The 57,671-nt window shown below is 62.3% G+C and carries 49 protein-coding genes (1 of these 49 running past the window's edge); 15 read left to right on the top strand and 34 right to left on the bottom strand.

The features are described from left to right. The 9 genes from tssG (AD666_RS06295) to tssA (AD666_RS06255) form a co-directional block, all read right to left on the bottom strand. Nucleotides 1–178: the 5' portion of a type VI secretion system baseplate subunit TssG gene (gene tssG / locus AD666_RS06295; protein WP_053148835.1), read on the bottom strand. The gene continues 875 nt to the left of window position 1, outside the view; only the first 178 of its 1,053 coding nucleotides appear in the window; the start codon lies at nt 176–178; the stop codon falls past the left edge of the window. After that, the gene (tssF, locus tag AD666_RS06290; protein WP_053148832.1) at nt 142–2,001 is read right to left on the bottom strand and encodes a type VI secretion system baseplate subunit TssF; all 1,860 of its coding nucleotides are present in this window, start codon (nt 1,999–2,001) and stop codon (nt 142–144) included. Before tssF (AD666_RS06290) ends, tssG (AD666_RS06295) begins: the two co-directional genes overlap by 37 nt. Continuing rightward, nucleotides 1,998–2,510: a type VI secretion system baseplate subunit TssE gene (gene tssE, locus AD666_RS06285; protein ID WP_053148829.1), complete on the bottom strand. Its 513-nt coding sequence runs from the start codon at nt 2,508–2,510 to the stop codon at nt 1,998–2,000. Before tssE (AD666_RS06285) ends, tssF (AD666_RS06290) begins: the two co-directional genes overlap by 4 nt. Then, nucleotides 2,504–2,929, bottom strand: a complete 426-nt coding sequence (locus AD666_RS06280; protein ID WP_256222494.1) for a hypothetical protein — start codon at nt 2,927–2,929, stop codon at nt 2,504–2,506. Before AD666_RS06280 ends, tssE (AD666_RS06285) begins: the two co-directional genes overlap by 7 nt. 11 nt (nt 2,930–2,940) lie before the next feature. Then, nucleotides 2,941–3,390, bottom strand: a complete 450-nt coding sequence (locus AD666_RS06275) for a type VI secretion system amidase effector protein Tae4 (RefSeq protein WP_053148820.1) — start codon at nt 3,388–3,390, stop codon at nt 2,941–2,943. A gap of 81 nt (nt 3,391–3,471) precedes the next feature. Further along, the gene (locus AD666_RS06270; protein WP_053148816.1) at nt 3,472–3,960 is read right to left on the bottom strand and encodes a type VI secretion system tube protein Hcp; all 489 of its coding nucleotides are present in this window, start codon (nt 3,958–3,960) and stop codon (nt 3,472–3,474) included. A 210-nt stretch (nt 3,961–4,170) separates the two neighbouring features. Beyond that, nucleotides 4,171–5,667, bottom strand: coding sequence for a type VI secretion system contractile sheath large subunit (gene tssC / locus AD666_RS06265; protein ID WP_053148814.1), 1,497 nt, complete (start codon nt 5,665–5,667; stop codon nt 4,171–4,173). 1 nt (nt 5,668) lies between these two features. Then, nucleotides 5,669–6,175 (bottom strand): type VI secretion system contractile sheath small subunit, encoded by a 507-nt coding sequence (gene tssB, locus AD666_RS06260; protein WP_003177230.1) that lies wholly within the window; start codon nt 6,173–6,175, stop codon nt 5,669–5,671. A gap of 81 nt (nt 6,176–6,256) precedes the next feature. Further along, the gene (gene tssA, locus AD666_RS06255) at nt 6,257–7,285 is read right to left on the bottom strand and encodes a type VI secretion system protein TssA (protein ID WP_053148811.1); all 1,029 of its coding nucleotides are present in this window, start codon (nt 7,283–7,285) and stop codon (nt 6,257–6,259) included. 430 nt (nt 7,286–7,715) lie between these two features. On the opposite strand from tssA (AD666_RS06255), the gene tagH (AD666_RS06250) reads away from it, so the two are divergent. The 12 genes from tagH (AD666_RS06250) to tagQ all read left to right on the top strand — a co-directional run bounded on the left by tagH (AD666_RS06250) (nt 7,716) and on the right by tagQ (nt 25,081). Beyond that, a complete protein-coding gene (gene tagH, locus AD666_RS06250; RefSeq protein WP_053148806.1) occupies nt 7,716–9,212 on the top strand; it encodes a type VI secretion system-associated FHA domain protein TagH in 1,497 nt (498 codons plus the stop codon). 63 nt (nt 9,213–9,275) lie between these two features. Beyond that, nucleotides 9,276–9,782, top strand: coding sequence for a type VI secretion system lipoprotein TssJ (gene tssJ / locus AD666_RS06245; RefSeq protein WP_053148803.1), 507 nt, complete (start codon nt 9,276–9,278; stop codon nt 9,780–9,782). A 15-nt stretch (nt 9,783–9,797) separates the two neighbouring features. Continuing rightward, a complete protein-coding gene (gene tssK, locus AD666_RS06240; RefSeq protein WP_053148801.1) occupies nt 9,798–11,132 on the top strand; it encodes a type VI secretion system baseplate subunit TssK in 1,335 nt (444 codons plus the stop codon). Nucleotides 11,133–11,138: 6 nt separating this feature from the next. Beyond that, complete coding sequence (locus AD666_RS06235; protein ID WP_053148797.1) at nt 11,139–12,449, top strand: DotU family type VI secretion system protein; 1,311 nt, start codon at nt 11,139–11,141, stop codon at nt 12,447–12,449. Further along, nucleotides 12,446–15,946 carry a type VI secretion system membrane subunit TssM gene (tssM, locus tag AD666_RS06230; protein WP_053148794.1) on the top strand — a complete coding sequence of 1,167 codons (3,501 nt, stop codon included), beginning with the start codon at nt 12,446–12,448 and terminating at the stop codon, nt 15,944–15,946. The genes AD666_RS06235 and tssM (AD666_RS06230) overlap by 4 nt, the downstream gene beginning before the upstream one ends. Beyond that, nucleotides 15,943–16,596: a type VI secretion system-associated protein TagF gene (tagF, locus tag AD666_RS06225; RefSeq protein WP_053148792.1), complete on the top strand. Its 654-nt coding sequence runs from the start codon at nt 15,943–15,945 to the stop codon at nt 16,594–16,596. The genes tssM (AD666_RS06230) and tagF overlap by 4 nt, the downstream gene beginning before the upstream one ends. Beyond that, the gene (locus AD666_RS06220) at nt 16,597–17,328 is read left to right on the top strand and encodes a PP2C family serine/threonine-protein phosphatase (RefSeq protein ID WP_053148789.1); all 732 of its coding nucleotides are present in this window, start codon (nt 16,597–16,599) and stop codon (nt 17,326–17,328) included. Beyond that, complete coding sequence (locus tag AD666_RS06215) at nt 17,325–20,423, top strand: serine/threonine-protein kinase (protein ID WP_053148786.1); 3,099 nt, start codon at nt 17,325–17,327, stop codon at nt 20,421–20,423. The genes AD666_RS06220 and AD666_RS06215 overlap by 4 nt, the downstream gene beginning before the upstream one ends. Then, nucleotides 20,423–21,139, top strand: a complete 717-nt coding sequence (locus tag AD666_RS06210) for an ABC transporter ATP-binding protein (RefSeq protein WP_053149696.1) — start codon at nt 20,423–20,425, stop codon at nt 21,137–21,139. The genes AD666_RS06215 and AD666_RS06210 overlap by 1 nt, the downstream gene beginning before the upstream one ends. Further along, nucleotides 21,139–22,335, top strand: a complete 1,197-nt coding sequence (locus tag AD666_RS06205; RefSeq protein WP_053148779.1) for an ABC transporter permease — start codon at nt 21,139–21,141, stop codon at nt 22,333–22,335. The genes AD666_RS06210 and AD666_RS06205 overlap by 1 nt, the downstream gene beginning before the upstream one ends. Beyond that, nucleotides 22,328–24,055 carry an SUMF1/EgtB/PvdO family nonheme iron enzyme gene (locus AD666_RS06200; RefSeq protein WP_053148775.1) on the top strand — a complete coding sequence of 576 codons (1,728 nt, stop codon included), beginning with the start codon at nt 22,328–22,330 and terminating at the stop codon, nt 24,053–24,055. Before AD666_RS06205 ends, AD666_RS06200 begins: the two co-directional genes overlap by 8 nt. 84 nt (nt 24,056–24,139) lie before the next feature. Further along, the gene (gene tagQ / locus AD666_RS06195; protein ID WP_053148770.1) at nt 24,140–25,081 is read left to right on the top strand and encodes a type VI secretion system-associated lipoprotein TagQ; all 942 of its coding nucleotides are present in this window, start codon (nt 24,140–24,142) and stop codon (nt 25,079–25,081) included. Nucleotides 25,082–25,594: 513 nt separating this feature from the next. On the opposite strand, the gene AD666_RS06190 is transcribed toward tagQ, so the two are convergent. Further along, nucleotides 25,595–25,978 (bottom strand): DUF6124 family protein, encoded by a 384-nt coding sequence (locus tag AD666_RS06190; protein ID WP_053148768.1) that lies wholly within the window; start codon nt 25,976–25,978, stop codon nt 25,595–25,597. 471 nt (nt 25,979–26,449) lie between these two features. Here AD666_RS06190 and AD666_RS06185 point away from each other — a divergent pair, with 471 nt between their 5' ends. Next, nucleotides 26,450–26,827, top strand: coding sequence for a hypothetical protein (locus AD666_RS06185; RefSeq protein ID WP_053148765.1), 378 nt, complete (start codon nt 26,450–26,452; stop codon nt 26,825–26,827). A 75-nt stretch (nt 26,828–26,902) separates the two neighbouring features. Here the strand turns inward: AD666_RS06185 and AD666_RS06180 are convergent, their stop codons facing one another. The 6 genes from AD666_RS06180 to exbB all read right to left on the bottom strand — a co-directional run bounded on the left by AD666_RS06180 (nt 26,903) and on the right by exbB (nt 33,738). After that, entirely contained in the window at nt 26,903–28,300 is a 1,398-nt protein-coding gene (locus AD666_RS06180; RefSeq protein ID WP_053148762.1) for an aminoacyl-tRNA deacylase and HDOD domain-containing protein, read from the bottom strand. A 78-nt stretch (nt 28,301–28,378) separates the two neighbouring features. After that, nucleotides 28,379–30,454 carry an ATP-dependent DNA helicase RecG gene (gene recG, locus AD666_RS06175; RefSeq protein ID WP_053148759.1) on the bottom strand — a complete coding sequence of 692 codons (2,076 nt, stop codon included), beginning with the start codon at nt 30,452–30,454 and terminating at the stop codon, nt 28,379–28,381. A gap of 9 nt (nt 30,455–30,463) precedes the next feature. Beyond that, nucleotides 30,464–31,384: a hydrogen peroxide-inducible genes activator gene (locus tag AD666_RS06170; RefSeq protein WP_053148756.1), complete on the bottom strand. Its 921-nt coding sequence runs from the start codon at nt 31,382–31,384 to the stop codon at nt 30,464–30,466. A gap of 183 nt (nt 31,385–31,567) precedes the next feature. After that, on the bottom strand, nt 31,568–32,326 hold the full coding sequence (locus AD666_RS06165; RefSeq protein ID WP_053148753.1) for an energy transducer TonB: 759 nt from the start codon (nt 32,324–32,326) through the stop codon (nt 31,568–31,570). Beyond that, entirely contained in the window at nt 32,323–32,751 is a 429-nt protein-coding gene (gene exbD / locus AD666_RS06160; protein WP_053148751.1) for a TonB system transport protein ExbD, read from the bottom strand. Before exbD ends, AD666_RS06165 begins: the two co-directional genes overlap by 4 nt. 6 nt (nt 32,752–32,757) lie before the next feature. Next, nucleotides 32,758–33,738, bottom strand: a complete 981-nt coding sequence (gene exbB / locus AD666_RS06155; RefSeq protein ID WP_053148748.1) for a tonB-system energizer ExbB — start codon at nt 33,736–33,738, stop codon at nt 32,758–32,760. A 187-nt stretch (nt 33,739–33,925) separates the two neighbouring features. On the opposite strand from exbB, the gene AD666_RS06150 reads away from it, so the two are divergent. Continuing rightward, the gene (locus AD666_RS06150; RefSeq protein WP_053148746.1) at nt 33,926–34,783 is read left to right on the top strand and encodes an SDR family oxidoreductase; all 858 of its coding nucleotides are present in this window, start codon (nt 33,926–33,928) and stop codon (nt 34,781–34,783) included. A gap of 30 nt (nt 34,784–34,813) precedes the next feature. On the opposite strand, the gene AD666_RS06145 is transcribed toward AD666_RS06150, so the two are convergent. Continuing rightward, on the bottom strand, nt 34,814–36,562 hold the full coding sequence (locus tag AD666_RS06145) for a diguanylate cyclase (RefSeq protein WP_053148743.1): 1,749 nt from the start codon (nt 36,560–36,562) through the stop codon (nt 34,814–34,816). A 145-nt stretch (nt 36,563–36,707) separates the two neighbouring features. Further along, nucleotides 36,708–37,073, bottom strand: coding sequence for a hypothetical protein (locus AD666_RS06140; RefSeq protein ID WP_053148740.1), 366 nt, complete (start codon nt 37,071–37,073; stop codon nt 36,708–36,710). 450 nt (nt 37,074–37,523) lie between these two features. On the opposite strand from AD666_RS06140, the gene AD666_RS26405 reads away from it, so the two are divergent. Next, nucleotides 37,524–37,670, top strand: coding sequence for a hypothetical protein (locus AD666_RS26405; protein ID WP_156315915.1), 147 nt, complete (start codon nt 37,524–37,526; stop codon nt 37,668–37,670). Between the two features lie 207 nt (nt 37,671–37,877). Here AD666_RS26405 and AD666_RS06135 read toward each other — a convergent pair whose 3' ends face one another. From AD666_RS06135 to tssA (AD666_RS06060), 16 genes are read right to left on the bottom strand one after another with little or no spacing between them, the layout of a single operon-like run. After that, nucleotides 37,878–38,801, bottom strand: coding sequence for a serine/threonine-protein kinase (locus AD666_RS06135; RefSeq protein WP_053148737.1), 924 nt, complete (start codon nt 38,799–38,801; stop codon nt 37,878–37,880). Next, complete coding sequence (locus tag AD666_RS06130) at nt 38,798–39,517, bottom strand: PP2C family serine/threonine-protein phosphatase (RefSeq protein ID WP_053148734.1); 720 nt, start codon at nt 39,515–39,517, stop codon at nt 38,798–38,800. The genes AD666_RS06135 and AD666_RS06130 overlap by 4 nt, the downstream gene beginning before the upstream one ends. A 2-nt stretch (nt 39,518–39,519) precedes the next feature. Then, nucleotides 39,520–42,966, bottom strand: coding sequence for a type VI secretion system membrane subunit TssM (gene tssM / locus AD666_RS06125; RefSeq protein ID WP_053148731.1), 3,447 nt, complete (start codon nt 42,964–42,966; stop codon nt 39,520–39,522). 13 nt (nt 42,967–42,979) lie between these two features. Next, nucleotides 42,980–43,843, bottom strand: a complete 864-nt coding sequence (gene icmH, locus AD666_RS06120) for a type IVB secretion system protein IcmH/DotU (protein WP_053148728.1) — start codon at nt 43,841–43,843, stop codon at nt 42,980–42,982. A 4-nt stretch (nt 43,844–43,847) separates the two neighbouring features. Next, nucleotides 43,848–45,176, bottom strand: coding sequence for a type VI secretion system baseplate subunit TssK (tssK, locus tag AD666_RS06115; RefSeq protein ID WP_053148725.1), 1,329 nt, complete (start codon nt 45,174–45,176; stop codon nt 43,848–43,850). Further along, nucleotides 45,173–45,676, bottom strand: coding sequence for a type VI secretion system lipoprotein TssJ (gene tssJ / locus AD666_RS06110; protein WP_053148722.1), 504 nt, complete (start codon nt 45,674–45,676; stop codon nt 45,173–45,175). The genes tssK (AD666_RS06115) and tssJ (AD666_RS06110) overlap by 4 nt, the downstream gene beginning before the upstream one ends. Before the next feature lie 5 nt (nt 45,677–45,681). Continuing rightward, entirely contained in the window at nt 45,682–46,485 is an 804-nt protein-coding gene (gene tagH, locus AD666_RS06105) for a type VI secretion system-associated FHA domain protein TagH (protein WP_053148720.1), read from the bottom strand. Nucleotides 46,486–46,500: 15 nt separating this feature from the next. After that, complete coding sequence (locus AD666_RS06100; protein WP_053148717.1) at nt 46,501–46,641, bottom strand: hypothetical protein; 141 nt, start codon at nt 46,639–46,641, stop codon at nt 46,501–46,503. Nucleotides 46,642–46,690: 49 nt separating this feature from the next. After that, nucleotides 46,691–48,208, bottom strand: a complete 1,518-nt coding sequence (locus AD666_RS06095) for a sigma-54-dependent Fis family transcriptional regulator (RefSeq protein ID WP_053149685.1) — start codon at nt 48,206–48,208, stop codon at nt 46,691–46,693. Between the two features lie 11 nt (nt 48,209–48,219). Beyond that, nucleotides 48,220–50,805, bottom strand: coding sequence for a type VI secretion system ATPase TssH (gene tssH, locus AD666_RS06090; RefSeq protein WP_053148714.1), 2,586 nt, complete (start codon nt 50,803–50,805; stop codon nt 48,220–48,222). A gap of 11 nt (nt 50,806–50,816) precedes the next feature. Continuing rightward, nucleotides 50,817–51,824, bottom strand: a complete 1,008-nt coding sequence (gene tssG, locus AD666_RS06085; RefSeq protein ID WP_053148711.1) for a type VI secretion system baseplate subunit TssG — start codon at nt 51,822–51,824, stop codon at nt 50,817–50,819. Further along, on the bottom strand, nt 51,788–53,575 hold the full coding sequence (gene tssF, locus AD666_RS06080) for a type VI secretion system baseplate subunit TssF (protein WP_053148706.1): 1,788 nt from the start codon (nt 53,573–53,575) through the stop codon (nt 51,788–51,790). The genes tssG (AD666_RS06085) and tssF (AD666_RS06080) overlap by 37 nt, the downstream gene beginning before the upstream one ends. 7 nt (nt 53,576–53,582) lie before the next feature. After that, a complete protein-coding gene (gene tssE / locus AD666_RS06075; RefSeq protein WP_053148701.1) occupies nt 53,583–53,993 on the bottom strand; it encodes a type VI secretion system baseplate subunit TssE in 411 nt (136 codons plus the stop codon). Nucleotides 53,994–54,002: 9 nt separating this feature from the next. Further along, nucleotides 54,003–55,478, bottom strand: coding sequence for a type VI secretion system contractile sheath large subunit (gene tssC, locus AD666_RS06070; protein ID WP_053148697.1), 1,476 nt, complete (start codon nt 55,476–55,478; stop codon nt 54,003–54,005). Nucleotides 55,479–55,503: 25 nt separating this feature from the next. After that, complete coding sequence (tssB, locus tag AD666_RS06065) at nt 55,504–56,007, bottom strand: type VI secretion system contractile sheath small subunit (protein WP_053148694.1); 504 nt, start codon at nt 56,005–56,007, stop codon at nt 55,504–55,506. A gap of 31 nt (nt 56,008–56,038) precedes the next feature. Then, nucleotides 56,039–57,595, bottom strand: a complete 1,557-nt coding sequence (tssA, locus tag AD666_RS06060) for a type VI secretion system protein TssA (protein WP_053148691.1) — start codon at nt 57,593–57,595, stop codon at nt 56,039–56,041. Between the last annotated feature and the right edge of the window lie 76 nt (nt 57,596–57,671).

The raw sequence follows: 57,671 nt of genomic DNA, 5'->3' as shown, positions 1-57,671 counted from the left end.
GCTGCCCCAGGCGCAGCGGGTCATCGGCCAGGCGCACGGAATGGCCCAGGCGCGGCAGCTCGGGAGATTCGCATTCGATACGCCGCAAGGCCTGGAAGAAGTCATATTCCCAGGGCTCCTGGCGCATGGCGTCCAGGGTACTCACAGGGTCGGACGACGTCCGGGCTTGGCTTTCCATCGCATGATCTCGCCGCGTTCGGTGGTACGGATCACCGTCTCGGTAAAACTGTTGATCGACACGTAGCGTGCCAGGAAGCGTTCGAACACGGCGCCGAGCAGGAACACGCCGGTGCCGCGAAACGCGTTTTCATCGAATTCCAGGGTGATCTCCAAGCCGCGACCGAACACGATCGGGCCGGGCATTGGCAGGCGTCGGGTGCAGGCCTTGCTGCTGACTTCCCGCAGACCTTCGATCTGCAATTGCAGCGCCGCGTCGTTGTTGTCGCCATACAGGCGCAGCAGTTCGCGCAGCGCCGCGGCGCCCTGGCCTTGCTCGCTCAGGGACAGGTAGTTCAAGGACAACTGGCTGATCAGCCGCCAGGCCTTGGCATCGTGAGCGTGACTGGCCCGTGGGCGGCTTGGGCCGGCCACGCAGCGCACGGCCCCGACCGGCGCGCTGTCGGCCAGGGTGAAGTCGGTCTTGCCGTTGCCCACGCTCATGAACAGCGGCAGGTCGCGGTTGGTGCACAGCGCCGTCACGCCCAGTTGGCGCAGGTCGTGGCGATAGGGAGCCTGGTGGCTGTCCACCAGGCTGACAAAGGTTTCGCTGCCGACGTAGGTCGAACGCGGACCGTTGCGTCGCTGATCGCTGGACAATACCCGCGGCTCTCGGCGCACGCTGTAGTACGCCAGGTCGCGGCCATAACGGGACGGGTCGCGTACCGCGTAGAACGGCAGGAACGGTTGCTCCGGCCCGGTACCGTGGCCGGTGAGGGTACTCAGTGAGTGCACTTCGAAATCCATCGGCCGGGTGCGGTCGGCGATCACGTGGTGTTCGTTGACCCGTTCCGACAGGTGGATGCGATCCAGGCGCTTGGGAAACAGGTTGATGGCCGGGGTGCAGAACGGCAGGAACTGCGAAACGCCGACGCTGCCTTCCAGGCTCGGATCGTGGCGGTCGAACAGCACGATCAATTCCAACTCCTGACCGTCGCAGCGCTTGACCGCTCGGCTGAGCTGGGTGAAGTCGACAAACAGGAAGCGCTGGGGCAGGGCAAAGTATTCCTGCAGCAGGCGATAGCCCTGGAAGGCCCGTGGCACCACCGGTAGTGCCGCATCCGCATCGTCGAAGCCACGGGACCGCAGCGCGTCCTGTGGCAGGCGTTCTACCCAGTTGCCGCCGGGCTGGCGGGCGAACACCGCGCAGGCGTTGCCCAGCAATTGTTCATACAGGCGGAAAGGCTGTTCGTCGGCGCCGCTGAGGTACAGCGGCAGGTTGTCCAGGGCCAGGCTGTTGAACGGCAGTTCGGCACCGGTGCGCAGGGTCAGGCGCAGACCGGCCTTGGCCTTCGGCTCGCTGGCGGCCAGGCGCCCGAGCACGGTGGACGGGTTGCCGAAATACTCGGCCTGGCTGACTTGCAACGGCCACAACGTCACCGCATGGGCGGTGCGGTACTCGCAGCAGGTCTGGGTTTCCCGTCCCAGTGCCGCCCGCAGCACGCTGTCGCGAGGCAGCTCGAAGCCGCTGCTCAGCGAACCTTCATCCGGATCGGCCTGCATCTGCACCACGGTCATCGACGGCGTGGGCGCCAGGTAATGCGGGTAGGCGATTTCCAGCAGGTTGTGGGTGAAAGTCGGGTATTCGGCATCGAGCTTGAGCTGCACTCGGGCCGTCAGGTAGGCGAAGCCTTCGAGCAGGCGCTCGATGTACGGGTCGGCGCAGTCCATTCCGGACAACGTCAGCCGACTGGCGATCTTGGGGTATTCCTTGGCGAACTCCGCCGCGCTTTCGCGCACGTGGTGCAATTCCTGGTTGTACAACTCCAGCAGGCGCGGATTCATGAGCGCCTCCGCTGGTCGGCGTTGACCACCCGCACATGGCCGGTTTCCAGGTCCAGGTCGGTTTGCAGCATCAGGCGCAGGGGCACCGGCTGGGCCCACAGGTCGCCTTCGATTTCGAAGCTCAGGGCGTTGTGGTTCATTTCCGCCGTCGCCCTGGCCCGCACCCGCAGGGTGTGGCGCAGGATCCGCGGTTCGTACGTGGCGATGGCCTGGTGGATCAGTGCTTCGAGGGCCGGGACGTCAACGTTCGACGCGCTGTTGCCGGCCAGTGCCGGCAGTCCGAAATTCACCACCGACGTCCCCGCCGGGGTATGCAACGTGGCGTCGTGGCCGAGCAAGCAGGTGGTGTTGAGCAGCCACGCCAGGTCACGCAGCACCGAGGCTTTCAGTTGGGTGAGCGACAGCACGCGCTTATCGGCGCTTTCCTTGGGGTTGGTCGGGTCGTCGTCGGTCAACCGGTCCAGCAGGGACGGTTGCAGGCGATCGCGGGTGGCGATTTCGGTTACCACGTAAAGGGCGCCACGTACATTTTCTGGTCCCAGTGACCCGGCCCGCAGGAGGCGAACTGGCTCACTTGCGAGACTTCCATCGTTCCCTTGATCTGGCGCACCGCCTGGAGTTTGGTCAGACAATCGCGGCTGGGGGCTGGCATATGCTCGCTGCGTTCAACGGTGAAGATCGGAACTTGATTGAACATCTCCACGCGCAACTGCTTATCGGAACCCAGGCTGAACTGGCAAGGCCATTCCATATCGAGTGTCAGGCGGCTCTGGTCAGATTTGACAAGTGTGCAGCGACCTTGATCATTGACCAGACTTATCGGCTGTCCGACGAAAACTGCCTGGGTCGGCGCGGCAACAGCGGCAGTGTCCTGCCCGGCGCATGCACTCAGGCTGACGAAGCTTGCCGTCAGCGCCGAAAGGAACATTGGGCTGCGCATCAGGTAAGCTCCCAGAACCAGACGGCCTTGGACCTCGCGAACAAGTCTCCACTCTTGGTCAGGCCACGGTTCCACAGGTCAATGTGGTCGCCGGTAGGTCGACCGGCCGTATCGCTGCTTTGCTGGTAGCAATCCTTGAAGAAAATGATGCCGGTCTTGCCCATCAGCGTCGTACGGTCAGCCACGCTGTTGGTGTAGATCTTGGGTGGGCCGAGCTGGCTTTTTTTCCATAACCAGTTCGCTAGTGACTCCGCGCCACGGGCGTGCCCATGCGCGCATCGAGGGTCGAGCGTATAAGTCGAGGAGTTGACTGGCAACGTCCGTTCGCCACACAAGGCGATACTCATGCGAATGGCGCACTGATTGATCCAGGGGCCGTCGCAGGCCGGCGTCGCCGACGGGTAGGGCGGATAGCTGTTCCACAAATTGATAAACGAAGGCTTGGCCATGACTCAGATACCGCGCTGTAGAGGATTGGATTCGAGCAAGTACCAAACACCCCCGGCGCGTGGCACCGGGGGCGTGTTCGATTACACCTTGACGTTCTGACGCACGTTCCAGCCGAACTTGACCGGGCCGCCTTCCTTGGTGCCGTCGGCTTTCTGCGGCTGGTAGTCCACCAGCACCTTGGCGAAGTTCAGGGTGACGTTTTCGGTCAGGCGGTCATCGCTGCCCGAGCCGCCGGTGCTCAGGGACGTGATCAGCACTTCTTCCAGGTTGATGATCATGTACTCGACCTGGCTCTCGCCGCCGGCCTTGCGCACGGTCAGCTTGACCTTGTCGACGTGCTTGCCGCTGGCGCAGTGCATCATCAGGTTTGGCGAGGCCTTGTCGACGTACTTGGTCAACGACAGGTCCTGGATGTTCACCTTGCCCGCGCCACCGCCACTGCCCATGTGCATGTTGCCGGACTGGGACATGCCCCAGCTCCAGTTCAGGACGTCGATCTCGTCCTTGTGGGCCTTGTCCATGGACTCGCCCTTGATGTCGCCGATCTTGATGAAAATATCAACAGCCATGTTTTCTCCCTGTGTGGTTTCTAACCACATTGTTTGGTTGACGCTGACCTTGCGAAATCTATTTGAATGTCAGTCAGGACACAGAACCTGTGGGAGCGGGCTTGCTCGCGAATACGTCGGGTCAGTCGACATCAATGTTGGCTGATCGACCGTATTCGCGAGCAAGCCCGCTCCCACACAGGAGCGAGCCCTCTCCAACAAAACCTCTGTTTACGCGCCCTTGGCCGAAGGCAGTTTCGATACCAGGCGCAGCGACACGGTCAGCCCTTCGAGCTGGTAGTGCGGGCGCAGGTAGAACTTGGAGTTGTAGTACCCCGGGTTGCCCTCGACTTCTTCGACGATCACTTCGGCCGCCGCCAGTGGGTGCTGGGCCTTGGTGGTTTCGGTGGAGTGCGCCGGGTCACCGTCGACGTAGTTGAGGATCCAGTCCTGCAACCAGCGCTGCATCTCGTCCTTCTCTTTGAAGGAGCCGATCTTGTCGCGCACGATGCACTTCAAGTAGTGGGCGAAACGGCAGGTGGCGAACAGGTACGGCAGACGCGCGGCCAGGTTGGCGTTGGCGGTGGCGTCCGGATCGTCGTATTCGGCCGGTTTCTGCAGCGACTGGGCGCCGATGAACGCGGCGAAGTCGGTGTTCTTCTTGTGCAGCAGCGGCATGAAGCCGTTCTTCGCCAGTTCCGCTTCACGGCGGTCCGAAATGGCGATTTCGGTCGGGCACTTCATGTCCACGCCACCGTCATCGGTAGGGAACGTGTGGGCCGGCAGGTTCTCCACTTCACCGCCCGATTCCACGCCACGGATGCGCGAGCACCAGCCGAAGTGTTTGAACGAGCGGTTGATGTTCACCGCCATCGCGTAGGCGGCGTTGGCCCAGGTGTACCTGGAGCTGTCGGCGCCGTCGGTGTTTTCTTCGAAAGCGAAGGCTTCCACCGGGTCGGTCTTGGCGCCATACGGCAGGCGCGCCAGGAAGCGCGGCATGGTCAGACCGATGTAGCGCGAGTCTTCCGACTCACGCAGCGAGCGCCAGCCGGCATATTCCGGAGTGGTGAAGATCTTGGTCAGGTCGCGTGGGTTCGACAGTTCCTGCCACGAGCCCATGCCCATCACGGTCGGCGATGCCGCGGAGATGAACGGAGCGTGCATGGCGGCGCAGACTTTCGACAGCTCGCCCAGCAGTTCCACGTCCGGTGGCGACTGGTCGAAGTAGTAGTCGCCCACCAGGCAGCCATAAGGTTCGCCGCCGAACTGGCCGTATTCTTCTTCGTACATCTTCTTGAAGATCGGGCTCTGGTCCCACGCGGTGCCCTTGAACTTCTTCAGGGTCTTGTGCAGGTCGGTCTTGGAGATGTTGAGCACGCGGATCTTGAGCTGCTCATCGGTCTCGGTGTTGTTGACCAGGTAGTGCAGACCACGCCAGGCGCTTTCCAGCTGTTGGAAGTCCGGGTGGTGGATGATCTGGTTGACCTGGGCGGTGAGCTTGGCGTCGATGGCGGCGATGATCGATTCGATCGACTTGATGGCGTCGTTGGACACCAGGTCGGTCTGCGCCAGGGCCTGCTCGGCCAGAGTGCGCACGGCGGTTTCCACCGCTTCGCGGGCGCGCTCGGTCTTGGGCTTGAATTCTTGCAGCAGCAGGGACGCGAACTCGCTGGTTTCTTGTGTCGCGCCCAGGTTCTGGGCGCCTTCGCGGGCTGTATTGTCAGTCATGTCATTGATCCTGTGCTGGCTTCGGCGCGCTCGCCAGGGCCTGCAACAGCGCTGGGTCCTTGATCGCCTTCATGATGATTTCTTCGGCACCGGTCTTGCCGTCCATGTAGGTCAGCAGGTTGGCCAGTTGGGTGCGCGCTTCGAGCAATTTATTCAGCGAGTCGACCTTGCGGGCCACGGCCGCCGGGCTGAAGTCGTCCATGCTTTCGAAAGTCAGGTCCAGGCTCAGGTTGCCTTCGCCGGTCAATTCGTTGGGTACATGGAAGGCTACGCGCGGTTGCATGGCCTTGAGGCGCGAGTCGAAATTGTCGACATCGATCTCGAGGAACTTGCGATCGGCCACGGGTGCCAGAGGCTCGGCGGGCTTGCCGGCGAGGTCAGCCATAACCCCCATGACGAAGGGCAACTGGACCTTTTTCTCGGCGCCGTAGAGCTCGACGTCGTACTCGATCTGCACTCGAGGCGCGCGGTTGCGCGCGATGAACTTCTGAGAACTTTGCTTCGCCACGTTGCTGCTCCTGGTCGCTTGAGCGACGGTGTTGGCGTCATCCGGCGGTACCGGTGACGTGACTGCGTGATCCGCTCGCTTTTATTCGCTGTCTGGGCCGCGCAGGTTTTCAAATTGACTCATGCCGTCGGGAATCAGGTTACGCACGATGGTCGCGAAGTCGGCGTTAACCAGAAGCTTGGCCCGATTCAACAGCACCGGCAGGGGGCTGGAGGGCTCATGACGGGTGTAGTAAGCGAGAACCCGGTCCAGGCTGCGCAACACGTCGTCGCGGTTGTTGATTTCACCGCTGACAGTGCTTGTGCCGGTGTTGCGCGGCGCGCTCGGCGCATCGGCGTGTTGAGTCGACGGGGAGCTGTCGCTGGAGACAGCATCGGAAAGGGTACTGTCGCCGCTCTGCTGACCGAGAATCTGCAAGGCCATCTTCAGGGGTTGTTTCAGCGGGCCAAGGTCCACGCCCTGGGCGGAACCGACCTGATCGCTGACCTGCTGCTCGATGGCTTCGGCGGCGCTGCGGGCCTCCTGCAGGGCCGCCCGGGTGTTTTCCAGTTGCTCGGGATCGCTGTCGAGCAGCGCTCCGGCGAGTTGTTCGGAGCCGAGGCTTTCGTCGGCGAAACTTTGCAGGCCACTGGCGTTGGCGGCGGCGCGCAGGGTGATCGTACCGAAGGCGCGCGAACGGACGAGAATGCTCTCGCGCAACAGTCGGATAGTGACATCGGACGTCAGGCCGGTGAGGGCGTTGATGCGTACCGTGGGGTCATTGTCGTCATCGGCGTCCAGGCGTGGATGCAGATCGGCCCAGTATTGCTTGAGCAGTTCGCTGATCAACGTCAGTACGCGCGCCAGCCCCGGAATGCCTTCCAGGGCCAGAGAACTCTGTAGCAGGAAATGGGTGATTCGCAGGTCTTTGCTGCGCTGCAACAAGTCCAGGCTCTGCTGCTGGATGCTGCGCCACTCAGGGGGTTCGGCAGGAAGGATCGAGTCGCCCATGCTGCGTTCGGGCTGGCCTCGGGATTCACGCTCCAGGCGCAAAAAGTCCGCGTCATATTCCAGGTCTTCACCGCAAGGTGAGGTCGCGGAAACGGCGGCGAGCAACAAAGGCACATCCACTTGGATCGATCTCCCTATCGCCCGCTGAATGACAGTCGGGCCGTGCATACGCAAGTTCCGGGTGGAATCGCGCATCAAACTTTGCATATTCCTGAGGGTAATGGCCGTTTAGATGCTGAATGATCTTAAAGTGCCATCACTCATATTCAAGAAGTTGTGCATTTTTGGTGTAGTACTTATCGCTTGTCAAGGTAAGCTATTTCCGGTCTGTTACAGTTGTGAGGCGCTTAACAACCCGTACGACTGGCGGGTCGAGAAGGGTGCCGGGACAGGCTTTTTGTCATGCAGGCCGGTTAATATCAGCCATCATGCTGGCAAAAAGCCGTTTCGTGGCTGTTTCCCAGGATTTTGGACGGCGGTCGTCGGGACGAAATGCCCTCGATTCGCCCGAGCGCGACGATGTATAAGAAGTGTTCAGCAAGGAGGCGAGATGCCGCTGTGTTTGACTATCACTAGTTATCACAAGATTACCCCCGGCCAGTGTTCTGAGAAGACACTGGATCAAGGGGTGATGGCAATTGGCCGCAATTCCGATAATGACTGGGTATTACCAGACCCCGAGCGCCTGGTGTCCGGTAAACATTGCGTCATTCAATGCAGAGACGGGCGATATTACTTAACCGATAACAGCACTAATGGCGTGGAATTGGTCAAGGCCGGTGTTCGCCTGCGTAAAGGCAACAGCGAGCTGCTGCAGGATGGCGAAATTATCCGTATTGGTGATTACGAGATCCAGGCGCGCGTCGATTTCAACCTGCCGGTCACTGACAGCAACCCCTTCGCAGAAGCACCGAGCAGCTTTGAAGCGTTGATGGGGCGCCAGAGCGCCGCCGTGAATACACCTCAGTCGATCCCCGCTGTATCGCCAGCGCAATTCCAAGGCGTGTCGGCCATGGACACGATGCCCGACCTGTTCGATTTCCTCACACCGCCGAGTGTCCCTCCGGCAACCCAGCCTGATCACGTACCGGCTCAACAGCACGATTTCCGCCCGCCGACGCCGGTGCCGCGTCCCAGCCCACCGCCCGTGGTCGAACCTGTGGCGATGACGGCTGCCCCGGTGATTCCGGAAGATTGGGACCTGTTCAGTGACAAGCCTGCGCCCGTCGCACCGCCTCCTGTCACGTCAATGCCCGTGGTCGAGCCCGTCTCGATCCCGGTACCGCCAATACCGGCCGCTGAAATCCCCGTGCCCGAAATTGCGGTGCCTGATTTCAACGCACATGAGATCAGAGTGCTGGAGCCCAACCTGCCGGCTGAACCCGCGCCGCCTCGTGAACCGCCGGTCTCCCGGGTCGAGCCACCCGTCGCGCCTGCCCGGCCGGTCGATGCCGGCGAACCCGATCTGCTGCAAGCCTTCCTGCGCGGCGCCGGGCTGGATCAGTTGCGCCTGGACAAGGCGCAGGCCGAGGCACAGATGGAAAACATCGGCCGCAGCTACCGGCTGATGGTCGAGGGCCTGATCGATGTCTTGCGGGCCCGCAGCAGCCTCAAGGGTGAGTTCCGCATTCAGCAAACGATGATCCAGCCAGTAGAAAACAATCCGCTGAAATTCGCCCCCAACGTCGACGAAGCGCTGTTGTTGCTGTTGCGTCATGGCAACCAGGCGTTCATGGCGCCGGACGCCGCCGTGCGCGACAGCTTCGACGACCTGCGCGCCCACCAACTGGCCGTCATGGCCGGCGTGGAGGCGGCCATCAAACATCTGCTGGCGCGTTTCGAGCCGACGCAATTGGAAGAGCGCATGGGCAAGCCCGGCGGGTTGTCGACTATATTCAGCGGCTCGCGTCAGGCCCAGTACTGGCAGCAGTTTACTGAGCTCTACAGCAATATTTCCCGGGAAGCCCAGGAGGATTTCCAGGACCTGTTCGGTCGAGAATTCAGCCGTGCCTACGAAGAGCACAGCACACGACAGCGACGTCGCTGAACGACGCCCATAACCCTCCATCAATCAAACAACGGATAGCTCAAACGTCATTGAGGACGCAGGATGATTCCCAGGTTTTTCTTCGCAGTCGCCACCGCGCTTCTGTTGACCGCGTGCGCCAAGGACACGGCCAAAACCCAGCCCGAAGAGGCTGAGGCCGATACCGCCGCCGTCGAGTTGCATTTTCATTCCATTGCCGGCCTCAACCCCGGCGCCACTGGCCAGCCGGCCCCGGTCCGGGTGCGTATTTTCGAACTGAAGAACGCCGCCTCCTTCGGCCGTGCCGATTACTTCGCCCTGGCCGAACGGGCCCAGGCGACCTTGGGCGCCGACCTGATCGACCAGGACGAAGTGCTGGTCCACCCCGATCAGCAACTGAGCCTGCAACGCGATCTCGATCCGTCGACCCGGTTCATCGGCATCCTGGTGGGCTATCGCGAGCTGGACCGGTCGCAGTGGCGCACGGTGTTGAATGTCCCGGCGCGCCAGTACACCGAATACCAGATCAGCCTCGACGTGCGCGCCGTGCGCAGCGACGTCGTCGTTCCCCCATCCAGCCCTGCCCAATAAGCAATCGGAGCCCCCATGTCCTGGAACAATCGTGTGGTCTGGTCGGAAGGCATGTTCATTGGAACGCAGCACTTCCAGCAGCATGACCGTTACCTGGAAAACCTCATCGACGCCCGCAGCCGCCCTTTATCGGCCGGCGCCTGGGGTTTCTCCGAATTGCTGATCGACCAGGGCCTGCTGGCCCAAGGCAAGCTGGCGATCATTTCGGCGCGGGGCCTGTTGCCGGACGGCACGCCCTTCAACATTCCCCAGGACGACGTGGCGCCGACGCCGTTGAACGTCGAGGACGACCTGCGCGATGGCCTGGTGTACCTGGCCCTGCCGCTCAAGCGTGCCGGTGCCCGTGACACCGTCGATGAAGGCGAAGAGCTCGGCGCGGCCCGCTACGTGAGCCAGGTGTGCGAGGTGCGCGACGACAACGCGCCGTTCGAGAACCGTGCGCCGGTGGCCTTGGGGTCGAGGGCCTTGCGCCTGCTGACGGCCCAGGATGGCATCGGCGACTACGCTGCCGTCGGTGTGGTGCGCATCAAGGAAAAACGCGCCGACCGCGCCCTGGTGCTCGACGACAGCTACATCCCGCCCGTGCTGGATGTGGCCGCTTCCAAACCGCTGGCCGCGTTCCGCAGTGAACTGCTGGGCCTGCTGCACCAGCGCGGCGAAGCCCTGGCCGGACGCGTAGTGGCTTCCGGTGCCGGCGGTGCTTCGGAAATCGCCGACTTCATGCTGCTGCAATTGGTCAACCGCGCCCAACCGCTGGTCCAGCACTTGAGCCAGTTGAGCCCGCTGCACCCCGAGCGGCTCTACAGCGAGCTGGTGGCGCTGGCCGGGGAATTCTCCACCTTCACGGCGTCCGGACGACGACCACAGGAATACCCGCAGTACCAGCACGATGACCTGGTGCTGAGTTTCACGCCGGTGATGCAAGCCTTGCGTGAAGCCCTGTCGATGCTGATCGACAGCAAGGCGACGCCGATCCCGATTGTCGAGAAAGCCTACGGCATCCACGTGGCGATGCTGGCCGACAAGACCCTGCTCGACAGCGCCAGCTTCATCCTCGTGGTGCGCGCCGATGTGCCTGCCGAAACCCTGCGCGGCCGCTTCGGGCAGCAGAGCAAGGTCGGTTCGGTGGAGCACATCCGTGATTTGGTCAATCTGCAGCTGCCGGGCATCGGCCTGCTGCCGTTGCCGGTGGCGCCACGGCAGTTGCCGTACCACGCCGGTTCCACTTACTACGAACTCGACCGGGGCAGTGACCACTGGAAACAGCTGAGCAACTCTGGCGGTTTCGCGTTCCACATCGCCGGCCAGTTCCCTGGGCTGAACCTGGCCTTCTGGGCGATCCGAGGATAATTCGCCATGAGCAACGATGATCGTACCCAGTTCATGCCGACGCCCGGTGGTCGTGGCGCCGATCCCTTCCGTCCGGATGCCGGGCGTCCCGCACCGGCGCCGGCGTCCGCGCCGCTGTCGATGCCGGCCGCGCCGGTCCTGACCGGCAAAGCACAGGGTCTCAATCCACTGGAGAGCGCCGCCGGCCCGTTGCTGGCGTTGTTGACGCGCCTGCGCAACACCATCGCCCACCCGGCGCCAGCCAGCCTGCGGGCGCAACTACTGGCTTACCTGCGCCAGTTCGAAGAGCGCGCCGAAGCCGCCGGCGTGGTGCGCAATGACGTACTGCTGGCCCGCTACGCCTTGTGCACTGCCCTGGACGAGGCCGTGTTGAGCACCCCGTGGGGCGGCACCAGCGATTGGGGCAAGCAGAGCCTGTTGATCACCGTGCACAACGAAGCCTGGGGCGGCGAGAAGGTGTTCCAGTTACTGGAGCATTGCCTGCAAAGCCCGCGGGAACGCTTGTACCTGCTGGAACTGTTGTACCTGTGCATGTGCCTGGGCTTCGAAGGGCGCTATCGGGTGATGAACGACGGTCGCAGCCAACTGGAAGCCTTGCGCGAGCGCACCAGCGCGGTGATCCGCAGCGCCCGTGGCGACTACGAGCGCGAGCTGTCGCCCCATTGGCGTGGCGTCACCGTGGCCCGGGATCGGCTGGCCCAATTCATGCCGCCCTGGATCGCCGTGGCCATTGGCGCCGCGTTGCTGTTGGCGCTGTTGTTCGGCCTGCGCATGAAGCTGGCCTCCGATGCGGAGCCGGTGTTCAAGAACATCCATGCCCTGGGGGAAATCCCGGTGCAGGCCATCGACCGTCCCGTGGTGCAGCCGAAAGTGATCGAGCGGCCACGCCTGGCCGGTTTCCTGGCCGATGAAATCAGAGCCGGGCGGATCGCGGTGGAAGATGCCGTCGACCGTTCCGTGGTGACCATCCGTGGCGATGAACTGTTCGCCTCCGGTAGCGCCAGCATCAAGGACGATTTCCAACCGCTGATGCTGCGCATCGCCGACGCGGTGCGCAAGGTCAAGGGCCAGGTGCTGGTCACCGGCCACAGCGACAACCGTCCGATCGCCACGCTGCGGTTCCCGTCCAACTGGGCGCTGTCCGAGGCGCGGGCCCAGTCGGTGCTGCAGATTCTTGCGGCCAAGACCGGCCAGCCCGAGCGCTTCAGCGCCGAAGGTCGCAGCGACACCGAACCACTGGCTTCCAATGCCACCACGGAAGGCCGCGCACGCAATCGCCGGGTTGAAATCACAGTATTGGCGGAGGGGGTCGAGTGAAAGCGTTTTTCAGTTTTATGATCCGCTGGGTCATCCCGTTGCTGGGGCTGATCGCCCTGAGCCTGATCATCTGGTTCGTTGGTCCGCTGTTGGACTGGCTGGTGCCGGAGGGCCGACGCTGGACATTGATCATCCTGGTGTTCGCGGTGTGGATCGCCTACCGGGTGTTCCGCATCATCCAGGCCCGCCGGCAAGCCGCCGAGGTCATGCGCAGCCTGGCCGAGCAAACCCCGCCGGACCCCACCAGCATTGCCACCGCCGAAGAGTTGGAAACCCTGCGCCAGCGCATGGACGAAGCCCTGGCGCTGCTCAAGAAAGCCAAGCTCGGGGGTGACGAGCGCCGCAACCTCTACGAACTGCCGTGGTACGTGATCATCGGCCCACCGGGCTCGGGCAAGACCACTGCGCTGGTCAATTCCGGGCTGCACTTCCCGCTGGCAGCCCAGTTGGGCGCCGGTGCGGTGCGCGGTGTCGGCGGCACGCGCAATTGCGACTGGTGGTTTACCGATCAGGCCGTGTTGCTCGACACCGCTGGCCGCTACACCACCCAGGACAGCGACGCGACCGTCGACAAGGCGGCGTGGCTGGGCTTTCTGGGACTGTTGAAGAAACAGCGCGCCCGGCGCCCCATTGACGGTGCGTTCATCGCCATCAGCCTGTCCGACCTGCTGCTGGGCAGCGACGCCGAGCGCGCCGCCCATGCCGCCGCGATCCGGCTGCGGATCCAGGAGCTGTACACCCAACTGGGCGTGCGCTTCCCGGTCTACCTGATGCTCACCAAGCTCGACCTGGTGCCGGGGTTCATGGAGTTTTTCGACACCTTGAGCAAGGAAGAGCGCGCCCAGGTCTGGGGCATGACCTTCGCCCTCGACGACGGCAAGAGCAACGACAGCCCGCTGGCGCACCTGCAAAGCGAATTCGCCGGCCTGGAACAGCGTCTCAACGACCGTCTGGTGGAGCGCCTGCAACAGGAACGCGACCCGGCGCGGCGCGACCTGATCTACGGTTTCCCACAGCAGTTCGGTGCCCTGAAGGACTGCCTGCAAAGCTTCCTCGAAGGCGTATTCAAACCCAATGCTTTCGAAGAGCGCGTGTTGCTGCGTGGCGTGTATTTCACCAGCGGCACTCAGGAAGGCAGCCCGATCGACCGCTTGATCGGCGCCATGGCCCAGAGCATGAACCTGGACCGCCAGCACCTGGCGCGCCAGACCGGCACCGGGCGCAGCTACTTCATCGAAAAACTGTTCACCGCCGTGGCCTTTGCCGAACGCGGGCTGGTGGGCGTCGACCCCAAGGTCGAGCGTCGGCGCAAGTGGATCGCCCGGGGCGTGTTGGCCTCCACCGTGGTCCTGGTGCTGGTGGTCGGCTCGTTGTGGTGGGTCAGTTACCGTGCCAATCAGGCGTACATCGCTCAGGTCGACCAGAAGGTCGCGCCGCTGGGCCAGACCGTGCAGAACCTCAGCCCGGCGCAACGCGACGTGCTCGCGGTGTTGCCACTGCTCAACGCCGTGAAACACCTGGCCGACGATGCACCGAGTTGGGCAGAAGGCCTGGGCTTGTACCAGGGCGACATGCTCGAAGCCGAGTCCGGCAGCGTCTATCGCAAGCTGCTGATCGCCGTGTTCGCCCCCCGCCTGCTGACGCGCATCGAAGAGCAACTGCACAGCGGCGGCAATTCGGATTTCCTCTACGAAGGCTTGAAGGCCTACCTGATGCTCGCCGACACCGAGCATTACGACGCCGACTTCATCAAGGCCTGGATTGCCCTGGACTGGGACCGCAGCCTGCCCCGTGATCTGCCGGCCGAACAGCGTCTGGCCCTGACTGAGCATCTGCAATCACTGTTCGAGCGTCGTCCGCCTACCGCACGGCTGGACCCTCGGCTGATCGAAGACCTGCGCCGGCAACTGCAACAACTGCCCGTGGCCCAGCGTGTCTACGACCGCATCAAGCGCCAGAAATTACCCGAAGGCATCCCGGACTTCCGCATCAACGAGGCCGCCGGGCGTGACGCCGCGCTGGTGTTCAGCCGCAAGAGCGGCAAGCCGCTGGGCGAGCCGTTGAGCGGGTTCTTCACCGTCAAGGGGTACCGCCAGGGCTTTCTGCTCGCCAGCCTGAGCCAGACCGGCACCCTGGCCGAAGAGCAATGGGTGCTGGGCCATGAACAGGCCGACCAACAGAACGTCGCCAGCCTGGCCGCCGATGTGCGCCGCCTGTACTTCCAGGACTACCAGCGCCAATGGGACGCCTTGCTCGCCGACATCGACTTCGTGCCGATCACCAGCGTGGCCCAGGCCGCTGACGTGCTGCGGGTGATTTCCGGGCCGACCTCTCCGTTGAAAAAACTGCTGGTGGCGGTGGCGAAGGAAACCGACCTGCAACAGGACGAACGCCTGCTGGCCGCCCAAGGCGCGCCGGCAGAAGGCGGGGTGGATAAGCTCAAGGAGCGCCTGGGCAGCCTGCTTGGCCAGGAACAGGCGACGCCAAACGCGCCTGCGCAAAGCGACGATCCGATCACCGCGCACTTCGCCGAGCTCAACAGCATTGTCAACAAGAACGAAGGCGAACCGGCGGCCATCGATGGCCTGTTGGCCGACATGAACGCGCTGTACGTGCAGGTCAGCGCCATGGTCGGCGCCAGTGGCGATGCCTTGCTCGGCGAGGCCAAGAACCAGGCGGCCGCTGCTGCCACCCGGGTCAGTCTCAACGCCGAGCGCCAGCCACCGTTGGTTCAGGGGCTGGTCAAGTCGGTGGTCAACTCCACCACCAACACCATGATGGGCGGGGTGCGCAATCAACTGAACGCCGCCTGGACCAGCGAGGTGGTGAACATTTATCGCCAATCCCTGGCCGGGCGTTATCCGATGTCGCCGGGCAGTGCACGGGATGCAACCCTCGATGACTTCGGTCAGTTCTTCGGCGTCGGCGGGGTGATGGACAACTACTTCCGCAAATACCTGCAACCCTACGTCGACACCTCGACGCCGACCTGGCGTTGGCAGCCGGGCGCTGCGCAGAAGCTGGGCATTTCTCCCGGCGTGCTGCAAACCTTCCAGCGCGCCGCCGCCATTCGCGATGCGTTCTTCCGTTCCGGCGGCACCCAGCCGATGGTGCGCTTCGAGCTCAAACCGGTGGCGATGGATTCGACCATCACCCAGTTCCTGCTCGACCTGGACGGCCAGCAACTGAGCTACGACCACGGCCCGAGTCGCCCGACCGCCATGCAGTGGCCCAACCCCGGCAGCATCGGCGTGGTGCGCATCTCGATCATGCCGCCGTCGTCCAATGGCCGTTCCGGCATCACCCTGGATGGCCCATGGGCGTGGTTCCGGCTGCTGGAGCAATCGGACCTGACCGCCGGCAATTCGCCGGACCGCTTCAACCTGCGGTTGCGGGTCGATAACGCCAGTGCCTCGTACGAACTGCGGGCCAACAGCGCTTTCAACCCGTTCAAGAGCCGTGTGCTCAGTGGCTTCAGCCTGCCGGAGCGGCTATGAGTACACCGGGCTTCTATGGAAAGTTGGCCAGCCGCGGGGACTTCGTCAGCCGTGGTTTGCCCCAGAGTTTCATCGCGCCGTGGGATTCCTGGCTGGCGGCGGGTCTGCTTGCCAGCCAGACCAGCCTTGGCGAGCGTTGGCTGGATGCGTATCTGGTCAGCCCGTTGTGGCGCTTTTTGGTCGCCCCCGGTGTCTGTGGTCCGGACGCCGTCGTGGGCGTGGTGATGCCGAGCATCGACCGGGTCGGCCGGTATTTCCCGCTGACGGTGGCGGTGCTGCTGGAGCCCGACGCGGACCCTGCGTCCGTGGTGGGTGGCGCGGACGAGTGGTTCGAGCGGGTGGAGAACCTGCTCCTGAGTACCCTGAACGTGGAGGCCAGTTTCGAGGCCTTCGGCGCGGAACTGGAAAACCTCGGCAGCCCGTTGTATCGGTCGCGCACCCCCAGCAGCCGCTTCGCCAGCCTGCATCGCTTCGACGCCACCGACCCGCAGACGCGCATGAGCGCGCTCGCCGAGTCGTCCTGCGAAGGCATGAGCCTGTGGTGGGGCCAGGGATCGGAGCGCATCGCGCCCGGTTTGATGCGGTGCCAGGGGTTGCCGGCTGCCGCTGATTTTGCGCAATTTTTGCTCGGCCAAGAAGGTGTTGTGTAGATGCGTCCAAGTGCTGGGAAAGCATTCAAGTCTGCAAGCAAGAGCCATGTCGGCATGGTCCGTCAGGTCAACGAAGACGCTTGCCTGGACCTGCCGGAAAACGGTTTGTGGGTAGTCGCCGATGGCATGGGCGGGCACGCGGCAGGCGATTACGTCAGCAGCCTGATCGTCGATAGCTTGCGCGGCATTGCCTTGGGCCGCTCGCTGGACGAATACGTCGCGGCGTTGCAAACCGACCTGCTGCGAGTCAACGCTGCCGTGCGCGAGGAAACCGCCAACCGTGGCGTGACCATGATGGGCAGCACCGTCGTGGTGCTCGCCACCCGTGATCTGCGCGGCATGTGCCTGTGGGCCGGCGACAGTCGTTTGTACCGTCTGCGCGACGGGGTGCTGGAAAGTATCTCCCGTGACCACAGCTACGTTCAGGACCTGCAGGACAGTGGTCTGCTCAGCGAAGCCGAGGCCCGAGTGCATCCACGGGCCAATATCGTCACCCGGGCCATCGGGGTCGAGGCGCAGTTGAAGCTGGCGATGGTCGAGTTGTTGCTGGTGCCCGGCGACAGCTACCTGTTGTGCAGCGACGGGCTGACCAAGACCGTCGAAGACGATGAAATCCGCGAAGTACTCAACCACGACGAACCCGGCGAAATCGCCAGCAGCCTGGTGTCCCTGGGGCTGATGCGCGGCGCGCCGGACAACATCACCGTAGTGGTCGTGAAGGTGCCGGCATGAACTCTGTCATGAACATCCAGATCCCCGGCTACGACATCGAAGGGGAGATCGGCGAAGGCGCCATGGCGAGCGTCTACCTGGCGACCCAGCGGTCCCTGGAGCGCAAGGTCGCGCTGAAAGTCATGGCCGCCGCGCTGGCCGCCGACCCGACGTTCTGCGAGCGCTTCCTGCGCGAGGGCAAGACCCTGGCGCGCCTGTCGCATCCGCACACGGTCACCATCCATGACATCGGCAACGTCGGTGAGCTGTATTACATGGCGATGGAGTACCTGCCCAACGGCACGCTCAAGGAGCGCATCGCCGCGGGCCTGTCGCCGGAGCAGGGCCTGATCTACATCCGCCAGATCGCCTCGGCCCTGGGTTACGCCCATGGCCTGGGACTGGTGCACCGCGACGTGAAACCGGCCAACATCCTGTTCCGCGCCGATGGCACGGCGGTGCTCTCGGACTTCGGCATCGCCAAGTCCCTGGACGACCGGACCCAGTTCACCCAGGCCGGTTTTGCCGTCGGCACCCCCAGCTACATGAGCCCGGAACAGGCACGCGGCCAGGACATCGACGGTCGTGCCGACCTGTATGCGCTGGGTGTCGTGCTCTACGAAATCCTCGTCGGCAAACTGCCCTATACCGGCAACGACGCACTGTCTACGGCCCTGGCCCACCTGACCGAACCACTGCCGGAATTGCCGGTGCACCACGGCCGCTACCAGGACGTGCTGCGCAAGTTGCTGGCGAAGGACCCGGCGGAGCGCTTCCCGGATGCGGCGGCGTTGTTGCGGGCGCTGGATAACCTGCCCCAGGACTCCGAAGCGACGCTGATCCGGCCCATGTCGATTCCCGTCCCGCCCATTGCGAAGGCCGATGACCTGGCGGGCCTGACGCCGATGTCCATCGACATCCCGAGCGGTCCGGCGCAGCCGCAATCGCAACCCCGGCCAACCCCGCCACCGGTGAGCCCACCTCCGCGGCCGGTCGTTGCGCCGTCGCGCAAGCCCCCGGTGTTTGCCCTCGCCGCCGTTGCGGTGGCCGTGGCGCTGGCGTTGGGTGGGGCGGGTTATTGGTGGCTGTCCGGCGACTCCGGCAAAAAAGACACGAAGACGCCGATAGCATCGACCTCATCGACCAAGCCACCGGTGAATACGGCTGACGCGCCGCCGGTGAAAACCCCCGATACCACGCCGGCCCAGCCGCCCGTGGCGCCGCCGGTGAATCCGCCCGTGGCGACCCAGGCCGATGGCGGCCAGCGTCCGCTGTTGATGGCCGGCAAGAAAACCCTGTTCCAGCGGGTGCTCAGCAAACCGGGGGCGACGCTCGCCGACGAACCGGGTGCCGCGCCCGGCAAGGCCCTGCCGGCGTTTTCCGTGCTCTACGTGTACCAGCGCAAAGATGTCAACGGCAGCCCGTGGGTGCGCGTCGGCGCTGCCACCGATGGGCGCAGCGACGGCTGGTTGCCGGCCGCTCAGGTCAGCGACTGGAAGCAGAGCCTGGTGCTCAAGTTCACCGAACGCTCAGGCCGGGCGCCGGTGATGTTCCTGCGCCAGCCCGGCGAAGTGGAAAAGCTGCTGGCTAATCCTTCCAACGCCAAGAATGTGCTGCTCAAGGCCCAACAGAACCCGGCGGACAACCAGCAGGTGCTGGCCTTGGAACCGGCGGCCAGCGCCGTGCCGCAGAACCAGTTCTACCTGTTGCCGATCTTCGATTCGCGCGAGAGCTTCGACGAGAACGGCCAGCCCGTGCAGTTGTTGAACGTGGCCTCCATCGACCCCGGCAACACGCCTCGGGCCGCGTCCAACAACACACCGATCCTGACCGCCAACGCCGATGCGTTCCGTACCGCCGTGGTGTTGGTGGTGGACACCACCGTGTCCATGCAGCCCTACATCGATCAGGTGCGCGACGTGGTTCACGAACTGCAGACCCGCATTGCCGAGCGTGGCGAACTGGACAGCGTCAGCTTCGGCCTGGTGGGTTTCCGCAGCAGCGTCAAGAAAACTCCAGGCCTGGAATACGTCGCCAAGACCCTGATCACTCTGGAACAGGGTCGCGACCCGCAACGCTTCCTGGACCTCGCACGGCAGGTCAAGGCCTCCACCGTGTCGAGCCATTCGTTCAACGAAGACGCGTTTGCCGGCGTGATGGAAGCGGTGGAGGGCATGGACTGGTCCGGCTATGGCGGGCGCCTGATCCTGCTGATCACCGACGCCGGCGCCCTGCGCAAGAACGACCCGTTTGCCGCCACCCAGATGAACGAAGCCGAAGTGCGTCAGGCGGCCCTGGGCAAGCAGATCAAGATCTACGCCTTGCACTTGCTCAGCGACGCCGGCAAGAAGACCCACGCCGGTGCCCAGAGCCAATACCGCACCCTGACCGCCGACGCCAACCCACAGATCGGTGACCTGTACATTCCGGTGCCGGGCGCCGATGTGCGCAAGCTCGGTGAGCGGGTGGACGAGATCGGCTCGGTGTTTGCGGATCTGGTGCATCAGGTGCGCAGCAACAAACCGCAAAGCGTTCCGGCGCTGGGCGCCGCGCCGAGCCTGGCCGACAAGTCGGCGGCCGTGGGCTACGCGATGCACATGGATTTCCTCGGCCGCAAGACCGCCAGCCAGGCGCCGCAACTGGTCAGCGCGTGGACCGCCGACCGTGACCTGACCAACCCGGCGCTGCCAGCGTTCCAGGTGTGCGTGATGCTGACCAAGCTGCAACTCAACGACCTGCAGCAATCGTTGAAGCTGATCGTCGACGCGGCCCGCAAGACCCAAAGCTCGCCCAAGGATTTCTTCCAGGAAATCGCCAGCGCCAGTGCCTACATGAGCCGCGACCCATCGGCCCTGCGCAAGGGCGCCAACCTCGCCGATGGCGGGATTCTCGGCGAATACCTGGAAGGGCTGCCGTACCGCAGCAAGTCGCTGAACATGACCCAGGACCTGTGGCTGTCCTTGAGCGTGGCCGAGCAGGAAGACTTCATCGATGAACTGGAATCGAAAATCCGCCTCTATGAAACCTTCCACAACGACCTCGCCAACTGGGTGCGCTTCGGCGACGCCGAGCCGGGCGATGCCCTGTACCGCGTTCCACTGTCGACGTTGCCATGATGCTGACGATGAATGCCGTGCACAAAAGCCGGGGCGCCGGCAGCCAGCGCTACAGCCTGGTGGTTCCACGGCTGCACCTGCGTGCCGGCGAACAACTGGCGCTGGTCGGTCCCAGCGGCTGTGGCAAGAGCACGTTGCTGGATATGCTGGCCCTGGTGTTGGCGCCGGACCAGGCCGGGCAGTTCGACTTTGCCCCGGGCAACACCTCGTTGGACATCGCCAAACTGTGGCGTGGGTCGCAACAGGACACCTTGGCCGAGCTGCGCAGCCGCCACCTGGGGTATGTTCTGCAAACTGGTGGCCTGCTGGGCTTCCTGGACGTACGCGGCAACATCGAGTTGTCGCGCAAACTGCTGGGCTTGAAGGATGACGGCAGCGTGATGCGCCTGGCCGGACAATTGGACATTGCCGATCAACTGGACAAGAAACCGGCGGACCTCTCTGTGGGCCAACGCCAGCGGGTCAGTTGCGCCCGCGCCCTGGCCCATGGCCCGCGCCTGCTGCTGGCCGATGAGCCGACCGCCGCCCTCGATCCGCTGAACGCCGAGCGGGTCATGCACTTGCTGGTGGCCCAGGCCCGCGATAGCGGCGTGTGCTGCGTCGTCGCCACCCACGATGAAGCCCTGGCCCGGGCCAGTGGTTTGCAAGTGCGGCGCATCGGTTGCCGCCGCGATGCCGACGGCGGCGTCACCGCGACCCTCGGGGAGGCTTGCTGATGCGCGGCGCGCTGGTGGCTTCCCTGGCCTGGCAGGATTACCGCAACGATGCGTGGCTGTCGGCCTGCTCGGTGTTGGCGCTGGTGGCCGTGGTGGCGCCCTTGCTGGTGCTGTTCGGGCTGAAATTCGGCCTGGTCACCAGCCTGACCGAACGCCTGCAGAACGACCCGGCTACCCGGGAAATCATCCCCCTGGGCGGCGGTCGGTTCAGCGCGCAATTCATCGAGCAGCTGGGCCGGCGCGGCGATGTGGCCTTCGCCTTGCCGCGCACCCGGCAGATCGCCGCGACGGCGGATTTGAGCAACGCTGCGTCGGCGCTCACCGTCGAGATGATCCCCACGGCCACCAACGACCCTCTGCTCGAACATCTGCCGTTGCCCCAAGGGCTGGATCAGGTGGTGCTCAGCCAGACCGCCGCCGAGAAGCTTGGCGTCAAGGCGGGCGATTGGTTGCAGGCCAGTTTCGGCCGGCAGGTGGCCGGTCGCAGCGAGGCCCAGCGCACGCGGGTCGAGGTGCTGCACGTACTGCCGCTGGAAGCCTTTGCCCGGGACGGTCTGTTCGCGCCGCTGGCTTTGCTGGAGGCCGCCGAGGATTACCGCGACGGTCGCGCCGTGCCGGCGTTCGGCTGGCCCGGCGATGGGGTGGGCGTGGCCGGGCAACGGGTCTATCCAGCGTTTCGTTTGTATGCGCGCAGCCTCGGTGATGTAGAGCCGTTGCGGCAGTATTTCGCGGGGCAAAATCTGCTGGTATCCACCCAGGCCCAGACCATCGCACAGGTGCAATCGCTGAGCCGCAATCTGTCGATCGTGTTCTGGATCATCGCCGGGTTGGCCCTGGCCGGTGCCTTCGCGGCGATCTTTGCCGGCGCGCTGGCGGCGGTCGAGCGCAAGCGCCGGGAACTGTCGGTGTTGCGTCTGTTGGGGGTATCCACCGCCGCGCTGTTGCTGTTCGTGGTGTTGCAGGCGCTCTACAGCGCCACGCTGGCGGCCGTGCTCAGTGCCGGCCTGTATGGCCTGGCGCAGTCGGGTCTCAATTATTTATTTGCGCAGATGCCAGGCGAATACGCCAGCCATCTGCTGGTGCGTCACTACACCCTGGCCCTGGTGGCCGTGCTCGGCGTCAGCGCCCTGGCAGCGGCTTGTGGCGGCTGGCGGGTGGCGCGTATCCAGGCGTCTGAAGGAATTCGCGATGTATAAGTTATTGGGCGCCGCCGTGGCGCTGAGTCTGGCCAGCCTTGTGTATGCCGATGAAGGCACTGACAAGCTGGACAACCCCAAGCCGTTGCCGGACGACGTCAGCCTGCCACTGCCCTGTGAGGGGCAAATGGTGTTTCGTTACGTCTACATCCTCGCCCAGGGCACCCTGGACGACCGCGAGATCAGCCTCGGCTACCCCTTCAGCGAAGGCGAGGCCGGCTACCAGCAGTCATTCATCTCCGGTTACCGGCGCGACTTCATCAACGGCCAGTTCACCCTCAAGGATCTGCCCAAGGATTGGAGCAAGACCATCACTCCGTTGATGCCCAAGACCGACGCCCAGACGCCGCTCAAGCCGATGCTGTACTTCATTGGCAAATACGAAGTCACCGCCCGCCAGTACGCGCAGGTCATGGCCCAGGCGCAGTCCCTCGCCAGCGGCGAACCGGCACCGGCCTGCGAAGCCCTGCTGGCCGAGTTGCCCCAGGGCATGGCCGGGCGTCTGCCCAAGGTGAAACTGTCCAAGTTCGAGGCGGAGCGTTTCTCGGCGGTGTACAGCGCCTGGCTGATGAAATACCACAAGGACCTGCTGCCGGTGAGTGGTCGCGGCACCTCTGCCGAAGACGGCGGGTTGGGCTTCGTGCGCCTGCCCACCGAAGTGGAGTGGGAGTTCGCCGCCCGTGGCGGGCAGGCCGTCAGCCGCCAGGACCTGGAAGGGCGGCTGTTTCCCCGGCGCGTCGAAGGCAGCGAAAGCGATGGGCCGCTGGGTGATTGGGCCGTCTTCAACCAAGTGGCCGGCGGCACCGGCCAGGCGGCGCGGCTGATGCCCATTGGCACCAAGTTGCCGAACCCCATCGGCCTGTTCGACGTGATCGGCAACGCCGCCGAAATGGTCCAGGAGTCGTTCCAACTGGTGCATTCCGGACGCCGCCAGGGCGCCTACGGCGGCTTCGTGGTCAAGGGCGGCAATTACCTGGAAGGCGAGGGCACGCTGTTCACCGGCATGCGCCGGGAGTACCCGCTGTTCGCGGCTGACGGTACCGAACAAAGCAATGAAACCACTGGGTTCCGCGTGGCGGTCGGTGCGTTGTCGGCGCCGCGCTCGCGCTACAAGGAGCTGTTCGCCCAATGGCAGAAAGAAGGTCGCCTCGCGTCCCTGACCGACGCCATCGACGACGCCCAGGACCCCACCAAACGCCTGGACAGCATCATCGCCGCCAGCGTCGATCCGCGCCTGCAAGCCGAACTGGGGCTGGTCAACGAAGAGCTCAAGCGCAACGTCTCGCTCATCGCCCAGCAGCGCGAGGAAGCGGCGGGCAACCTGATCCAGTCGGCGGCCCTGGTGGCCGAGACCGTCAACAACTACAACATCCGCCTGACCAATTTGCAGCGCAGCCATCAGGCGGCGGTGGATGCCAAGGACGACGCCAGCGCCCAGCTGTTCGCCACGGCCATCGACAACGGCCGCAGTGCGCTGGACGGCGCGGTAGCGATTTACATCGATAACCTGGCAACCGGCACGCGCTACACCGATGCCGTGATTCAGGCGCAGTTTCAACGCATCAAGGAGGAGATGGAGCGCAAGCCGGTACTGGGCAAGAGCCTGGTGGCGCGCGCCACGTTATTCGTTCGTCATGTCGGGGAATATCGTCAGCAAAAACGAGCCGACCCGGCGGCGATATTGAAGGAATTGCTGGCAACGAGCGCCCAGCGGTCTTGAGCGTTCATTGCCAGCAAGCTTGGAGGGAACTCAGGCGGCGTCGGGCCGTGCTGAGCTGGTCAAAACTTAAAAGAGAACACAACTATGCTTTTCTCCCGTAAACCTTTTGCTTCGGTTTCCAAGCGTCATTTGCTGATGGTCGCGGTCGGCTTCAGCACCGTCCTGACCGGCTGCGCTACGTCGCCGACGTCCAAGGTCGCATCGAGCACCAAGGTCGAGTACTACCCCAACTGCTACGAGCCGGTGCAGCACCTGCGGGCCACCGAGGGGAACATGACCAAGTCGGTCATCACCGGTGCCGCTGTCGGTGCCGTCGGTGGCGCGCTGCTGGGCGCCCTGACCGCCGACAAGGAAGACCGTGGCCGCAACGCCGCCATCGGCGCGGCGGGCGGTGCCCTGGCGGGCGGCGCCGCCGGTTACTACACCGAGCGCCAGAAGCAGATCGCCGATGACAACCAGCGCATCGCGTCCTATGCCGCCGACGTCAACAAAAGCGTTACCGACATCGACCGCAGCACCGCGTACGCCAAGGCTTCGCAGCAGTGCTACCAGAGCGCGTTCACCAAACTGGTTGCCGACCGCAAGGCCAAGACCGTCAACGACACCGAAGGTCGCAAGCGCCTGGCAGAAATCGTCGCCGGCCTGAAAGAGTCCAACGACCTGATCGTCGCGGTCAACGGCAAGGCTTCGGAAGACCTGAACAACTACACCCAGGCCTATGAAAAAGACCTGCAGCAAGTGGGCGTGCAGCGCACCGACGTGGTGACCGTGGCGACCGCCGAGACCACCCCGGTCGTGGCGACCACCACCTCCAAGACCAAGAAACCCGTCAAGCCTGCGAAAAAGCCGCCAGTGCTGCCAACCGTGCCGAAAGAAGCGGTGACCACCGAGAAAACCCTGCAGACCGCCAAGGCCAAGCAGGATGAAAGCAAACAAGTCGCCAGCGCCGGCACCAGCCAGGTCAACAGCATGTGCAAAAACCCGGACCTGGGCGACTGGGCACCGGTGCCTTGCCCGAATGTTTGATTGATGGGTGGGTGATCATGCCTTTGCTGGTGTGATCACCGCATGAAAAATCTGTGGGAGCGGGCTTGCTCGCGAAGGCGGCCTTGCGGTTGGCCGGTTTTTTGGGGTCGAGTACATATCCGTTGCTGCGGTAACGGCTGCTTAGGGTTTCGCCCTGACGGCGACTTACTTTCTTTCAAACGCCAAAGAAAGTAAGCAAAGAACGCTGGCCCCACCACTGGGCACCTCGCCACGGCGAGGTGTTCCCTCACTCCGGCATTGCTCCGTGGGCCCGCCGCGAAGGGCCATCCATGGCCCAGCGCGGCTATCCCGGCATCCATGCCGGGATGCCCACTCCACAATGCCTGCGTTCGGCCCTTGTGGTTAATGGGGCGTCCAAGATCAAAAGCCAAAGCCAAAGCCAAAGCCAAAGCCAGAGCCAAAGCCTTGTCTCTTTCGGGTGTACACCAATCCACTGTGGGAGCGAGCCTGCTCGCGATGGCGGCGGCCCGGCTTGCATCAAGGCTGGCTGACTTATCCCTTGCCTCTCAGCACCGCTGCCTCCTGCCCTTCCAGACGATCCAGCGCCCGCTCTACCAACAACTGAACCCCATCGGCCATGCGGCTGATCGCCAGGGCTATGCTGCGGCGGGAGTCGTCGACGTCGTCGGCCAGGTCGGCGGCGATGGTGCTGATCGATTGCAGGTCTTCGGAAGCGTTGGCCAGCAGGGTTTCGGTGTCGACATGAGGGGCGACGATGAACAGCTGATTCTTGTCGGGCTCGGGAGGTGGGGAAGGTCGGGGTTTTAAGTAGTAGTCGAGGGCGCGGGTGGCGGCTTCTTCGAGTTTCTTTTCTTCGAGAGCTTCGACGCGGGATTTGTGACCGCTTGGCGGTGGATTAGGCGTTACTTTGAACATGGCTTGGGCTTCCACTTCAATCTAAGGCCGCCCTGGCTCGCTTGCACGCGATGAAGGGTGGCAGCTGTGTGCGAGTGTGCAAGACCGAGTAAATCGCCCAAACCTCGGCAGACCGCTAGAGTCTCCCGCACACAGCCGCCATAAAACACAGGCACGAATGCTCGTTGAATGGCTGGTGACATTGTTGGGGCGTTCTTTTACCCGGACTTGCACGTCCGTGTCACCGTTTTTTGCGATGACGAACAGAGGTTAGCGGCGCTCGGAAGCCCTGCCTAGTTCATGGACAGCCCGGCGTTTTGAAGGAAATCTCCGAGGGAGCTGAAGGGAAACGGTCATGCTGGGAAAACGTGACTTGGCAGTCATCATGCAGGAAATACTGCTCATCTTCCGCTAAAGCGTTCAGATGATGGCGTTCCGCCAAAGAATCGCTAAACTGCCCCGGCCAATCATCTTTCTTACGAGGCTGTGCCGATGAAATTTCGTTTCCTGTTGTGGATGCTGGGGTTGTTGATGGGCAAGGCCAGCCGGACCAACCCGGCGTTCCAGCAGCAATTGGGCGACAAGGATCTGGTGTTCCAACTGCAAACCCTGGACGCAAAAATCGCCCGGCATTTCATCGTGAAAGACCAGCGCATCACCAGCCAGTCCGGCACCCACCCGACCCCGGCCTTCGCCATCGCCTTCAAGGACGCTGCCTACGGCTTCGCCACGATGCAGGCCAAGAACAAACAGCTGGCGTTTATGAACGGCATCCAGGACAAGTCGATTCAGATCAAGGGCAACCCGGGGCTGGTGATCTGGTTTCAGGGGTTGACCAAATATCTGAAGCCCAAAAAACCAAAAGCCTAGCGCTTACTCTGGGCGAGGGGATAAATCCCCTCGCCACAGGAGCTTCACCCACCTGCAATGGCCTGATGAGTCTATTCAGCCATGGAACTGCGAAGCCAATTCCCGTAGCAGCACCTCGGCTTCCAGTACCTTGTGCACCACATCGTTGGCTTTCTCCCGCGTCAGCCCCACGCGTTCGAGCAACGTATCCGGGATTTCTTCGTCGGGACCGGAGCCGATGCCCCGGGCACGCAGCAGGCGCACGGCCAGGCATACCAGGTTCGGGTAGGCGGCGTATTCGCCGTCGTAGTGCGGGTCGTGCTGGAAGCGCAGCGCGGTGGCCAACTCATCGGGCATGTCCCAATAGCGCATCAGCCATGAGCCGATCTGCTCGCGGCTGATGCCCAGCAGGTGTTGTTCCACGTAGCTGTGGCACAGGTGCGGGTTGACTTCCAGATGCCGGCACATCAGCGAGAAGTGCGGCGGGAAGACGTGGGCCAGCAGCAGGTAGCCGAAGTTGTGCAGCAGGCCGGACAGGTACGTCAGGCCGCCTTCCGGGCGCTGGGCACGGGGCATGGCGCGAGTCAGGCCTTCGATGACGGCAGCGGTGTAGATCGATTGCTGCCAGTACGGCGTGGTGTGTTGCGGATGGTCTTTGGGCAGGCTCAGGGTCTTGCCCAGGGCCAGGCCCAGCGCCAGGTTGATCACCAGGTCGAAGCCCAACACGCGGACGATGGCGTCCTCCACCGAACGGATCTTGCCCGGCGAGGCGTAGTAGGGCGAGGCGGCCCAGCTCACTACTTGCGCGGCCAGGGCCGGATCGGTTTCGACGACGCCAGTGATGTCATCGATGGTGGCGTCCGGATCGACCCGCAGTTTGATGATTTTTTGAGCAGTTTCGGCCAGCGGCGGAATCTCGATGGTTTCTTCCAGCCGTTGCTGGATGCGCCGCGCCGTGAAGGCTTGCACCGCCTGGGTGATTTCCGCGCGGTCGTCGTGCGGGCGGTCCAGGTTCGGGGTGATGTTGCTCAGGGCTTCGCCGAAGGTGGCGGCGCTGGCCTTGGTGAGCATGGCCTTGAAGGCTTCGCTGGTGACTTCCAGCAGCACCCCTGATTCGCCCGAGTTGATCAGCAGCTTGGGCTCGCGCAACAGGCTTTCTTCATATAGGCATGGGGAGCTGGTGAGTGCGGGCAGGCCTGGCAGCATGGTCAGGCTGTGTTTGCCAAGCATGCGTTCCAACTTCTCGGTCGACACCGCCGTGAGCTTGCGGCCGGTGAGTTCGGCCAGGCGGTTGAGGTCCAGTAGCTGGTTTTGCGGAAACAGCACCATGAGCGCACCGACGGCATCATGTACCAGAACGGCCTGCACCTTGCGGGCAGGGTTCAGGCCCGGTCGGTCGAGCACTTCGTCAAAGGCGATGCCTGATTTCTCGAGCAACTGCCGAATAACAGACGGAGCGTGCGGGATTTCGGGGGCGAGGGCAGCTTCAGTCATGGTCTGTATCCGTTTTCCTACAAGTTGAGCAGTATAACCAGCTTGCCGGGCGGGTGGGCCCTGAAACTGAGAGAGTGCTCACACTTGGCCGTATTGCTGCCCATGCCGCAGCCAGCGATCCAGTAACGGGCTGACGTGGTCCGGCCAGCGTTCCAGCAGAGCCTGGGCGGCGTCGCGTACCGCAGGCAGCAGATCAGCGTCGCGCATCAGGTCGGCTACCTTGAATTGAAGCAGACCGGTCTGGCGCGTGCCGAGCATTTCGCCGGGGCCGCGCAACTCGAGGTCTTTTTCGGCGATGACGAAGCCGTCGTTGGTTTCGCGCATGATGCCCAGGCGCTGGCGACCGATCTGCGACAGTGGCGGGTGATACAACAGCACGCAATGGCTGGCCGCGCTGCCCCGACCGACCCGGCCGCGTAGTTGGTGCAACTGCGCCAGGCCCAGGCGCTCGGGGTTTTCGATGATCATCAGGCTGGCGTTCGGCACGTCCACCCCCACTTCGATGACCGTGGTGGCGACCAGCAACTGCAGGGCGCCGGCCTTGAATTCGGCCATGACGGCGGCTTTCTCGGCGGGTTTCATGCGGCCGTGGATCAACCCGACCTTCAACTCACCGAGGGCAGCGCTGAGGTCTTCATAGGTGGTTTGCGCCGCCTGGCAGGTCAATTCTTCCGATTCTTCGATCAGCGTGCACACCCAATAGGCCTGTCGCCCCTCGGCGCAGGCGCTGCGCACCCGTTCGATCACTTCCATCCGGCGGGTGTCGGTGACCAGCACGGTATTGACCGGCGTACGGCCGGGGGGCAGTTCGTCGAGGATCGAGGTGTCGAGGTCGGCGTAGGCGCTCATGGCCAGGGTCCGCGGGATCGGCGTGGCGGTCATGATCAACTGGTGCGGACACATCCGCCCACCCACGCCTTTTTGCCGCAGGGCCAGGCGCTGTTGCACGCCGAAGCGGTGTTGTTCGTCGATGATCACCAGCGCCAGGTTCTTGAACTGCACTTCATCCTGAAACAGCGCATGGGTGCCCACCACCATCGGCGCGCCCTCGGCGATCTGCGTCAGGGCGGCAGTGCGGTTCTTGCCCTTGAGCTTGCCGGCCAGCCAGGCGACCTCGATGCCCAGCGGTTCGAGCCAGCGCTGGAAGGTGATGAAATGCTGTTCGGCCAGAATCTCGGTCGGGGCCATCAACGCCACCTGATAACCCGCCTCCAGGGCCTGAAGCGCGGCGAGGGCGGCGACCACGGTCTTGCCGGCCCCCACGTCACCCTGAATCAGCCGCAGCATCGGCTCGGGCTGGCTCAGGTCGTAGGCGATTTCATTGCCGACCCGTTGCTGGGCGCCCGTTGGTGTAAAGCCCAGGTTCGCCAGGTAACGGGCGGGCAGGTCCCGGGCCTTGGGCATGGCCGGGGCACGCAGCGAGCGCAGGCTTTCGCGCAAGCGTTGCTGGGACAGTTGATGGGTCAGCAGTTCTTCGAAGGCCAGCCGGTGCTGGGCCCAGTGATGACCCAGGGCCAGCTCCTCGACATCGGCATCGGCGGGCGGATGGTGCAGGTAGCGGATCGCGTCGGCCAGCGGGGCCAATTGGTAGTCCCGTGCCAGTTCGGTGGGCAGCCAGTCAGGCAGGCTGCTGGGGCCCAGCAGGGTCAGGGCTTGTTGGCAGAGCTGGCGCAGGCGCTGTTGGGTCAGGCCTTCGGTCAGGGGGTAGACCGGGGTCAGGGTTTCGTCCACCGGCGGCGGTTCGTCACCTGTGATGGCGCGGTACTCCGGGTGATAGATCTCCAACCCCGACGCACCGGGCCGCGCTTCGCCATAGCAGCGCACACGGGTGCCGCGCTTGAGGCCTTCCTTCTGGGCATTGCTGAAATGATAGAAGCGCAGGCTGAGCCCACCCGTGCCGTCCTGCAGGCGCACTACCAGGCTGCGGCGGCGGCCCATGACCACATCGGCGCCGCTGACGGTACCCTCGATCACCGCGTCCTGCCCCGGTCGCAAATGGCCGATGGGCACCACGCGGGTGCGGTCCTGATAGCGCAGGGGCAGGTGGAACAGCACGTCCTGAAGGTTTTCCAGGCCGACCCTGGCCAGTTTCTCGGCCATGGCCTCGCCCACGCCCTTGAGCGTCGTGACCGGTACCTTGGACAGCTCCGTCATGGCAGCGGCTTACTTGGCGGCGGGCGGCTTGGCCACGGAGCACAGGCGGATCGAGTCAGCGAGGATCTCGATGGCCTTGGGTCGCGGGAAGCTGGCGCGCCAGGCAATGGCGACGGTGCGGAACGGCACGGGGGCCGACATCGGGCGGACTTCGATCACGCCGGGGGCATAGTGATGGCTGTCCACCGCCGACAACGGCAGGATCGAAATGCCCAGGCCCGAGGCGACCATATGGCGAATGGTTTCCAGGGAACTGGATTCCACCGTGGTGTGCTTGGCGCCTTCACCGCCCTTGGTCAGGGTGGGGCAGGCTTCGAGCACCTGGTCGCGGAAGCAGTGGCCTTCGCCCAGCAGTAACAGGCTTTTGTCGTTGAGCAGGCCGGCGTCGATGGTTTTTTTCTGGGTCCAGGGGTGCTGGGCCGGCATCAATACGTAGAACGGCTCGTCGTAGAGCGGCAGCGTCAGCACATCGGCTTCGTTGAAGGGCAGGGCGATGATGATCGCGTCCAACTCGCCGTTGCGCAGCTTGTCGCGCAGCACGTGGGTAAAGTTTTCTTCGATGTACAACGGCATCTGCGGGGCGACCCGGTGCAGTTGCGGAATCAGGTGGGGGAACAGGTATGGGCCGACGGTGTAGATCGCACCGACCTTGAGCGGGGCGGTCAGCTGGTTCTTGCCCGCCTGGGCCAGTTCGCGGATGCCCTGGGCCTGCTCCAGCACCTTCTGCGCCTGGGCCACGATGCCTTCGCCCACCGGGGTCAGGCGCACGGCGCTCTTGCTGCGCTCGAAAATCAGCACACCGAGTTCGTCTTCGAGCTTTTTCACGCCCACCGACAGCGTCGGCTGGCTGACATGGCAGCGCTCGGCCGCGTGGCCGAAGTGCTGCTCTTGGGCGAGGGTGACGATGTAGCGTAATTCTGTGAGGGTCATGGCGAGCGTCCGTGAAGTTGCGAGCCAAGCATACCGGCTGCAATCGATAGACGCACGTTATCAGACTGCGGGGGCGCTAGGACACCGGGCAATATGGGACGGTGGCGAAAGAAACAATTTGTGGCGAGGGGATAAAGCCCCTCGCCACAAAGTCACAAGCCCCGGTTACAGGGGCTTGCAATATCAGCGCCTGCGCTTATCGATGGAATACACAAACGGCGCAACAATTTCGATGGAGCCGTTGGTCAGCATGTCGGCCGGTGGCTTGGGCAGCGGTTGGGCCTTGCGGATCATCTCCAGCGTGGCCCGATCCAGATCGGCATTGCCGGACTTGCCCACCAGCTCGAACGACAACACATTGCCCTCGGCATCCACCACGAACCGCAGGCGGTTCAAGCCTTCCTTACCCCGCGCTCGGGCGCTAGCCGGGTAATTCTTGTACTTGCCCAGGTGCGCCAGCAGTGTGCCTTGCCAACTGGCCTTGGCGGCCAACTGCGCAGGCGATGGACCAGGAGCCGGTTGCGCGGATTTTTCCGTCGGGGCCTGGGTCGGCTGGCTGTCGCTCGGCTTTTGCTCCGAAGGTTGTTCCTTTGGCGGCTCCGGCTTCTTCTCTTCCACCGGCTTGGGCTTGGGCGGTTGAGGCTTGGGCTTGGGCTTGACCGGCTTGGGTATGGCAATTTCCGGCTTTGGCGCTTCGGCGAGCTTGGGCAACGGCAGCTCTTCGACCGGCTCCGGTGGTTTCGGCGGTGTGACGACTTTAGGCGGCGCCGGCGGCGGTGGGGCGGGAACCGGTGCCAGTTCGACCATCATCGCCTGCGGTGGCAGTTCGATGGGCGGCCGTGTCGTCCAGTTCAGCGCCAGCGCAATGGCGAGCGCATGCACGCCCAGCACCACGGCCAGGCTACCGCTGTAACGCGTCAGCTTTTGGCGCGTCGTGATCATTTCTTCGGCGCCGTCTCGAGTCCGACCAGACCGACCTTCAGGTAGCCGGCACTGCGCAGAGCGTCCATCACGCTCATCAGGTCGCCATAGTCCACGCCCTTATCGGCCTGGAAGAAGATCGTCGTGTCCTTCTTGCCCTGGGTCTTGGCGTCGAGGGCAGCGCCGAGGCTTTCGGCCTTGACCTCTTCTTCGCCCAGAAACAGGCGCTGGTCGGCCTTGACGCTCAGGAACATCGGTTTCTCCGGCCGGGGCGAAGGCTTGGCCGTCGACGCCGGGAGGTCAACCTTGATGTCCACGGTGGCGAGCGGGGCGGCCACCATGAAGATGATCAACAGCACCAGCATCACGTCGATGAACGGCGTGACGTTGATCTCGTGGTTCTCGGCCAGATCGTCGTCTGCGCCTTCTTTCAAATGCAGGCCCATGGCCGATTACCCCACTTTCACCATGTGCGGTTGCGAGCCACGCTCGGACGGCAGGTGGTCGAGGTCGCGGCTGACCAGCAGCAGGACTTCGGCCGAGGCGTCGGACACCTGGGCCTTGTAGCCGGCAATGGAGCGGGCGAATACGTTGTAGATGACCACCGCCGGGATCGCGGCGACCAGGCCCAGCGCGGTCGCCAGCAAGGCTTCGGCGATACCGGGGGCGACGACGGCGAGGTTGGTGGTCTGGGTCTTGGCGATCCCGATGAAGCTGTTCATGATGCCCCACACGGTGCCGAACAGGCCCACGAACGGCGCGGTAGAACCGATGGTGGCGAGTACGCCGGTGCCGCTGCTCATGTTGCGACCGCAGGCCGCCACCAGGCGCTCGAGGCGGAAGCTCACGCGTTCCTTGATGCCTTCCTTCTCCCGGCTGTTGGCCGACAGACGCATCTCTTCGAGCGCGTCGTGCACCAGCAGGTTGGCGAGGGTGCCTTCCTTCGCCGCGGAGGCGCTGGCTTCCTTGAGGGTGGCGGCTTTTTTCAGAGCGGCGATCTCACCGCGCAGGCGACGTTTGGCCCCCAGCAGCTCGAAGCCCTTGGCGATCCAGATGGTCCAGGTGATGATCGAGGCGATGGCCAGGCCGATCATCACGGCCTTCACGATGACATCGGCGTTCTGGTACATGCCCCACGGGGACAGGTCGTGCGCCATGCCCAACGTGTTGTCTGCCTCGAGCACCTGCGGAGCGTCGGCGGCAGTGGCTTCGACAGCCTGAGCCGGGTCGGCGGCGACCGGCGTTGCAACCGGAGCAGTCGCCTCGGCAGGCGACTGGGTGGCCGCTGGCGCGGTGGCCGGGGTGGTGACAGGCGTCTGTGCATCGGCGAACGCGACGGCAGGTGCCAATAGCAGGCTGAACAACAGCGCTGCCACGGCGCTCCAGGCGCGAGGTCGGTTGGTTGGCGAAGCGGAGGATAGAGAGTGTTTCATGCTGGCCGGACCTGAGAGAAAAAGACGGTTGATGTTCTTCCAGGCCTCGTGGGCCGAGAACAAAATTGGCGAGCATTATTGCAAGTAATTCTTGTTAACAGAAGTAATAGAGTATCTTTTTTTCCAGCATTGCTAGCCGCTCGTCCCCAACGAGGGCTAGTCTGCAGCTTTACCCGAGGAGTTTTCGATGTCCGCGCCTTCTGTTTTGATCGCCGGTTGCGGTGATATCGGCGGCCGTCTGGCCAGTCAGTTGGTGGCCGAGCAATGGCAGGTGTATGGCTTGCGCCGTACGGTTTCTAGCCTGCCGGCCGGTGTCGTGGGGGTCGCGGGTGATCTGTTCAGCGAGCAACGCCCGGCTGATTGGCCCACCGGGCCGCTGGATTATCTGGTGTACAGCGCCGCCGCCACCGAACACGACGAAGCGGGTTACCGCGCGGCTTATGTAGAAGGGTTACAACATGTGTTGGGCTGGCTGAAGCAGCACGGCCAGCAACCCAAGCGGTTGCTGTTTGTCTCCAGCAGCAGCGTCTATGGGCAAAAGGCGGGGGAGTGGGTCGACGAAACCTCGCCCACCGTGGCCGGCGGCTACTCCGGCCGGCTGATGCTCGAAGCCGAACAAGTGGCCCTCGACAGCGGCATCCCGGCCAGCCGTGTGCGCCTGACCGGCATCTACGGCCCCGGTCGCGAATGGCTGCTCAGCCAAGTGCGCCAAGGCTACAGCGTCGTGGAAGACCCGCCCCTGTACGCCAACCGCATCCACGCCGACGACGCCGCCGGCCTGCTGGCGCACCTGCTCAAGGCCGATCGACAGGGCAAGTCCCTGGACGACTGCTACATCGGCGTCGATGATGCTCCCGCCGCCCTGGCCGACGTGGTGGCCTGGCTGCGCGAGTACATGGGCGTCACCCAATGGGCCGAAAACGCCAGCGTCCGTCGCGCCGGCAGCAAGCGTTGCAGCAACGCCCGGGCCAAGGCCCTGGGCTGGTCGCCGTGTTATCCGAGCTTTCGCGAGGGGTATGCGGCGATTCTGGAAGGGCGCTGCTGATCCGTCAGCCTGCGGTGGGTGCGGCTGTGCTCAGGGCACCTGCGAGTGCACCGGGCTTGCAGCCGCCTCGGGGCGGCAGGCTTGCAAAACAACCCGGTCGCGCCCCGTCTCCTTGGCCTGGTAAAGCGCCTTGTCTGCCATCCCAACCAGCTCCGCCGCATCGAAATGACCGATGCCCGTCGAGGCCACGCCAAACGAGGCCGTGACCGAGATGGCCTTGCCGGCCTCGGTGATGATCAACGCACGCACCGAATCGCACAGCTGTTGTGCCTTCTGCACGGCGTGCTCGCTGGTGCAGTTGGGAAGGATGAGCATGAGCTCCTCGCCGCCATACCGACAGGCCACGTCCGAAGCCCGTAGCGACTGTTTCAGCAGATTCGCCACCGAACGCAGCACGGCATCGCCGACAGCGTGGCCATGCATGTCGTTGATCTGCTTGAAGTGATCGAGGTCCAGCATGACCACACTCAACGGCGACTCCATGCGTTGTGCCCGGGCCATCTCCCGGTTGAGGGTTTCCTCCATATAACGGCGGTTGAACAGCCCGGTCAGTGGGTCGCGGATCGACTTGTCATGCAGCGCATTGCGCAGCTTGACGTTGGACAAGGCCAGCGCGACCTGCTCGGAAATCGACTTGGCGATCTCCATTTCCGTCTCGCTGAAAGCTTCCTGGCTACCGGCCTCGGCAAGCTTGCGAATGTAGAACATCCCCATCACTTCGCCGTAGGCGATGAGCGGAAGGCAGAGGTTGGACTGGTTGCGCTCGGAGGCTGGGTCCAGCGGCGAGTAATGCTCGCAGGAAATCAGTGGCTGGCCGAGCACACCATGGTGGGCATTGCCACGCCGCAGGCCCCAGCATTCGTGGGGGATGATGGTCGGGGAGGCGGGTTGTCCATCCCCCCATTCACCGGCCAGCTCGAACAGATCGGCTGCATGGCCGTACAGATAAACGGAGCCTGCGGTTCCCGCCAGCAGATGATTGCAATATTCCGCAGTGACTTTCAGGCCTTCGGCCAGGGTCATTTCGGTCTGCAGCAGTTGGGACATTTCTCCGAGTAGCGAGATTTCCCTGTTGCGTTTTCGCAGCAATACCATGCCCGCCTCGACACGACTCGACTCCTGGGACGCCTCCAAAGCCGAGTTTTCGGTCTGGCGTATAGCTTCACGCATCCTCAGGAAAAGCCAGGCCAGCAGCACCAGCGTGAGCAAAGTGCTCGACAGGGAAAAGGCAACGGCCAACAGGGCTTTTTGCACCAGTTGCTGATCGAGCTGCAGGACTTCATCCATTTCGCCTTTGACCTGGGTGGCGATGCTTTCCCTGATGCGGTCCGTCAGCCCCTTGCCGACGCCCTGCATCACCACTTGCATGGCCGCGTCGTAGCCTTTGTCACGGCGCAGCTTGATGGTCTCGGCCAGGTTCGCCATCTTCTCGTCCACCAGGGCCCGTATGCCCTGGACGGCTTGTTGTTCTTGCGCCGGATCGGTGGCGTACAGCGCTTCGAGCGTGCGCAGTCCTTCGGGCAGATTGGTCATGGTGGCGTAGTAAGGCTGCAGAAAACGGTCATCGCCGGTGATGATGTAGCCGCGCTGCCCGGTTTCAGCATCCACCACCAGTTCGAGCAAGCCACGAAGGGAAGTCAGTTGGTCCTCGACCAACTGACGGTCACGTTGGGTCTGCCCCACCCAGGACAGGCACAGCGGCGCAACGGCGGCATTGAAGCTCATGATGATCACCGCCGCGGCGGCTGCGATTTTCAAGCTGGGCTTACGGTATCCCATCAATGCCTCTGCACATGGAGGTAAACGACCTGCGCTTTGAAGATACGGAACAGGAGGTTTCGTTGGAGTTCATCCCAAGCCTAGTCCGTGTGGGCCAAAGCCCGGGGTAGAAATGCTCTCAAGGGTTTCAACCAGGCGTCATTGCTCAGAAAGGCGACGGCGGCAAGAACCGTCCCCACGCTGAAATACGTTCGGCGGTCACGGCGCCCATCATGATCAGCGAGAGAAACCCCAGGCAGAGCACCACGAGGGGCAGCTTTGTAAACGCGAACCGGATGCCGCCCAAGGGCCCTGGATACTGTTTCAAATAGGCTTTCGCGACCCGCCGGTAGCTATCCCCCGACAGATAACCCCAGAGAAAAAACAGCGCGGTGACGATCATCGCGAAGGGTCGCGGATCGGGGAATTGCAGGCAGGTAAAGCCAGCGCTGATGCCAAACAAGGCGCCAATGTCCTGGGAGGAGCGGAAGTAGCGCTCGGCGATCAGTTCGTCGTCGGTTTTGAACAGCATGTTTTCTCTTCCTGAGGGAGGTGTCGGGGCGCGCCGCTGCCAAGCGGGCGACGTCATCCGACAAACATAAAACAAAGTGCTGTCGTGATGCAGGGCAAACGAGGTGATTCGGGGTTCGCCATATCCTTACCGGCACGCCTCCACACAGCCACGTCTCCTTGCGCCTTTGCCTACAACTACGCCAGAATCCGCCGGCTTGTGCGCCTTGTCCCTGGATTCTATTGTCTTCCTGCCACTGCTTATCAGTGGTCGGGTTTAGTAGCCCGGGAAATACATGACGGTTGCACAAGTCTCTTCAGTCAGGCATTCGCCTGTACTCGATGGTGGTTGTGCGCATGGCGTCCTCGGGCGCGCCGGGCTTTATGTATTTCACCGGTCTACTAACTTGCGCACAGCTGCCTCCATTTCGTTTAGTAGCGAGACGGTTGCGGCCTACTAGAGGAAATACAAATGTTCAAAATAACTCCGAACCCGCCGAAAGCCGATCCGTCTTCCCCTTACGCCGACGGCATCAACGCCAAGAAGCTCGACGACGCCGCCAAGCGCGCCCTGGATTTCTATCTGGCACCGGAAAAAGGGGACAGATTTATTTTCTAGAATCTGTCCCCTTTTCCAAGCGTAAGCGATTGCCTGCTAACGTTCATAAGGCCGTGATCGCTGACAGCTGATTGGATTGAGGATCAGTAGACGAGAGGCGCTGAATTAGATCAGGCACAAAGGATCGTAATTGCAAGGCTTTTAACCGACGAAATGCCTAGTCTGTTCCCACAATTGTTCCCCAGAGTAGCTTTGCTTCTGCTCCCCTCACCACCAAAACGAAACATCACTCAAGGCATCACGCAACTGAACCGCCCCAATACCTCGCCGTTCCGGGTCACCCGCCAGCGCCGTTCTTAGCGCTGACCAGCAACGGCTGGGCAGGTTGCCTGGGGCCTTGAGTGAGCGCTCCAACCGGGCCCCGTGTACCGCCTCGGAAGGCAAGCGCCGAAACGGATGCTGACCGCTCGCCAGTTCATACAGTACACAGGCTGCGGCATAGACATCGGCACCCGCGGAAAGGGGCGCACCTTCAAGCAGTTCGGGGGCGGTGTAGCCCGGGGTCCAGGCGTTGAAGTGGTTGCGGTTGAGGTGGGGCAGGTCCTTCAGTGGGCCCTCCGTGGCCAGGCCAAGGCCGAAGTCGAACAAACGCAACCCTGCTTCGCTCAGCATCACGTTGCTTGGCTTCACGTCGCCATGCAGGGTGTGCTGGCTGTGGGCGTACGCCAGGGCGTCGAGCAGCGGCACGGCGATCGTTTTCAGTTCGCGCCAGGGCAAGCCGAGGGGGCGCTCGCAGAGCAGCTTGTCCAGGGTCAGGCCGCGCATCAGGTCCATGGTGATGAACGCTCGCCCTTGGGCTGTATCCACTTCGAAGGTGTACGGACGCAGTACGTTGGGATGATGCAAGCGCCGGGTCAGAGCGAATTCGTTGTAGAGCAGGGCGCTGGCGTCGGGGGATTCATCCAGTGCTTCGTTGTGCATTTTCAGCGCGATGTACGGATCGGGATCGCTGTACTGTTCGTGCAACAGATCCCTCGCACGGTAGACGACGCCCATGCCGCCCGCGCCGAGCAGGCCTTCCAGGCGATAGCGTCCCGAGAGTATGTCCGGCATTTCCATGAGGTCGCGTTGGCGTGGTGTTGCCACCGCCGAAGCGCTGGCAAAGGTGAGGTAGCTGTGGGGCGGGCTCATTGCCGAACGACCACGGCGGTCAGGTTATCCACCGCTGCACCGCGCAGAGCATGCTCGAAAAGACGCTCCAGCGCGAGGCGTGGTGAGGCCAGGTTCAAGGCATGTCCCAGGGTTGCACTGCCCAACCCTTGATACAAGCCGTCGCTGCACAACAAAAACGTGTCACCGGGCCGAACGTCCAGCTCCAGCACCCCAAGCGTCAGCTCTGGCGCCGCGCCCACCGCGCGAGTCAACGCCTTGGCGGCAGGATGGGCGCCGGCCTCGTCGTGGCTGATGCGTTTTTCGTCGATCAGCTGCTGTTGCAGCGAATGGTCCTTGGACAGCTGGTACAACTGCCGTCCTCGCCAGAGGTAGCAGCGGCTGTCGCCTGCCCAGATGCAGGCGGCACGGTTGCCTTGCAGGAGCAGCGCCACCACGGTGCTGCCGATGATGCCGGGAGGCCGCCCCTTGGTGAGGGTCAGTTCCTGGCTGAGCCGTCGGTTGGTCCAGCGCAGGCACTGGCGAACGGCTTTTGAGCGCTCGTTCAGGTCCGGGTACGGTGGCAGCGCCGCCAGGTTTGCCACGATCAACTGGCTGGCGATATCGCCGCCCCAGTGTCCGCCCATCCCATCGGCGACGGCCCACAACCCCCGGCATGGTCCGTCGAGAAAGGCGTCCTCATTGCGGCGTCGATGTTTGCCAGGGTCGGTACGGGCGGCGCTGCACCAGGCTCCCATCTTCAAAGCTGCACCGGCAGGCGGAAGGTGCGCAGTACGCTCATGTCGAACGGGTTCGGCGTGCGCTGGCTCGTCAACAGGTAGTTCGCCCGCAGGCCACCCAGCTCCGCCTTGAGTACCCGCACGTCGCGTCCAGTCAGGTACTCGGTCTGCATCAGGTCGAACAGACGGAACAGCGACCACGGCCCGGTGTTTTTCTCGATACCCACTCCGCGTTCAACCAATCTGTCCAACAGCAGGGAGGCTCGACCGTTATGCCCATCGCTCGGCCAGGTAAACGCCACGGGCAGGATGGGGCCATGACGGTACTCGAGCACGTTGTCACCGAAACGGAATTCGGAACGGCTCACCACCGGGTCGAGGGTGTATGGCTCGAGCTTGAAATGCACCTGCGGTTCGGCCGGGTTTTCAGCGAAAAAGCTCTGGCGGATGGTGTGCGCGGTTGCGATCTGATCCAGAAATGCCCTCGACATCGGCAAGCTCTGGCCGTCGATGCCGCGAAGCCGATAATGTCCCGGCGTGCCGCTGACGAACGGCTGGAGGTAACGCTCAACGAATCGATCGACGATGCCCTGGTCCTTGAAGAACTCCCTGAAATCGTTAAGCGCCACATCACTGGTGCTATGAGCGTTGAACGGATACCGCTTGTTGATCGCCTTGCCGTAGAAACTGTACAGCTCGCTCTGGTAGCGCTGGTTCAAAAAGCGGTATGCATCGTTGAGCACCAGGCGCCAGCTGTCTTCGGCCAGCCCGCTGAACCACGTGCCGATCGGACGCGGTAGGCGGGTGGACGCATCATGCAGGTTGCCCAACGCATCGCGCTTGCCGGCCATGCGGCTCCTCGCCAGTTCGAACGCGGCCTGCTCCGGCGTGCTGGCCCGGGCCAGGTTTGCCAGTTGCGATTGCACCTCGTCGAGGGTTCGAAAGGTCTGGGCCAGGTCTGCGGAAGGGCTACCGTCGTCTTCGAGCAGTCGATGCAGGTGCTCAAAACGCCGCTGCAGGGATTTCAGCGGGGTGTCTGGCAAGCTGTCGGAGCCAGTTATTGTTCGAGTAACGGCGGCCAATTGGGCTGCTGTTCCCAGATTGGCGACGGCTGGCGTCACGCCGTTGATGCGTTCGGCAACGGTCTGTATCCGTGTGTTCTCGCGAACCTGTACCAGCATGTGCAGGATCGGCGAGTGGGCCGAAGTCAATCCCGCCAGTTGGTCGGCCCCTTCGCGGGTGTCACTGAGCGGTTGCGGGGAGACTTGCCCGACTGCTTCGCTCCAATGGTCGGCGTAGTCGCTGAAGTACAGCCGCTCCAGTTCGATCATCAGACGACGCAAGTCCCTGCCGCTGAGGCTGGTGCCTTCACCCAACACCCAGTTGTCGCGCAGCAGCTCAGTCACCAATGCCGTGCCCTGGACCGAAAAGTACTGTTCGTAACCCTGACGCGTGTAGAAGCCGGGAATCACCTGATCGGTGCCAAGCAGTCGCGAGCCCTGCGGGCCCAGGTACTGGCTGAGCCGATATGGCGGCAAATGACGGGCCTGCTCGCTCAGCATTCGATAAACCACGACGGCCAGCGACTCGCTGCGCAGGGCCTCCCGTGCCTGAGCCACCAGTGGTTCGTCGAGCCCGTGGGTGAATGGCAACGCCAGCAGACGTTCGAGATGCGCATTCAGGCCGTCCTGCAGTGCCGTGTCTGCGGCGTAGCGCACGGACCAATCGCGGGCCAGCCGATCCTTGAGCCACGGTGCATCGCGCCGCTCGTGCAGGTTCAGCATCAAGTAGGCCCGAAGCCCGTTGAGCAAGTGCTCACGGTTATTCAAATTGCCGCGGATGTGTCCTTCCAGCATCTGAGCGACCCGGGGCAGCAATTGCTCCTGCAAGGCTTTTCGATAGGCATCGACGACGACCGGGCGACTCTTTTCGCCTTGGTACAGGCCGACGCGTTCATGCAGCGGTACCTCTTCCTGGGCAGGGAAAACCTGGCTGGCTTCGAAACGGGTATCGAGGGATGCGAGGACGGCGGCCAGATCATCCTCCGGCGTCAGGAGCACGTGCTGCTGATCCCAGCGTTGCGACAGCGTACGCAGCAGATCCAGACGTTCTTGATTGGCTGCGAAACCGCTGGCCCATGCCAGCCCGAACAGACCCAGCGCTGCCAGGGCCCCAAGGTACAAAGCGCGCTGGCTCCATTGGACGTGGCTGCGCTCGCGCTGATTGGGGCCAGCCAGATTGGCTTCCGGGAAAATCACCCGATTGAGCAAGGGTTGGATAAACCGCGAGCATGCATCCGACTCGATGCCGTGGAGGGTGGCATTGCCTCCGGCGCTTGAGCCCGTGGCCGGGTTCGGCTGGGCACTGGTCAGGTAGAACCCTCGTAGCAGACCCGTGTGACCGGTGAAGGTCTTCTCCATTAACAGGCACAGGTTGGTGCTGATCAGGCCGAGTTGGTGAGGAAAATCCAGAACGCGGCTGCGACGCCGCAGGTCCCGTTCCAGGTGCATGCGCAGGATCACTTGGCCATTGAGCCGGTGGAGCAGCGCTTCAAGTTCGTCTCGCAGCACGGACGCGTCGGTACGGCGCTGATTCCGGCCGAAACTTGCCCCCAGCACCTGATCACTTTCCTCGCGCGTCAGCGAGTCGAAGAACTCGTTGAAACCCGGCACGCTGTCCGTCTTGCTCAGCACCAGGTATGTCGGTACTTCGCTATGCAGTCGCCGTTGCGTCTCCTGCAATCGACCGCGAATCTGGCAGGCCAGGGTGACGATCTCATCCTCACTTGCGTACCGCAGGATCTCGACCGGCACCGTCACCAGCACGCCGCTCAGCGGGCGCTGACGACGATGTTTGCGCAGCCGGTCGAGGAGCACGTCCCAGGCACGGCCGTCGACCTCGGCATCCGTTTGTGTCAGGTAACGGCCAGCGGTATCGACCAGTACCGCCTGATCGGAAACATACCAGTTGCAATGGCGGGGCCCCGACGTATCGTTTCCAGACCGGTCGATAATACGTTCGAAGCCCGAGCAGGCCAGCAGACTGGTCTTGCCGCTGTGGGGTGGTCCGATCAGCAAGTACCAAGGCAGATCGTTGCTCCGACGCCCGCTTTGGCCCGAGTGCAGGCTTGCCGTCTTTATCGCCTCCTTGAAGTGCGCATGCAATTGGCGTCGCTCATCATCCATGCGGGTTTGACGCAGAAGCTGCTGCGGGGCGATGCCGGCTTCCTGGTCTGGGCCTCTCGCGGCGGCACGACTGTTGACGAAGACGATCCCCAATCCCCAACCCAGCAACAATGCGCACACGCTCAGCAAGCGTGCTGTCGGGCTCGCCCAGAATTTGTAGTCATCGATCGCCAGCAGTGGCCCGACGAACCACACCAGCAGCGTCGTGCCCATGACCAGCAACAGCGTCCAGACCCAGGTCTGGCGCACCCAGGCGCCGATTCTCGTGAAAAGCAGTTTCATGACACATCCCTGTTCAAGGCAGCGGCTGAGCGGTGGCCGACTCCAGCGGTTGATAACGTTGCAGTACACTTTCGCGGTGCTCACCCAGCACCCAGGCAAAGCTCGAATACATCACGGCCAGGCAGACCAACGTAATGATCGCCACCGTCCAGGCCGGAACAATGCGTATCGGGGGGCGACGTTCACCTTCGAGGCCTTCCCAGTGAGGCGAGAGCTCGCGAGGCACTTCACCGCGGACCTGCCGGATCTGTCTGTAGAGGGTGTTGCGGATGTCTTCGAGTTCCAGTACCCCGCGTACCTGGATCCGGTATTTGCCTTCGAAACCGAGGGACAGGCACAGGTAAAGCAATTCGAGCATCGGCAAGTGCTTGACGGGATCTTTCGACAAGCGATCGATGAGCTGGAATACCTTCTCGCCGCCGAAGGTTTCGTTGTGGAAGGTGCTGAGCAGGCTCATTTGCGACCAGCCGCTCCCGTGCCCCCATGACGTGGTGACCACTGCTTCATCAAGGACTGTGCAAAGGACGTAGCGTGCAGCGATCAGTTGACTGTTCTCCACACCCTGGTGCGAAGCACGGGCTTCGAATTGCTCCAGATCCCAGGTCAGTTCTCGCTTGAGGGTTTGCAAGTCCTGACGATCACGGCTCTGCTTGAGACGCACCATTTGCGATAGCAACCCTGAGGCTGCCGCTACCAATGGATTGATGCTCACGCTGGGCGCCTGCGTTGGTGGCAGATGCGCGGCGTAGACCATGCGCGCTTGCAACTGCTCAATCCGCGGCGGCATGGTCGCGTCGGTCAGGGGCTGCGAAGCGGGGCGTTGTCCGTGATGGTCGAGCAGGACGGTGGTTTCGTCCTGGGGATATTCCTTATTCATTTCGTCAGTTCCTGATGGCCCAGAAGTTCAGCTCAAGCTCGGTGAAGTCTCCGGAAACATGGAATGCGAAACCTGCGGAGCGCTTGAGTCGGGCCAGGTCTTCGGGAGTGAGTTCGAGGATGAAATAGGCTTTGTTGGCATGAAATGCGATCTGCCGTGGTGCCACGGGCAAGGGTCTGATCCTGATACCCGGCAAGTGCAGATTCACCCACTGGCGGATCTGTTCCACCGGAGCGACCTTGAGTTGTGACGGCAAGCGTTGGCGCAGTACTTCTCCGTCGCACTGGGCACTGGCTGCCAGTACGAACGAAGCCGAGTCCATCAGTGACGGATCGGTAATCGGCGAGACCCTGATTCCGTATTGGCGCGCCTGCAACGGCAGTTCGATAGCGTGTTGCTCGAGTACCATCGAGAGCATTTGACGGATTGCCTGCATCAGGTTGCGAAAACAGCCACCCTGGTCGTTGTGGCGGTAGGGGTGACTGAACGCCGGTCGTTTCTCACTGGCGAATGTCGCCAGCTCGCCCAGCAGGGCCAGCAGCGTGCGATATAGCCTTTCGGGATGCAGTTGTTCCAGGTCCAGATCATGGCGCAACACCAGCTCGGTGCGGTTGATCAATTGCAGCATCATGAAGTCGCCGACTTGCGTCCCGCCGGCGCTGCCATGGGCGCGAATCCGCTCGGCAAGGCTGTTGCCCCGGTGCGCCAGCATGCCGATGACTTCCTTGAGGCACGACAGCAAGTAGCTGGATGAGCCGGCCTGGATGAAGGTCGGAACAAAGTCGGGATCCAGTCGGATTACACCGTCGGAAGTGGCGTCGAGCACTTCGCAGAGCTTGAGTTTCACGAATGCCTGGTCGCTCTGCTGCTCGCCCAGCAACAGGCGCAGGTCCGGACGACCACAGCTGATCTGGCTGCTGGAAGCATGGACGGCGTTGGAGTCCACCACCTGTGTTTCGTAGGTGGTATACCGTGCCAGCACGTCGGATTGCTCCGGGCGACGGGACTCGATGTGGTTCCCGGTCAACAACGGCAGTGCGAGATAGATAGAGGCGTTGCGGGTATTGGAGGGGACTGCCAGGGCCAGGGGGTTGGCGGTGCTGTTCAACTCGAAAAGGCTGCCATCCGGCAGGACGCCCGAGGCCCGGCTGACCACTACCTGGCCCATATTGAGAAATTGGGCATCGATGTCCAGCGCCAGGAATCCCCAGGCGTAACATGCCAGGAAGCGGGTCCGGAATTTCAACTGATGATCGATGTATCGATCGTTGTGCTGCAAATGCTGAGGCCGCAGCAGCATGCCCTCCTGCCAGATGACCTTGTCGTGACTCATCGGGCATTTACCCCAGCCAACCGTTCGATGGCAGGGGTGATCCCGTCCTGGTCGAGAATAAGACTGGCTTCAGTGATGTGCGCCGGGGCGACTGGTAGTGTGTAGCGCCATTGGGCATGGGGCAGATCGCGGTAGGCGGCGAGTAGGCCGACGTAACGACCGCCCCCCGCGATATCGAGCTTGAGTACAACGGTTTCACCTGGGCGAAGTTCCAGTTCTTCGCTGGCGATCAGGTCTGGCGACAGGGTTTCCCTGGGGCGTTCATAGAGACTGAAGAAGTCGGCATTCTCGAAAGCTACCGGATGTTTGAGCTCAAACATCCGCAACACCACAGGCGATGGGCGCCCATTGAGGTCTGGGTTGAGTTGGTCGCTGGCCGTCAGTGTCAGGTCGAGCTTGGTCATCGTTGAGAAGGGAGACAGCGCGGCACAACTGGCCAGTATGAGCGGTGAAGCAAGCGCCATCAGGGTTTTGGGGAAAAACTGGGTGCAGTGAAACATGAGAGTCATCCATGGTGGTCGGAGTGCCGGACGGAAATCGAGCGAACCTGCTCGTCGTAGGCCTCTGTAAAGTCGTGGCCCAGCCGCAGGCTTTTCCCGATTAATCGCGCCGCGTCGATTGCCAGGGTCTCGCGGGCTTTGTTGTCCAGGTTTCCAAGGTCCATGCCCAACGCGATGCCGAAGCGCTCCCAGAACTCATCGGCTGGATGATCGAACGCAGCGTCTGGTGGTAAAGGTCCTGGCATCGACTCGTCTGGGGCTTCCACCAGTTCGGGCAACAACAGGTTTTCCCTGTCGATAGATGCAGAATCTGACCATTCACAGTTCCCTGCCGGCATGGCTGTGGTATTTATCAGATCGTCTGTGTGTGCATATCCACGGGCCTCCTGGTCCAGCATCTTCAGTGGGTCGAGATGCAAAAAGGCATCGTCGGGAATCAAGGTGCCTGTCGACAATGGCCGGCCCGCTTCAATGGTGTTCGAACGGCCGGATACCAGTCGCGCCAGGATCTCGAAATCGCCCATGAGATAGACATCTCCGTCCTGGATACGCACTGGCTCGCCTTTGGGCAGGCGCGCCCCGCTGTCGCGATGGCACACGCCGTTGCCGCTGGTGTCGGTCAGGAAGAATGCATTTTCGCGTGTGCTGATCTGCGCGTGGCGCTTCGAAAGCAGGCGCTGGCGGTCGGGGATGACCCAGTCACACCCCTCGCCCCGCCCCAGCACGCCGCCCGCCGGTCCGAATCGCTTGCGACACAGCGGTGCTGCAATGAATTGCCTGGCGTTCAGTACTTCAAGAACCAGTTCCATCGATACTCCTTGCAGTCATTTACCGCGATTGATCGCCTGGGGATCGCCCAGAGGCCGGTAATCGTTGTCGTTGATTTTGTAGTTGCCGCCGCAGCCGCAGAGGCCGAATGACACGACGAAGGTCAGCAGCACGATTTGCCAGGAAAAGCCAGGCATCAGAAGGTCTCCAGGGGTTGAAAAGTGGGGCGCTGAGGGGGGCAAGGGATCAGTCATCGAAGTCCCTCGGACGAATCTTCAGGCGCCCGAGACGATAGAGCAGGGTGCGACGTGGTAGGCCGAGTTCACGGGCGGCAAGTGTCTGGTTACCAGCGTTCTTGCGCAGGCAATCGATCAGCAGGCTACGTTCGATCTGCTCCAGACGTTCGCGCAGGTTGAGGCGGTTGCGATCGGGCAGGGGCTCGATGTGCAACGCAAAATGCTCGACCAGCAGCTCGCCGTCCTCGCACAACAACACCGCCCGTTCCACGACGCCTTTGAGTTCGCGGACATTGCCGGGGAAACCGTAGGCGGCCAGATGGTCGAGGGCGGCATCGGACCAATGCACGGGGTCACGTTGCAAGAAGCGGCAAGCCTTGTCGGCAAAATGCCGCGCCAATTCGGTGATGTCTCCTTCGCGTTGACGAAGCGCCGGAAGTTGGATCGGAAACTGTGCGAGGCGGTAATACAGGTCTTCGCGGAACTTGCCGTGTTCCACCAGCTGCTTCAGGTCACGGTGAGTGGCGGCAATGATGCGCACGTCGATCTTGTGGGTGTCGTTGGACCCCAGTGGACGGATTTCACCTTCCTGCAAAACCCGCAGCAGTTTGGCCTGAAGGGACAACGGCATGTCGCCGATTTCATCGAGCAGCAGCGTGCCGCCATCCGCTGCATCGAACAGCCCGGGGCGAGCCCGGTCGGCTCCGGTGAACGCGCCCTTGCGATAACCGAACAGCTCGCTTTCAAGCAGATTCTCAGGGACCGCCGCGCAGTTCTGCACGATAAATGCCCTGGTTCGCCGCGGTCCGCTGTCATGAATGGCCCGTGCTACCACTTCCTTTCCCGTGCCCGTCTCGCCGCACAGCAGGACGGTGTAAGGGCTGTGCAGCACCTTGCTGATCAAGGCGCAGGTCTGGCGCATCGCTGCGCTTTTGCCAATCAGGCCGTAGCCGTTGGGGCTGGGCAGGTGTCTGGTGACGCAGCGGGCTGTGTCGGCCGAATGGCGCGGGCGGTGCAGCAAGTGCACTTGATTGAGCGCAAAGGTTGCGAGTTGACCCAGAGAGGTTGCCAATCCATGCAGCTCGATGTGCCTGCCACTGGCGCAGAGCAACAGGCCTTCCACCGTACCCTGCACATTGGCGAGCGGCACGCAGAGCAGCGACTGCCACGGTGTGGCCCGAGTGGGCAGAAAGGCCGTTTCGTGCAGGCTTGTACTCAGCATGTCGAGGTGCACCACCCGATTCTGGCCCAGCGCGAATTGCAGCAGGTGTTCGCCGTTGTAATCGGAAGGCAACCGGGTCCGGTCACGGAACAGCAATTGGCCTTCCAGGCATTCGGTATGCATTTCCAAGTGGGTGTGGGTTGCATCGAGCAGGTACAACTGCGCCAGCTCGCAACCGCTGAGCTGCGTCACTCCCTTGACAAACTCCCCCAGCAACGCCGCTGCATCTGTCACCCGTGAGAGCCTTGCAAATTGTGCCAACAGGGCTTCGGCGTAGGCCAACGGTTGAGAAATCTGCTCGAATATCGCGGCCATTCTCAGGTGAACTCGCAGGCGATGCGGGCGTTGTTATCGAGGGTGGCGTGTACATGTCGCAACCGTTCGCCGATTGCCATGGCTGCGAGCACGCGGTCCGCCACGAGCGGCATCAGGTGTCGCTCGAGCAACTGGTCGACCAGCCGCGCACCACTGTCACTATGGGTACACCGCTCTGCCAGGTGCCCAACCAGGCGTTCGCAATAACTGAAGCTCATGCGGCGCGATTGCAGGCGTTCGCCCAGGCAACCGAGCTTCATTTCCACCAGTTCGTGCAGCACCGGACCGCTTACCGGGTAATACGGCACCACGCGCATGCGTGCCAGCAGCGCCGGCTTGAAATGTCTGGCCAGCAGAGGGCGAATCATTTCTTCCAGATGCTCGGCACTGGGTTGCGTGCCGTTTTCACACAGTTCGCTGATGCGCTCGCTCCCCAGGTTCGATGTCATCAGAATCAGCGTGTTGCGAAAATCTATTTCGCGTCCTTCCCCGTCGTTGGCCAGACCTTTGTCGAATATCTGATAGAACAGGTTCAGAACCTCCGGATCGGCTTTTTCCACTTCATCGAGCAGCACCACCGAATAGGGCTTTTGCCGCACGGCTTCGGTGAGCATGCCGCCCTCGCCATAACCAACGTAGCCTGGCGGTGCGCCGATCAATCGGGAGATTGTGTGTTTGTCCTGAAACTCAGCCATGTTCAAGGTGGTGATGAAGCACTCGCCGCCATACAGCAGGTCGGCGAGGGCCCGCGCCGTTTCAGTCTTGCCGGTGCCGCTCGGTCCTACCAGCAGGAAGACACCTGCCGGGGCGTCAGGTTTGTTGAGTCCTGCGGCCGCGGCACGCATTGCTCGGTCGAGGGCCTGTATGGCTTGTTCTTGTCCGCGGATTCGGGCGCGCAAGTCGGTGGCGAAGTCGGCAATGCTTGCGTTGTGCTCCCGTGCCAGTTGCGCCAGCGGTACGCCGGTCCAGGCACTGACCACTTCGGCCACCAGTCGTGGGCAGACTTCGAAGCTGACCAGGCGCTCCTGAGCTTGCGCGTTTGTCAGGGCTCCCAGGGTTTCGTGCAGCGCCGATTGCAAAATCTCGACGTTCAGGTCTTGATCGGTCGCTGTTTTCCGCGCCTCGGCCAACTGCTGGCGGAGCGACAACAGGCGTTCGGCAAGGATTCGCTGCTCTGTCCAGCGGGCTTCTGCTGTCTGGAGCTCTTGTTCGGTGGTGTCCAGCCGCGCATCCAGCGCCTCCAGTTCCTGAAGATCGATCGACAGGCCGGCCTCGGCATCACGACGTAACGCCTGGCGCTGGCGCTCACCTTCGGCCAGGTTGCCCCGCAGTCGCTGAAGACGTTGCGGCGCGGTGGCCAGGCTGATACGCACACGGGCGCACGCGGTATCGAGTACGTCAACCGCCTTGTCTGGCAGTTGACGCCCGGTCAGGTAGCGTGCCGACAGTTGGGCTGCTGTGACTACGGCGTCGTCTCGCAGATAGATGCCATGGCTGCTTTCATAGATCCGGGCCAGACCACGCAGGATGGTGACTGCTTCACTGACGCTCGGCTCGTGCAACTGCACGGGCTGGAAACGACGGGCCAGGGCCGGGTCCTTCTCGAAGTATTTCTTGTACTCGCTCCAGGTGGTGGCGGCGATGGTGCGAAGCTCGCCTCGGGCCAGGGCCGGCTTGAGCAGGTTGGCCGCGTCGGAGCCGCCGGCGTTGTTGCCTGCGCCGATCAGCGTGTGGGCTTCATCGATGAACAGGACGATGGATTGGGAGGACGCCTTGACCCCGTCGATTACACCTTTGAGGCGCCGCTCGAATTCGCCCTTGATACTGGCACCGGCCTGCAACAGGCCCATATCCAGCGAAAGCAGCTCGACGCCCTCAAGCGCCGGTGGCACTTCTCCCGCCGCTATACGCAACGCCAGGCCTTCGACGATGGCTGTCTTGCCCACCCCGGCTTCGCCCACCGCGATCGGGTTGTTTTTGCGGCGACGCACCAGGATATCGATCATTTGCCCGATCTCGCCGTCCCGGCAAAGCACCGGATCAAGCTGTCCTTCACGGGCCTGTTGGGTCAGGTTGTGGGTAAAACGCTCCAGTAGGGAGTCATGCGGTGGCATGGACGGGACGGCGACTGGTTGATCCTGTCGTGACAGGACGAACCCTTTCAGTCGGTCGATATTCAATCGGGTGAGAAGCGTGTGATAAGGCGTGCCTGCGTGGCGGACAGGGTTGCACAGCAATGCCAGGATCAGGGCCGCTTCTCCGATCTCGTGCTGACTCAGTTCGAGATGAGCCACCCGTAACGCGTCCTGTAGCCATTGCACCAGTTCAGGCGCAAAGACTGGATTGCGCGAGGCATGGGATTCAGCTTTTGGTCGTAGAATCGCGCTCAATTGGTCTGGATCTATCCGAGCATCCTGCAAGGCACGCGCGAGCAGCCCTTGCGGTCGCTGCAGCAGGCCCAGCAACAAATCTTCCACCAAGACCTTGTCTGCTCCGCGGGCCACGCACTGTTCTGCCGAGCGTTCCAGGTCGGTTTTCGTATCGGCGTCCAGCGCCTGGATGAGTTGCTGGAGGTCTACGTTGGTCATCTCATCTATCCCTAATGATTTTTGCTGCCCAGGGTCACGACCCCGTCGACGCTTGCCTGGCCCAGCCAACTGGTCCAACCCAGGTGGCAGTTGTTCCGTTTACCAATGCGTAATTCGCGTATTTCCTGTGGGCGCAGGACCAGGCGTATGTCGTAGTCGAGAGGGGCCGGCAGGGTGAAACGCACCAGCGCGCAGAGCGCCTGATATCCGGAACCGATGGGCAGGAAGTCGTGGAAGCGTTGCCAGCCCAGCTCCCGGATATGGATCCGGAACTTGCCGCTGCGGTCGCGCACCTGTTCGCCCAGTACCAAGTCTTCGCTCAACAGGCAGTTGATGGTTCCCAGGCCATTGAGCTGCTCGGGAAGGATCTTCACCGGACGTTCGATGCATTGTTCGAGGCTCAACTGAGCGTGCTTGAAGTAGTAGCGCAGTACAGCTTCGATCAGTGCCGCCGAATGGGCCCGTAGGCTCAAAAGCCCCAGGTAGGGCAGCAGCCGTTTCCAGTTCAGTTGGGTGGCCTTGCGGATCTCTTCCCCTCCCAGGCCGACCAGGGCAAACAATTGTTCGGAAAAGCCGTCTCGAGCCCCGCTTCGAAAACTGGCGCTGTAGCGATACTTGCGCCAGATCGGCAACATCAGCCGTTGGAGACGATGATGGAACAGGTCGAGAAAGTGCCGGGTCGGATTGCCTCGCTCGTCCTCATGAAGGGCTTGTTCAGCATAGAACGCCGGTAACGGGGAGCCCGCTCCTACCAGACTGAGCAGATTCAAGCGCAGGCGTGCCCGCATCTGCCCCTGCTCTTCGAAAAACTCCACGTGCTCGATGTCACTGGCCGCGAATCCCAGGCTCGGGTTGGCCTGGAATTCCACTAGCTCGTACAAATCATCATCGCTCAGTAACGGATGTGCCTCACGCAGCCGGTCGATGGTCAGCAGGACTGCCTGGAAGAGCGAGTACTCGCGTATTTTTTGCGTCAGCGTACTTATAGAATCGGCTGCTGGCCCATGCGCGGCGTCCATTGGTACACCTCTCCTTGTGTGCTGTTCACTCGCAGTTCGTGGTACGAATTGAGGCTGACATAAAGCGCAAAGAACTCGTTCAGGACCGAAGCGAAAACGAACAGGTCTCCTTCACCGATGTACCCCTGCGGATCGATCGTCAGTTCGGTTCGCAAGCCGCGAACCGGCAGGCCCCGGTGTAGCCGGTCGACATGCTGGTGCGTGATCGACTTGAGCCCGTCCAGCAGACACTGGCTGGCTCGCTCTGTCTGTTCGTCGTGGTAGCGCGGAAAATCATAGGTTTCGAGAATCACCTTGAGTGCGTTCACATCCGCCAACGACAGATAGTTGAGCGACATGTTGCTGATCAACCTCCAGAGAAAGTCCTGATCAAGTGGCGGCGCGAAACTCCGGGTGACCGGACCGATATTGCGAAAGGTCAACAATTCGGGGCTTTTTTCACCGGGCTGGTCGATGTCACCCACCTTGAGTCGATGTGGCAGGTTCTGGTTGGTGCACATCAGTTCGATCGACAGCGTTTCATGGGGTTGGATGTCCCGAGCGCCGAAGCCCAGGTACGTGTCCAGCCCATCGTGCAGCAGCGATGGACGTAAGCGGATGCTGTAGTAAGGATGGGGTTGGGATGTATCGAAGCTTGGGTCGTGCTCGAAGGATTCGAATGGCACATAGGTGCGATAGCCCAAGCCTCCGGGATTCCAGCCGGTAACGCTTTGCACCGAATACACGTCGCACTGCTCTTGGTCGTAATCGGCGGGCCGCAGCAGGTACTCGTTCTGTTTGCCATCAAGGCGGATCGGCTGTGCGTCGTGCTTGAACAAATTGACGATGGGTGTGCAATGGAGCTTGACGTTATCCAGCGTCGGGCGAAGCTGCTGGATGCCACTCTTGCCAATGTCGAAGCGCAGTTCCAGGCCACGTGACTGTTCAAGGCTGGCCAGGGGCAGCGCATTGAGCGCGTCCAGGCCGTTGATGTCGACGAACAGGAACTTGTCCTGGAAGGCGAAGTATTCCTGAAGATAGCGATAGCCACGAAAGGTATTCATCGGATAGGGGATCAGGGCTTCCTCTTCGGCAAACCCTACCGGCTGGACACGGTTGGCGGGGATTGCGAAGGACATCGACGTACCGTCAGCCATACTGATGGGCTTGCCAGCAGCGTCCAGTGGGACGAGTTCGATAACCTTGAGATGACGCAGCAGGCTGAGATAGAGCATCTGGCTGATGTACCGCTCACCGGCAAAATGCAGGCGCACACGGCTCAACTGCAATTCACCCAGGTGGCCGTCGCACTGCATCTCCAGGCGCAGGCTCAGCACCGAGCTGTCGCCCTTGACCGAAAAGCCAAGCTCGGTCAAATCCAGCGAGAGCACATCGGTCGGGTAACAGGTGCGAAAACGGCAACGGATCTCTTGGATGGGTTTGCTTTCAACCGGGGTATCGCGTTCCACCCGCAAGGCTGGGCCGGAGCGTTTCAGAGGGGCAAATTGCAGAATGCTGAATGCCGGTAGTGGCCGCATGTAGTTAGGCCACAACAGGCGCATCAGTGAATGGCTCAGCTCCGGCAATTGGTCATCGAGCTTCTGACGCAAACGTCCGGTCAGGAACGCAAAGCCCTCCAGTAACCTCTCCACGTCCGGATCCCGTCCGGCTTGGCCAAGGAACGGCGCCAACGCCGGGTTACGCTCGGCAAAACGCCGTCCCAACTGACGAAGCGCGGTCAGTTCGCTCTGGTAGTAGTGGTTGAATGACACGGTGTGGCTATCCTTGACTGACCTTGGCCCGGCCGTTGCCATCCAGGCAGACGGAGAAACTCATCTGTCGCTTCGAACCGTCCATGACCAGCGAAGCATCAATGGTCAAGAACAGGCAAAGCGGATTGGTATTGCTCGGCGTTGCAGCGACGCGGACGTCGCCCAGGCGCGGCTCATGCGCCTCGATGAACGTCCTGATCGCCCGGCAGGCCTGGACTTGTGCGTCATGCAAGCTCAGGCGCATGTCATTGAGGTCCGGTAAACCGTAATCGGATGACGTTTGTACGCTACCGGCTCGCGTGCTGAGCATCCTGGTCAGATGAGCCGCCACGGATGCGATGACACACGCCTCGCGGCCCAAGCCCGCCCGTTTCTCGCTAACACCGTCCAGGCGTTCGAAAAGGCTTCCGTAAGTCATGGGCCGTTCTTATGCCTTGTCCAATTTGCCAACCAGCGACAGCGTGAAATCGGCCCCCATGTACTTGAAGTGTGGGCGGACGTTAAGGCTGACGCGGTACCAACCCGGTTCACCTTCCACATCGCTGACGACGACCCTGGCCGCGCGCAAGGGACGGCGACCACGGACTTCGGCACTCGGGTTCTCCTGGTCGGCCACGTACTGGCGGATCCAGTGGTTGAGCTCGCGCTCCAGGTCCGTGCGTTCTTTCCAAGACCCCAGTTGCTCACGCTGCAACACCTTCAGGTAATGGGCCAGGCGATTGACGATCATCATGTACGGCAGTTGGGTGCCCAGCTTGTAGTTCAGCTCTGCGTGCTTGTCCTCGACGCCGATACCGAAGTACTTCGGCTTTTGTACGGAACTGGCGGAGAAAAACGCCGCGTTATCGCTACCCTTGCGCATGGTCAGGGGGATGAAACCTTCTTCGGCCAACTCATACTCACGGCGGTCGGAAACCAGCACTTCGGTTGGAATCTTGGTTTCGATTTCGCCCATGCTTTCGAAATGGTGCAACGGCAGGTCTTCAACCGCGCCTCCACTTTGCGGGCCGACGATGTTGGGGCACCAGCGGAATTTGGCGAAACTGTCGGTCAGTCGGGTGCCAAACGCGTAGGCAGTATTGCCCCACAGGTAGTGTTCGTGGCTGTTGGCGACGATTTCCTTGTAGACGAACGACTTGACCGGGTTTTCTTCCGGATCGTATGGCGTGCGCAGCAGGAAGCGTGGAACGGTCAAGCCGACGTAACGAGCATCTTCGGATTGACGGAAGCTTTGCCATTTGGCGAATTGCGGGCCTTCGAAGTGGTCTTTAAGGTCCTTGAGATCCGGAAGGCCTGTGAAGCTTTCCAGGCCAAAGAACTTCGGCCCGGCCGCCGCGATGAAAGGCGCATGGGCCATGCAGGCCACGCTGGCCACGTACTGCATCAGTTTCACGTCCGGCGAGCTGGGAGACATGAAGTAGTTGGCGATGATCGCCCCTACCGGCCGTCCGCCAAACTGGCCGTACTCAGCGGTGTAGATATGTTTGTACAAGCCCGACTGCATGACCTCGGGGGAGTCTTCGAAATCTTCCAGCAAATCGCTCTTGGAGATGTTGAGCATTTCGATCTTGATGTTCTCGCGGAAGTTGGTGCGATCGACCAGCAACTGCAAGCCACGCCATGCTGCCTCCAACGCCTGGAACTCTGGATGATGGAGGATCTCGTCCACCTGGCGGCTGAGCTTGGCATCGATTTCGGCGATCATGCGATCCACCAGGGCCTTCCTGACCGGCTCACCACTGTTCTGCGGCTTGAGCAATTCTTCGATGAAGGCCGATACGCCGCGCTTGGCGATGTCATAGGCTTCGTCGTCCGGCGTCAGGCGGGTCTGGGCAATGATGGTTTCCAGAATGCCGTACTCACCGTTGTTTTGATGCTGTTGCTGTGTTGCCTGGGTACTCATGTGGCGGCTTCCTTGTCTGTGGAAATCAAGCGTCCATTGCTGCGGCGTTCAGGCCCAGCTCATCCAGGACGCGACTGCGGGATGCTTCATCGGTCAGCACGTCTTCAATGGCCTTGCGAAACGCCGGTGCATTGCCCAGCGGCCCTTTGAGCGCCACCAGGGCCTCACGCAGTCCCATCAGTTGCTTGAGTTCCGGCAGTTGCTCGACGAGGCTGGCAGGGTTGAAATCCTTCATGGAGTTCAGATGCAGTTGAACGGTCAATTCCTCGGTATCGCTTTCATCCCTGAGACGGTTCGGTACGTTCAGGGTCAGGTTCAGCTCTTGCTTGGCCATGACTTCGTCGAAGGTCATCTTGTCGATGCTGATGGGTTTTCGATCCTCGAACTTGCGTTCGTCTTCGCGGTGGGTGTAATCGCCGATCGCCAACAGCTTCAGCGGCAGCTCAATTTCCTCCTTGGGGCCGCCAGTGGCGGGCTTGAAAGTAACGTTGATGCGTTCCTTCGGTGCTACCGAGCCTTCTTTGGCCATGATTTTCTCCTTGTAATGGGGTGGTGGAGGCCTATCCAATGACCCGTTCGAGGTCCAAGTGACACAACCTTCGGAAAGTCTCTTCCTTACGCTCTCGTACGGGGTGGTTCTGAGGCAGCAACTCGCAGCAGTGGTGAAGCAGATGCAACACCTGCAAGGCGAGCGCCGGCTCCCAGGCATTCAGCTCCGGGTGCTGTAGCCTTTGATCGAGGGCTTCGAGCTGGACTTTGGCGAGTTCGTATTTTTTGGCTGAAAAGCACAACCGGGCCATCGCGAACCGCCATAGAAAGCATTCGCGAGCGCCTTGGGCGGTTTGCATGCCTTGCCTGAGCAATTGAACGGCGGATCTGAGACCCTCCCTGAGTAGGACCAACTGGGCCTCTTCCAACGCCTGCTCCCAAGGCGCAGGGTGGCTGCCAGCTTCGATTCCGGGCGCGGCGCTGGCGCGCTGCAAGTGAGGCATGACCTGGGCAGCGATCCACGCCCGCGTATCTGGATCGGCAAATGGCGAGCCGTCATGCCAGCGCAGTTCGATAACGTCCGGCAAGCGCTGGATGAACAAGGCGAAATGGACCTCCAGCTCGAGCATCGCCGCTTCAGCGTGCAGTCCTTGCAGGCATTCCCAGGCGAACCTCTGGCCGTCGAGCCAGAAGGGTGCCTTCGCCAGACTAGCCTCGATCTCCACCAACAGATCCGCAAAGCTGCCTCGTTGGAGGCTGTCTTGATAAGCCTTGAGTTTGGCTACTGGTAATCCGCGCAACTGGGTGATCTGTCCGGCGTCGTGCTCGGGTAGCGCATCGATGACCAGCCAGTGCAAAGCACGATTCAGACGCAGGGCGCGGATGTCGGTGGCTTTTTGTCTGAGCCACCAGGCGCACAATGTGCGTGCGCTTTCCTGCTGGGCGCGCAACACTTTTTGGGCTTCTTTTTCGTTCTCGATAGACGCGACGGGGGCGAGGAGTTGAGTGGTAGTTTGTTTGACCTGAGTCGCTACTGCCTCTATGGCGCCGGGTTTGGACGGCTCGTCGGTAGCACGCCGGATCATATGCTCGAGCCGCCGGCTTAGTGGCAATAGCAGTGGAGCTTCATCTCCCAAATGGGTTGTGCAGATGCTCTCGAGGCTTTTAAGTTGTTCCAGCAACTGTCGGAATAAGGGCAACTGTTCTTTGATGGCTACGTCATCGCCCAGAGCCTGTTCCAGGCGAGGCAGCAGCCAATGGATACTGGCGGAACGGGTCCTGATCTTGGCGGGATGGATCTGCGACCAATGGTTTTGGCACAGGTGCCGCACGAGACAAAGGCCGGCCAGCAGACCCGGGAAAGACTCACATTGGTACAGCGCCCATGTCAGCCAGATCGCCACCCGCAAGTCTTTGGATTGGGTGCGCAACAGAGCCTCGCTCTGTTCAAGGACTTTTAACCAATCCACCTGGCCAGTTTCATGCACCGACAGGGCTTTGCCCAATTCGCACTCCAGCGCTTCAAATTCATTTGAAAAACGCACGTCCGCGCCCACGAAACTCTCTTCGGTGACAGGAGTCTTGGCGAGAATCAAGTATTGGGTGGACAGTTTATTTACGTAAGACATTCATTGCCTTAAGGGTGTGTGGTGCTTTTTTCGAGTTATAAATAGTTTCTGATTATCAAAATCTGACTGATTTCTG

It is taken from the genome of Pseudomonas sp. Pf153, from assembly GCF_001269775.1.
In the GTDB taxonomy this organism is placed as follows: Bacteria; Pseudomonadota; Gammaproteobacteria; order Pseudomonadales; family Pseudomonadaceae; genus Aquipseudomonas; species Aquipseudomonas uvaldensis.
The sequence above is the reverse complement of the archived record's forward strand: the minus strand, read 5'-3'. Positions and strand labels throughout refer to the sequence as shown.

Excerpts from the sequence above, each read along its gene's own strand:
- AD666_RS06215 (WP_053148786.1), top strand. The coding sequence starts at position 17,325 with ATGAACTCTGTCATGAACATCCAGATCCCCGGCTACGACATCGAAGGG.
- AD666_RS06270 (WP_053148816.1), bottom strand. The coding sequence starts at position 3,960 with ATGGCTGTTGATATTTTCATCAAGATCGGCGACATCAAGGGCGAGTCC.
- AD666_RS06130 (WP_053148734.1), bottom strand. The coding sequence starts at position 39,517 with ATGGGAGCCTGGTGCAGCGCCGCCCGTACCGACCCTGGCAAACATCGA.
- tssM (WP_053148731.1), bottom strand. The coding sequence starts at position 42,966 with ATGAAACTGCTTTTCACGAGAATCGGCGCCTGGGTGCGCCAGACCTGG.
- tagQ (WP_053148770.1), top strand. The coding sequence starts at position 24,140 with ATGCTTTTCTCCCGTAAACCTTTTGCTTCGGTTTCCAAGCGTCATTTG.
- tssA (WP_053148691.1), bottom strand. The coding sequence starts at position 57,595 with ATGTCTTACGTAAATAAACTGTCCACCCAATACTTGATTCTCGCCAAG.
- AD666_RS06135 (WP_053148737.1), bottom strand. The coding sequence starts at position 38,801 with ATGAGCCCGCCCCACAGCTACCTCACCTTTGCCAGCGCTTCGGCGGTG.
- AD666_RS06220 (WP_053148789.1), top strand. The coding sequence starts at position 16,597 with ATGCGTCCAAGTGCTGGGAAAGCATTCAAGTCTGCAAGCAAGAGCCAT.
- tagF (WP_053148792.1), top strand. The coding sequence starts at position 15,943 with ATGAGTACACCGGGCTTCTATGGAAAGTTGGCCAGCCGCGGGGACTTC.
- tssC (WP_053148814.1), bottom strand. The coding sequence starts at position 5,667 with ATGACTGACAATACAGCCCGCGAAGGCGCCCAGAACCTGGGCGCGACA.
- tssB (WP_053148694.1), bottom strand. The coding sequence starts at position 56,007 with ATGGCCAAAGAAGGCTCGGTAGCACCGAAGGAACGCATCAACGTTACT.
- AD666_RS06280 (WP_256222494.1), bottom strand. The coding sequence starts at position 2,929 with ATGTTCCTTTCGGCGCTGACGGCAAGCTTCGTCAGCCTGAGTGCATGC.
- AD666_RS06145 (WP_053148743.1), bottom strand. The coding sequence starts at position 36,562 with ATGGGATACCGTAAGCCCAGCTTGAAAATCGCAGCCGCCGCGGCGGTG.
- tssF (WP_053148832.1), bottom strand. The coding sequence starts at position 2,001 with ATGAATCCGCGCCTGCTGGAGTTGTACAACCAGGAATTGCACCACGTG.
- AD666_RS06235 (WP_053148797.1), top strand. The coding sequence starts at position 11,139 with ATGAGCAACGATGATCGTACCCAGTTCATGCCGACGCCCGGTGGTCGT.
- exbB (WP_053148748.1), bottom strand. The coding sequence starts at position 33,738 with ATGAAACACTCTCTATCCTCCGCTTCGCCAACCAACCGACCTCGCGCC.
- AD666_RS06190 (WP_053148768.1), bottom strand. The coding sequence starts at position 25,978 with ATGTTCAAAGTAACGCCTAATCCACCGCCAAGCGGTCACAAATCCCGC.
- icmH (WP_053148728.1), bottom strand. The coding sequence starts at position 43,843 with ATGAATAAGGAATATCCCCAGGACGAAACCACCGTCCTGCTCGACCAT.
- tssK (WP_053148801.1), top strand. The coding sequence starts at position 9,798 with ATGTCCTGGAACAATCGTGTGGTCTGGTCGGAAGGCATGTTCATTGGA.
- recG (WP_053148759.1), bottom strand. The coding sequence starts at position 30,454 with ATGACGGAGCTGTCCAAGGTACCGGTCACGACGCTCAAGGGCGTGGGC.
- AD666_RS06165 (WP_053148753.1), bottom strand. The coding sequence starts at position 32,326 with ATGATCACGACGCGCCAAAAGCTGACGCGTTACAGCGGTAGCCTGGCC.
- AD666_RS06210 (WP_053149696.1), top strand. The coding sequence starts at position 20,423 with ATGCTGACGATGAATGCCGTGCACAAAAGCCGGGGCGCCGGCAGCCAG.
- tssG (WP_053148711.1), bottom strand. The coding sequence starts at position 51,824 with ATGGACGCCGCGCATGGGCCAGCAGCCGATTCTATAAGTACGCTGACG.
- tagH (WP_053148806.1), top strand. The coding sequence starts at position 7,716 with ATGCCGCTGTGTTTGACTATCACTAGTTATCACAAGATTACCCCCGGC.
- AD666_RS06275 (WP_053148820.1), bottom strand. The coding sequence starts at position 3,390 with ATGGCCAAGCCTTCGTTTATCAATTTGTGGAACAGCTATCCGCCCTAC.
- AD666_RS06100 (WP_053148717.1), bottom strand. The coding sequence starts at position 46,641 with ATGCCTGGCTTTTCCTGGCAAATCGTGCTGCTGACCTTCGTCGTGTCA.
- AD666_RS26405 (WP_156315915.1), top strand. The coding sequence starts at position 37,524 with ATGTTCAAAATAACTCCGAACCCGCCGAAAGCCGATCCGTCTTCCCCT.
- tssK (WP_053148725.1), bottom strand. The coding sequence starts at position 45,176 with ATGAGTCACGACAAGGTCATCTGGCAGGAGGGCATGCTGCTGCGGCCT.
- AD666_RS06150 (WP_053148746.1), top strand. The coding sequence starts at position 33,926 with ATGTCCGCGCCTTCTGTTTTGATCGCCGGTTGCGGTGATATCGGCGGC.
- AD666_RS06205 (WP_053148779.1), top strand. The coding sequence starts at position 21,139 with ATGCGCGGCGCGCTGGTGGCTTCCCTGGCCTGGCAGGATTACCGCAAC.
- tssE (WP_053148701.1), bottom strand. The coding sequence starts at position 53,993 with ATGACTTACGGAAGCCTTTTCGAACGCCTGGACGGTGTTAGCGAGAAA.
- AD666_RS06180 (WP_053148762.1), bottom strand. The coding sequence starts at position 28,300 with ATGACTGAAGCTGCCCTCGCCCCCGAAATCCCGCACGCTCCGTCTGTT.
- tssJ (WP_053148722.1), bottom strand. The coding sequence starts at position 45,676 with ATGTTTCACTGCACCCAGTTTTTCCCCAAAACCCTGATGGCGCTTGCT.
- tagH (WP_053148720.1), bottom strand. The coding sequence starts at position 46,485 with ATGGAACTGGTTCTTGAAGTACTGAACGCCAGGCAATTCATTGCAGCA.
- AD666_RS06140 (WP_053148740.1), bottom strand. The coding sequence starts at position 37,073 with ATGCTGTTCAAAACCGACGACGAACTGATCGCCGAGCGCTACTTCCGC.
- AD666_RS06170 (WP_053148756.1), bottom strand. The coding sequence starts at position 31,384 with ATGACCCTCACAGAATTACGCTACATCGTCACCCTCGCCCAAGAGCAG.
- tssJ (WP_053148803.1), top strand. The coding sequence starts at position 9,276 with ATGATTCCCAGGTTTTTCTTCGCAGTCGCCACCGCGCTTCTGTTGACC.
- AD666_RS06200 (WP_053148775.1), top strand. The coding sequence starts at position 22,328 with ATGTATAAGTTATTGGGCGCCGCCGTGGCGCTGAGTCTGGCCAGCCTT.
- tssH (WP_053148714.1), bottom strand. The coding sequence starts at position 50,805 with ATGACCAACGTAGACCTCCAGCAACTCATCCAGGCGCTGGACGCCGAT.
- exbD (WP_053148751.1), bottom strand. The coding sequence starts at position 32,751 with ATGGGCCTGCATTTGAAAGAAGGCGCAGACGACGATCTGGCCGAGAAC.
- tssC (WP_053148697.1), bottom strand. The coding sequence starts at position 55,478 with ATGAGTACCCAGGCAACACAGCAACAGCATCAAAACAACGGTGAGTAC.
- AD666_RS06185 (WP_053148765.1), top strand. The coding sequence starts at position 26,450 with ATGAAATTTCGTTTCCTGTTGTGGATGCTGGGGTTGTTGATGGGCAAG.